Origin of the sequence: Bifidobacterium sp. SO4 (assembly GCF_018555355.1) — a bacterium.
Lineage (GTDB): Bacteria > Actinomycetota > Actinomycetes > Actinomycetales > Bifidobacteriaceae > Bifidobacterium > Bifidobacterium miconisargentati.
The window spans coordinates 1-57,199 of sequence record NZ_JAFEJP010000009.1 but is presented as its reverse complement, the minus strand read 5'-3'; the positions used below and the strand labels follow the sequence as shown (position 1 = coordinate 57,199).

Annotated in this window: 51 protein-coding genes and 3 tRNA genes (1 of these 54 cut by a window edge); 23 read left to right on the top strand and 31 right to left on the bottom strand. The window is 62.9% G+C overall.

Going from position 1 to position 57,199, the window contains the following annotated elements; genetic code table 11:
* The 3 genes from JS536_RS07280 to JS536_RS07270 all read left to right on the top strand — a co-directional run.
* On the top strand, positions 1 to 1,988 hold the 3' portion of the coding sequence (locus JS536_RS07280; RefSeq protein WP_214356396.1) for a polyribonucleotide nucleotidyltransferase. 793 nt of this gene lie to the left of the window's left edge; the window shows 1,988 of its 2,781 coding nt (coding positions 794-2,781); its start codon lies off the left edge, out of view; its stop codon occupies positions 1,986 to 1,988.
* 342 nt (positions 1,989 to 2,330) lie between these two features.
* Positions 2,331 to 2,903: a LemA family protein gene (locus JS536_RS07275; protein ID WP_214356395.1), complete on the top strand. Its 573-nt coding sequence runs from the start codon at positions 2,331 to 2,333 to the stop codon at positions 2,901 to 2,903.
* Complete coding sequence (locus JS536_RS07270) at positions 2,903 to 5,203, top strand: DUF2207 domain-containing protein (protein ID WP_214356394.1); 2,301 nt, start codon at positions 2,903 to 2,905, stop codon at positions 5,201 to 5,203. The genes JS536_RS07275 and JS536_RS07270 overlap by 1 nt, the downstream gene beginning before the upstream one ends.
* A gap of 177 nt (positions 5,204 to 5,380) precedes the next feature.
* Here the strand turns inward: JS536_RS07270 and JS536_RS07265 are convergent, their stop codons facing one another.
* From JS536_RS07265 to JS536_RS07230, 8 genes are all read right to left on the bottom strand, one after another.
* Positions 5,381 to 6,358, bottom strand: a complete 978-nt coding sequence (locus JS536_RS07265) for an alpha-ketoacid dehydrogenase subunit beta (RefSeq protein ID WP_214356393.1) — start codon at positions 6,356 to 6,358, stop codon at positions 5,381 to 5,383.
* Positions 6,351 to 7,340, bottom strand: a complete 990-nt coding sequence (locus tag JS536_RS07260) for a thiamine pyrophosphate-dependent dehydrogenase E1 component subunit alpha (protein WP_214356392.1) — start codon at positions 7,338 to 7,340, stop codon at positions 6,351 to 6,353. Before JS536_RS07260 ends, JS536_RS07265 begins: the two co-directional genes overlap by 8 nt.
* Before the next feature lies 1 nt (position 7,341).
* A complete protein-coding gene (locus tag JS536_RS11840) occupies positions 7,342 to 7,917 on the bottom strand; it encodes a zinc-binding dehydrogenase (RefSeq protein ID WP_240544307.1) in 576 nt (191 codons plus the stop codon).
* Positions 7,918 to 8,381: 464 nt separating this feature from the next.
* The gene (locus JS536_RS07250; RefSeq protein ID WP_214356390.1) at positions 8,382 to 9,140 is read right to left on the bottom strand and encodes a 3-oxoacyl-ACP reductase family protein; all 759 of its coding nucleotides are present in this window, start codon (positions 9,138 to 9,140) and stop codon (positions 8,382 to 8,384) included.
* 11 nt (positions 9,141 to 9,151) lie between these two features.
* Positions 9,152 to 9,814: a methionine ABC transporter permease gene (locus tag JS536_RS07245; protein ID WP_214356389.1), complete on the bottom strand. Its 663-nt coding sequence runs from the start codon at positions 9,812 to 9,814 to the stop codon at positions 9,152 to 9,154.
* Positions 9,811 to 10,779, bottom strand: a complete 969-nt coding sequence (locus tag JS536_RS07240) for a methionine ABC transporter ATP-binding protein (protein ID WP_214356388.1) — start codon at positions 10,777 to 10,779, stop codon at positions 9,811 to 9,813. The genes JS536_RS07245 and JS536_RS07240 overlap by 4 nt, the downstream gene beginning before the upstream one ends.
* A gap of 80 nt (positions 10,780 to 10,859) precedes the next feature.
* Positions 10,860 to 11,696, bottom strand: a complete 837-nt coding sequence (locus JS536_RS07235) for a MetQ/NlpA family ABC transporter substrate-binding protein (protein WP_214356387.1) — start codon at positions 11,694 to 11,696, stop codon at positions 10,860 to 10,862.
* Between the two features lie 75 nt (positions 11,697 to 11,771).
* On the bottom strand, positions 11,772 to 12,248 hold the full coding sequence (locus JS536_RS07230; protein WP_240544306.1) for a carboxymuconolactone decarboxylase family protein: 477 nt from the start codon (positions 12,246 to 12,248) through the stop codon (positions 11,772 to 11,774).
* Positions 12,249 to 12,673: 425 nt separating this feature from the next.
* On the opposite strand from JS536_RS07230, the gene JS536_RS07225 reads away from it, so the two are divergent.
* On the top strand, positions 12,674 to 13,540 hold the full coding sequence (locus JS536_RS07225; RefSeq protein ID WP_214304021.1) for an aldo/keto reductase: 867 nt from the start codon (positions 12,674 to 12,676) through the stop codon (positions 13,538 to 13,540).
* Between the two features lie 410 nt (positions 13,541 to 13,950).
* Complete coding sequence (locus JS536_RS07220; protein WP_214356386.1) at positions 13,951 to 15,108, top strand: nucleoside hydrolase; 1,158 nt, start codon at positions 13,951 to 13,953, stop codon at positions 15,106 to 15,108.
* Between the two features lie 75 nt (positions 15,109 to 15,183).
* Here JS536_RS07220 and rimM read toward each other — a convergent pair whose 3' ends face one another.
* From rimM to ffh, 5 genes are all read right to left on the bottom strand, one after another.
* Positions 15,184 to 15,798: a ribosome maturation factor RimM gene (gene rimM / locus JS536_RS07215; protein WP_109058096.1), complete on the bottom strand. Its 615-nt coding sequence runs from the start codon at positions 15,796 to 15,798 to the stop codon at positions 15,184 to 15,186.
* Positions 15,799 to 15,818: 20 nt separating this feature from the next.
* Positions 15,819 to 16,052, bottom strand: a complete 234-nt coding sequence (locus tag JS536_RS07210; protein WP_007051427.1) for an RNA-binding protein — start codon at positions 16,050 to 16,052, stop codon at positions 15,819 to 15,821.
* A gap of 32 nt (positions 16,053 to 16,084) precedes the next feature.
* Positions 16,085 to 16,546, bottom strand: coding sequence for a 30S ribosomal protein S16 (gene rpsP, locus JS536_RS07205; protein WP_109058095.1), 462 nt, complete (start codon positions 16,544 to 16,546; stop codon positions 16,085 to 16,087).
* 260 nt (positions 16,547 to 16,806) lie between these two features.
* Positions 16,807 to 17,883: an endonuclease/exonuclease/phosphatase family protein gene (locus tag JS536_RS07200; protein ID WP_214356385.1), complete on the bottom strand. Its 1,077-nt coding sequence runs from the start codon at positions 17,881 to 17,883 to the stop codon at positions 16,807 to 16,809.
* A gap of 426 nt (positions 17,884 to 18,309) precedes the next feature.
* Positions 18,310 to 19,956, bottom strand: a complete 1,647-nt coding sequence (gene ffh, locus JS536_RS07195) for a signal recognition particle protein (protein WP_214356384.1) — start codon at positions 19,954 to 19,956, stop codon at positions 18,310 to 18,312.
* Positions 19,957 to 20,251: 295 nt separating this feature from the next.
* On the opposite strand from ffh, the gene JS536_RS07190 reads away from it, so the two are divergent.
* A complete protein-coding gene (locus JS536_RS07190) occupies positions 20,252 to 21,160 on the top strand; it encodes a cation transporter (RefSeq protein WP_214356383.1) in 909 nt (302 codons plus the stop codon).
* 240 nt (positions 21,161 to 21,400) lie between these two features.
* Here JS536_RS07190 and cysS read toward each other — a convergent pair whose 3' ends face one another.
* Positions 21,401 to 23,047 carry a cysteine--tRNA ligase gene (gene cysS / locus JS536_RS07185; RefSeq protein WP_214356382.1) on the bottom strand — a complete coding sequence of 549 codons (1,647 nt, stop codon included), beginning with the start codon at positions 23,045 to 23,047 and terminating at the stop codon, positions 21,401 to 21,403.
* 203 nt (positions 23,048 to 23,250) lie between these two features.
* Between cysS and JS536_RS07180 the strand changes: the two genes are divergently transcribed.
* Together JS536_RS07180 and JS536_RS07175 are read left to right on the top strand one after the other, a co-directional pair.
* Positions 23,251 to 23,979: a type 1 glutamine amidotransferase gene (locus tag JS536_RS07180; protein WP_214356381.1), complete on the top strand. Its 729-nt coding sequence runs from the start codon at positions 23,251 to 23,253 to the stop codon at positions 23,977 to 23,979.
* Between the two features lie 190 nt (positions 23,980 to 24,169).
* Positions 24,170 to 26,464, top strand: coding sequence for an ABC-F family ATP-binding cassette domain-containing protein (locus tag JS536_RS07175; protein ID WP_214356380.1), 2,295 nt, complete (start codon positions 24,170 to 24,172; stop codon positions 26,462 to 26,464).
* Between the two features lie 148 nt (positions 26,465 to 26,612).
* On the opposite strand, the gene JS536_RS07170 is transcribed toward JS536_RS07175, so the two are convergent.
* Complete coding sequence (locus JS536_RS07170; protein WP_276310838.1) at positions 26,613 to 27,914, bottom strand: ROK family transcriptional regulator; 1,302 nt, start codon at positions 27,912 to 27,914, stop codon at positions 26,613 to 26,615.
* Between the two features lie 221 nt (positions 27,915 to 28,135).
* On the opposite strand from JS536_RS07170, the gene JS536_RS07165 reads away from it, so the two are divergent.
* On the top strand, positions 28,136 to 28,813 hold the full coding sequence (locus tag JS536_RS07165) for a nucleoside/nucleotide kinase family protein (RefSeq protein WP_214356379.1): 678 nt from the start codon (positions 28,136 to 28,138) through the stop codon (positions 28,811 to 28,813).
* Positions 28,814 to 28,944: 131 nt separating this feature from the next.
* On the opposite strand, the gene JS536_RS07160 is transcribed toward JS536_RS07165, so the two are convergent.
* From JS536_RS07160 to coaD, 9 genes are all read right to left on the bottom strand, one after another.
* Positions 28,945 to 29,385: a type II toxin-antitoxin system VapC family toxin gene (locus JS536_RS07160; protein WP_240544305.1), complete on the bottom strand. Its 441-nt coding sequence runs from the start codon at positions 29,383 to 29,385 to the stop codon at positions 28,945 to 28,947.
* Positions 29,369 to 29,659, bottom strand: coding sequence for a DNA-binding protein (locus JS536_RS07155; RefSeq protein WP_214356378.1), 291 nt, complete (start codon positions 29,657 to 29,659; stop codon positions 29,369 to 29,371). Before JS536_RS07155 ends, JS536_RS07160 begins: the two co-directional genes overlap by 17 nt.
* A gap of 191 nt (positions 29,660 to 29,850) precedes the next feature.
* Positions 29,851 to 30,405 (bottom strand): acetolactate synthase small subunit, encoded by a 555-nt coding sequence (gene ilvN / locus JS536_RS07150; protein WP_109057621.1) that lies wholly within the window; start codon positions 30,403 to 30,405, stop codon positions 29,851 to 29,853.
* 24 nt (positions 30,406 to 30,429) lie between these two features.
* On the bottom strand, positions 30,430 to 32,379 hold the full coding sequence (locus tag JS536_RS07145) for an acetolactate synthase large subunit (RefSeq protein ID WP_214356377.1): 1,950 nt from the start codon (positions 32,377 to 32,379) through the stop codon (positions 30,430 to 30,432).
* Positions 32,380 to 32,655: 276 nt separating this feature from the next.
* Positions 32,656 to 33,405 carry a ribonuclease III gene (rnc, locus tag JS536_RS07140; protein ID WP_214356376.1) on the bottom strand — a complete coding sequence of 250 codons (750 nt, stop codon included), beginning with the start codon at positions 33,403 to 33,405 and terminating at the stop codon, positions 32,656 to 32,658.
* A 109-nt stretch (positions 33,406 to 33,514) separates the two neighbouring features.
* On the bottom strand, positions 33,515 to 33,709 hold the full coding sequence (rpmF, locus tag JS536_RS07135; protein ID WP_214356375.1) for a 50S ribosomal protein L32: 195 nt from the start codon (positions 33,707 to 33,709) through the stop codon (positions 33,515 to 33,517).
* A 121-nt stretch (positions 33,710 to 33,830) separates the two neighbouring features.
* Positions 33,831 to 34,442, bottom strand: a complete 612-nt coding sequence (locus JS536_RS07130; RefSeq protein WP_214304007.1) for a DUF177 domain-containing protein — start codon at positions 34,440 to 34,442, stop codon at positions 33,831 to 33,833.
* A gap of 161 nt (positions 34,443 to 34,603) precedes the next feature.
* Positions 34,604 to 35,566 carry a cell division protein gene (locus JS536_RS07125; RefSeq protein WP_214356420.1) on the bottom strand — a complete coding sequence of 321 codons (963 nt, stop codon included), beginning with the start codon at positions 35,564 to 35,566 and terminating at the stop codon, positions 34,604 to 34,606.
* Entirely contained in the window at positions 35,563 to 36,063 is a 501-nt protein-coding gene (gene coaD / locus JS536_RS07120) for a pantetheine-phosphate adenylyltransferase (protein WP_214304006.1), read from the bottom strand. The genes JS536_RS07125 and coaD overlap by 4 nt, the downstream gene beginning before the upstream one ends.
* Positions 36,064 to 36,169: 106 nt before the next feature.
* Here coaD and JS536_RS07115 point away from each other — a divergent pair, with 106 nt between their 5' ends.
* A complete protein-coding gene (locus JS536_RS07115; protein ID WP_109057627.1) occupies positions 36,170 to 36,451 on the top strand; it encodes a DUF3039 domain-containing protein in 282 nt (93 codons plus the stop codon).
* A 370-nt stretch (positions 36,452 to 36,821) separates the two neighbouring features.
* Here the strand turns inward: JS536_RS07115 and JS536_RS07110 are convergent, their stop codons facing one another.
* A complete protein-coding gene (locus JS536_RS07110; protein WP_214356374.1) occupies positions 36,822 to 37,832 on the bottom strand; it encodes an aldo/keto reductase in 1,011 nt (336 codons plus the stop codon).
* A 141-nt stretch (positions 37,833 to 37,973) separates the two neighbouring features.
* Between JS536_RS07110 and JS536_RS07105 the strand changes: the two genes are divergently transcribed.
* Positions 37,974 to 38,417, top strand: coding sequence for a MerR family transcriptional regulator (locus JS536_RS07105; protein ID WP_214356373.1), 444 nt, complete (start codon positions 37,974 to 37,976; stop codon positions 38,415 to 38,417).
* Positions 38,418 to 38,554: 137 nt separating this feature from the next.
* Here the strand turns inward: JS536_RS07105 and JS536_RS07100 are convergent, their stop codons facing one another.
* Positions 38,555 to 39,223, bottom strand: coding sequence for a TenA family protein (locus JS536_RS07100; protein WP_214304003.1), 669 nt, complete (start codon positions 39,221 to 39,223; stop codon positions 38,555 to 38,557).
* 374 nt (positions 39,224 to 39,597) lie between these two features.
* Complete coding sequence (locus tag JS536_RS07095) at positions 39,598 to 40,920, bottom strand: nicotinate phosphoribosyltransferase (RefSeq protein ID WP_214356372.1); 1,323 nt, start codon at positions 40,918 to 40,920, stop codon at positions 39,598 to 39,600.
* Between the two features lie 121 nt (positions 40,921 to 41,041).
* On the opposite strand from JS536_RS07095, the gene rph reads away from it, so the two are divergent.
* The gene (rph, locus tag JS536_RS07090; RefSeq protein ID WP_109057632.1) at positions 41,042 to 41,806 is read left to right on the top strand and encodes a ribonuclease PH; all 765 of its coding nucleotides are present in this window, start codon (positions 41,042 to 41,044) and stop codon (positions 41,804 to 41,806) included.
* Positions 41,807 to 42,067: 261 nt separating this feature from the next.
* Positions 42,068 to 42,793 carry a non-canonical purine NTP pyrophosphatase gene (locus tag JS536_RS07085; RefSeq protein WP_214356371.1) on the top strand — a complete coding sequence of 242 codons (726 nt, stop codon included), beginning with the start codon at positions 42,068 to 42,070 and terminating at the stop codon, positions 42,791 to 42,793.
* A gap of 190 nt (positions 42,794 to 42,983) precedes the next feature.
* Here JS536_RS07085 and JS536_RS07080 read toward each other — a convergent pair.
* Positions 42,984 to 43,056 (bottom strand) — tRNA-OTHER (locus JS536_RS07080).
* Between the two features lie 172 nt (positions 43,057 to 43,228).
* Here JS536_RS07080 and JS536_RS07075 point away from each other — a divergent pair.
* The 3 genes from JS536_RS07075 (at position 43,229) to JS536_RS07065 (ending at position 47,241) form a co-directional block, all read left to right on the top strand.
* Entirely contained in the window at positions 43,229 to 44,500 is a 1,272-nt protein-coding gene (locus tag JS536_RS07075) for an aminoacyltransferase (protein WP_214356370.1), read from the top strand.
* A 108-nt stretch (positions 44,501 to 44,608) separates the two neighbouring features.
* Complete coding sequence (locus JS536_RS07070; RefSeq protein ID WP_214356369.1) at positions 44,609 to 45,937, top strand: aminoacyltransferase; 1,329 nt, start codon at positions 44,609 to 44,611, stop codon at positions 45,935 to 45,937.
* A 26-nt stretch (positions 45,938 to 45,963) separates the two neighbouring features.
* Positions 45,964 to 47,241: an aminoacyltransferase gene (locus tag JS536_RS07065; RefSeq protein WP_214356368.1), complete on the top strand. Its 1,278-nt coding sequence runs from the start codon at positions 45,964 to 45,966 to the stop codon at positions 47,239 to 47,241.
* A gap of 181 nt (positions 47,242 to 47,422) precedes the next feature.
* On the opposite strand, the gene JS536_RS07060 is transcribed toward JS536_RS07065, so the two are convergent.
* The 3 genes from JS536_RS07060 to JS536_RS07050 form a co-directional block, all read right to left on the bottom strand.
* Positions 47,423 to 48,424 carry a permease gene (locus tag JS536_RS07060; protein WP_214356367.1) on the bottom strand — a complete coding sequence of 334 codons (1,002 nt, stop codon included), beginning with the start codon at positions 48,422 to 48,424 and terminating at the stop codon, positions 47,423 to 47,425.
* A 114-nt stretch (positions 48,425 to 48,538) separates the two neighbouring features.
* A tRNA-Leu gene (locus tag JS536_RS07055) sits at positions 48,539 to 48,620 on the bottom strand.
* Positions 48,621 to 48,723: 103 nt separating this feature from the next.
* Positions 48,724 to 48,796, bottom strand: a tRNA-Thr gene (locus JS536_RS07050).
* 384 nt (positions 48,797 to 49,180) lie between these two features.
* Here JS536_RS07050 and pgi point away from each other — a divergent pair.
* From pgi to JS536_RS07015, 7 genes are all read left to right on the top strand, one after another.
* The gene (gene pgi / locus JS536_RS07045; RefSeq protein WP_109057638.1) at positions 49,181 to 50,881 is read left to right on the top strand and encodes a glucose-6-phosphate isomerase; all 1,701 of its coding nucleotides are present in this window, start codon (positions 49,181 to 49,183) and stop codon (positions 50,879 to 50,881) included.
* A 525-nt stretch (positions 50,882 to 51,406) separates the two neighbouring features.
* Complete coding sequence (locus tag JS536_RS07040; protein WP_214356366.1) at positions 51,407 to 52,339, top strand: DUF362 domain-containing protein; 933 nt, start codon at positions 51,407 to 51,409, stop codon at positions 52,337 to 52,339.
* Positions 52,340 to 52,357: 18 nt separating this feature from the next.
* Positions 52,358 to 52,939, top strand: a complete 582-nt coding sequence (locus tag JS536_RS07035) for an ECF transporter S component (RefSeq protein WP_214356365.1) — start codon at positions 52,358 to 52,360, stop codon at positions 52,937 to 52,939.
* Positions 52,940 to 52,954: 15 nt separating this feature from the next.
* A complete protein-coding gene (locus tag JS536_RS07030) occupies positions 52,955 to 53,509 on the top strand; it encodes a DUF1893 domain-containing protein (protein ID WP_214356364.1) in 555 nt (184 codons plus the stop codon).
* Positions 53,510 to 53,878: 369 nt separating this feature from the next.
* Complete coding sequence (locus JS536_RS07025) at positions 53,879 to 54,907, top strand: LacI family DNA-binding transcriptional regulator (protein ID WP_214356363.1); 1,029 nt, start codon at positions 53,879 to 53,881, stop codon at positions 54,905 to 54,907.
* A gap of 410 nt (positions 54,908 to 55,317) precedes the next feature.
* Entirely contained in the window at positions 55,318 to 56,313 is a 996-nt protein-coding gene (locus JS536_RS07020) for a sugar ABC transporter permease (protein ID WP_240544304.1), read from the top strand.
* Positions 56,314 to 56,332: 19 nt separating this feature from the next.
* Positions 56,333 to 57,133 carry a carbohydrate ABC transporter permease gene (locus tag JS536_RS07015; protein WP_109057643.1) on the top strand — a complete coding sequence of 267 codons (801 nt, stop codon included), beginning with the start codon at positions 56,333 to 56,335 and terminating at the stop codon, positions 57,131 to 57,133.
* Positions 57,134 to 57,199: the final 66 nt, after the last annotated feature.

Sequence of the window (57,199 nt, the reverse complement as noted above, 5' to 3'; positions counted from 1 at the left end):
ACACCGACGAGCTGTACGCCCGCATCGACGAGATCGCCCACAAGGATCTGGACGAGGCCCTCTCCATCGCCGAGAAGCTGCCGCGTCAGGACCGCATCCACGAGATCAAGGAACACGTGCGCGAGGTGCTCGCCACCGAGTTCGAGGACATGGATGACCTGGAGAAGGAGAAGGAGCTCGGCAACGCCTTCAAGGAGCTGCAGCGCCAGATCGTCCGCCGCCGCATCCTGACCGAGGACTACCGCATCGACGGCCGTGGCCTTAAGGACATCCGCACCCTGTCCGCCGAGGTGGACATCGTGCCGCGCGTCCACGGCTCCGCCCTGTTCCAGCGCGGCGAGACCCAGATCCTGGGCGTCACCACCCTGAACATGCTCAAGATGGAGCAGCAGATCGACGCCCTGTCCGGTCCGCAGTCCAAGCGCTACATGCACAACTACGAGATGCCGCCGTACTCCACCGGTGAGACCGGCCGCGTCGGCTCCCCGAAGCGCCGCGAGATCGGCCACGGCGCCCTCGCCGAGAAGGCCCTCGTGCCGGTGCTGCCGAGCCGCGAGGAGTTCCCGTACGCCATCCGTCAGGTCTCCGAGGCCATCGGTTCCAACGGTTCCACCTCCATGGGTTCCGTGTGCGCCTCCACCCTGTCCCTGCTGGCCGCCGGCGTGCCGCTGAAGGCCCCGGTCGCGGGCATCGCCATGGGCCTCGTGTCCGGCGATGTGGATGGCAAGCACATCTTCAAGACCCTCACCGACATCCTGGGCGCCGAGGATGCCTTCGGCGACATGGACTTCAAGGTGGCCGGCACCTCCGAGTTCATCACCGCCCTGCAGCTCGACACCAAGCTGGACGGCATTCCGGCCGACATCCTGGCCGCCGCCCTGCAGCAGGCCCACGAGGCCCGCACCACCATCCTCGAGGTCATCAACGAGTGCATCGACGGCCCGGCCGAGATGAGCGAGTACGCCCCGCGCATCATCACCACCTCCGTGCCGGTCGAGAAGATCGGCGAGGTCATCGGTCCGAAGGGCAAGATGATCAACCAGATCCAGGAGGACACCGGCGCCGAGATCGCCATCGAGGATGACGGTACCGTCTACATCTCCTCCGAGGGTGGCGAGGCCGCCGAGAAGGCCAAGCAGATCATCGACCAGATCGCCAACCCGCACGTGCCGCAGGCCGGCGAGACCTACAACGGCAAGGTCGTCAAGACCACGTCGTTCGGCGCCTTCGTGAACCTCACCCCGGGCACCGACGGACTGCTGCACATCTCTCAGATCCGCAACCTGGCCAACGGCGAGCGCATCGACTCCGTCGAGGACGTGCTCAAGGAAGGCGACACCGTCGAGGTGGTCGTGCAGGGTGTGGACGACCGCGGCAAGATCTCCCTGGCCATCCCGGGCTTCGAGGACCAGGACAGTAACGCCGGCGCCGGCCGTGGCGGCCGCGGTGGCGACCGTTCCGGCTCCGATCGCGATGACCGTCGCGGTGGCCGTGGCTCTCGTGACGATCGCCGTGGCGGCTCCCGTGGCGGCCGTCGCTCCGATCGTGATGACCGTGACTTCGATCGTGACGACCGCGATGATCGTGACGACCGTCCGCGTCGCCGCCGTCCGGTCGAGCACGACGATTTCGAGGACGATTACGACGATCGTCCGCGTCGCCGTCGCTCCGATCGTGATGACCGTGACTTCGATCGTGACGACCGCGATGACGATCGTCCGCGTCGCCGCCGTCCGGTGGATCGTGACGACCGTGACTTCGATGATCGCGATGACGACCACGATGATCGTCCGCGTCGCCGTCGCTCCTCCGACCGTGATCGCGATGACGATCGTCCGCGCCGTTCCTCCGGCCGTGGCCGTGGCTCCGACCGTAACCCGCGCTACGCCACCGACGACAACTACGACGACTACCGCGCTGACCGCGAGGAGCGTTCCGAGCGTCCGCGCCGCCGCGTCCGTCGCGACTTTGATCCCTTCGAAGACTGATAAATAAATAGGAATCGGCCTTTGGCCGATGCAGGGATTCTGCAGTCTTGCGACTGCGGCTTCTCTCCTTCCGTCATCGGCTTTGCCGATGCCACCTCCCTCGTCAGAGGGAGGCAAGTCCTACATGTGTAAGGCCTCGGCTCCCTCTGACGAGGGAGCTGTCGAACGAAGTGAGACTGAGGGAGAGAAGAGAAGCAGACGAAGTCTGCGGGAGACGCTGCATCGGCCAAAGGCCGATTCCGTTCTCGAGAAGCCCGCCGTTACGCACGGCGGGCTTCTCGCGTTCCAGAGGCATTTGTGGAAGAATGAGCTGCGGAAGGGTTTTCGCACAAAGGAGCGCATATGAGCATCGGTCTCATCATCGCAATCGTCATTCTCGTACTCATCATCGGCGTCGTGGCGTGGGGCATCGGCGCCTACAACAACCTCGTCACCCTCAAAAACCGCGTCAGGAACGGCTGGGCGCAGATCGACGTGCAGCTGAAGCAACGCTCCGACCTCATCCCGAACCTGGTCGAGACCGTCAAGGGATACGCTACCCACGAATCGCAGACGCTGGCCAACGTGATGGCGGCCCGTGCCGGCGTGCTGCAATCCACAGCCAGCGGCGACGTATCGCAGCGCATCGCCGCCGAAAACCAGCTCTCCCGCGCCCTGTTCAACCTGCAGGCCACCGCCGAGGCGTACCCGCAGCTGCAGGCCAACCAGAACTTCCTCAATTTGCAGGGCCAGCTCAAGGACCTGGAGAACAAGATCGCCTACGCCCGCCAGTTCTACAACGACGTGGTCCTGAAGTTCAACACCGCCATCGAGACCGTGCCGAGCAACATCATCGCCGGTCTCTTCCACTTCGAACAGGCCCAGTACTTCGAGGCCGACGAGCCCGCCCGCCAGGCCCCGCAGGTCAGGTTCTGATGGCAAAGCGATTCATCCGTGCCGGCATCATCAGCGCCATCGCCACGCTGATCATGGCCGTCTTCTTCGGCGCGCTCACCTGGGCGCCGAACCACGTGTACGAATCGGACCTGAGCTACCGCACGCTGGATTACGACGTCACCGCGGACACCAGCGGCGACCTCACCGTCACCCAGCACATCGACGTGAAGATGCTCGAGCGCACCGACGGCGACGACAACGTCAAACCCTGGAAGCAGCTCTACCAGCAGTACACGCTGCGCGGCAGCAACCTGACCGACATCACGGACATCAGCGTCACCAACGTCACCGACGGCATCAACTATGCGCAGCAGACCGAACCGAAATACCCTGACGACGTATCGGACAGCGAATGGGACTCCGATTACGCGAACCGCTGGTACATCGCGGACGTGACCGCCGGCGCATCCCAGCCCAAGCCGTACGCCCCCGGCAAGGACGGCCTCGCCATCAACAGCGACGCCTCCAAAATCATCGAAATCGGCTGGAACATCCCCGCCACCCGCAAGGCCGACAGCATGAAGTTCGACGTCACCTTCATCATGCACGACGTGATGACCCAATGGAACGACGTGGCCGACTTCCAATGGGAGCCGTTCGGCAAATCCAACCCGGTGCCGATCGGCACGGTCACCGGCATCGTGCACTTCCCCGAAGGCATCACCAAGAATGATTCTTGGGCGTGGCTGCACACCGAACGCACCTCCGAAACCAGCCGTACCGCGGACGGCGGCCTCAAGTTCACGGCCTACAACATCCATTCCGGCGATTACTTGGATGTGGTGGCCGCCTATGCCTCCACGCCAACATCCACCGGCATCAGCCGCGTCCGCAAGGCCGATCGTCTGGACGCCCTCAAACGCAGCGAGGCCGAACAGGAACGGCAGTGGCAGGAAGGCCAACGGACCGCGGCACGCGCGCGCCTGGCCCTGTGGATCGCCACGGTCGTGATCGGCGTGGCATTGTGCGCGTGGGGCCTGTACGCTTCGATCACCAGTAACAAACGCTCGAAATACCGCGGTCCCATCGAATACTGGCGCGACCAGCCCGGCATCAGCCCCGCCTCCGCCGCCCGGCTCATCGACGTGGTGGACAAAACCGGCGGCACGCAATCGAACCGCGAGCTCACCGCCACTCTGCTTTCGCTCGCCGTCAAGAAGGCGCTCGCCATCTACCCAGGATCCTCGGACCTGTACCGCGGCATCGACATGAGCCGGGCCACACCGGTGGAGCTGAGCCACATGATCGCCGCCGATCCGGGCCGACAGCGTGCGGCCCTGTCCACTAGCACCATCGTGCTGTTGCCCGCTGCCATCGACGCCGTGCCCAACCGCGAGCAACTGGACCTGAGCGATTCCGAGGACGCGCTGCTGAACCTGCTCACCGTGATCTCCCACCGCGTGGGCTGCCCGGTGTTCGACTTCAACCAGATGCGCCTGGCCTGCCGCGATTGGGAGGACGGATACATCGAGCTCGGCAAGTTCACCACCGCCTGCGACATCGAATACGTGCGCCTGGACGCCTCCCGTTCGCGCGGCTGGCAGTGGATCCTCGCCGGCGTGCTCGCCGCGGTGGCCGGTTTCGGCGCCATGATCGCCAACCTCATCATCGGCTATGGCATGGTGGGGCTCATCACCGGACTGCCGGTGTTCGCCGTGGGACTGTTCTGCTCGATGTCCGGCGCACTGCACGAGCTGACCGCAACCGGTCAGGAGATCGCCGGCCGTTGCCTGGGACTCAAGCGCTACATGCAGGACTTCTCCAACTTCACCGACCGTGGCGCCGCCGATTTGGCCATGTGGGACTGGTACATGGTTTACGCCGCCGCGTTCGGCATCTCCGAGCGCGTGATGCGCGAGCTCGCCAAGGCCTACCCGCAGGTCTCCGATCCTGACTGGCTGGACAGCAACGCTTCCGATTCGATGGTCTACTGGACCTACCGGTCGCACACGTGGCATGACCGGTACGATTACGGGCATGAATCCGGTGGACCCGGTGGTCCGTGGGGTCCGGGCGGTCCCGGCAACGGTGGCGGTCTCGCCGGCCAGTTCGGCGCGACCCCGCTGTTCGGCGGCACGGCCTACGCGCCGGGCTTCTCCGACCTCGGCTCCCAGCTGTCCTCCGGTTTCGCCGACATCACCTCCACGATCCACGCGGCGGCACCCAGCTACGACAGCGGCGACTCCGGTGGTTTCGGCGGCAGCGGCGGAAGCTTCTCCGGCGGCGGCTTCGGCGGCTCGTCCGGCGGTTCCGGCGGCGGTTCCTTCGGCGGGAGGTGATGCGGGCCGGCCGAATCGCCCCATGGTGTAGGGATTTGCACATGATGTAGGGATCCGGCCACGGCGTGAGGTCAAGAAACGGCTTCATTCCGCCGTTATGAAGAATTCGTGTCCCTACATCATGTGCAAATCCCTACACCATGGGACGCGCGAGCCGAAAGCTGTCTGCGGCCGCACTCACTGAGTTGTTTTCAAGATTGCTCTAAGTACATCATCCTCATGAGGCAGCACCACATCTTCCAGTGTCGGACTATAGGGGATTGGCGCTGATTTTGCGCCGACGCGAACAATCGGTGCCTGCAGCCATTGGAATGTGTGTTCGGCTACCTCTGCAGCGATTTCGCCGCCGACTCCGCCGGTCCGAATGGCTTCATGAGCGATCACCAATCGTCCGGTCTTTTTCACGGACCGATAGATAGTTTCCATGTCCAAAGGAACGATACTGCGCAGGTCGATGACTTCCACGCTAATGCCGTACTGTTCTTCAGCCTGCTTTGCCGCAGCAAGGGCATGCGTCAACATCCTGGAATAGGAAACTAGAGTGACATCGGTACCTTCGCGCAGAACTTCCGCCTTATCCAGCGGAACGATTACGTCACCATCATCTACCGGGCCGGTAACGGGGAACAGTTCCTTATGCTCGAAGAATATGACGGGATTTGGATCACGGATTGCGGCCTTCAACAATCCCTTGCCTGTTTGTGGACTGGATGGGATGACGACTTTGATGCCCGGAATGGATACGAACCAGGATTCCAGCGATTGCGAATGCTGAGCGGCGGCATGGCGCATGGAACCGTCGGGAGCCCTCAATACAAGCGGAAGGTGTGCTTGGCCGCCAAACATGTAATGGGCTTTGGCCATTTGATTAAGGATCTCGTCCATAGTGATACCGATGAAGTCGGCAAAATGTAAGTCGATGACCGGCTTTGCGCCGGCCATGGCTGCGCCAACTCCTGCGCCGACCAATGCCGTCTCGCTGATTGGTGTGTCGAGTACACGATCGCCGAATTCATCGTGCAATCCTGCGAACTGTCCGAAGATGCCACCCTGTTTGACAATATCCTCGCCGTAGACAAACACATCAGGGTCGGCGCGCATTTCTTCTGTCATGGCTTCTTTTGTTGCCTGGCAGAAGGTAATAATCCTACTCATGGTGCTCCTCCTGAACATAGACATCGTCGAGTGCCTCGCTGGGCTGTGGGTAAGGACTGTTTCGTGCAAACTCCAATGCTGCCGACAGCTCCTGTTCTACGGCTGCGTCTTCTCGGGCGAAATCCGCATCCGTAAGGATTCCGTCAAGACGCATGCGTTCTGTAAAACGGTCGATGGGATCGTTATGCAGTTTGTACTCACGTACCTCGTCTTGGGAACGATAGGCTTGAGGGTCGGTGATGAAATGCCCATCAATGCGGTAGGTGCGGCATTCCAGAATCGAAGGCCCCTTGCCGCTTCTTGCCCGTTCAATAAGATGTGAGGCTGCGTTTCGGACGGAAAGCACGTCATTGCCATCGACGGTGATTCCTGGGATACCGTATCCTTGAGCCCGCTGTGACAGGTAATCGACGTTCTTAATGTCGTCGAATCGGGTGGTGGATGCCCATTGATTGTTTTCACACACATATATGACCGGCAACTTCCAACTGGCGGCGAGATTCACCGCTTCATGGAATGTGCCACGGCTGGAGGCGCCATCTCCGAAGAAACATACGGCCACATCATTGGCGTGACGTTGTCGTATGGCCAATGCGGCGCCGGTGGCGATGTTGAATCCGCCACCGACCACCCCGTTGGCTCCAAGCATGCCTACGCTGAAATCAGCCAGATGCATGGAACCGCCTTTGCCTTTGCAATAGCCTGTGGCGCGGCCGAAAAGCTCGGCGAATGATCGATTCATGGCAGCGCCCTTTGCAAGGGTATGTCCATGCCCGCGATGGGTGCTGGTTACGTAATCCTTGGCAGTGAGGTTCGCGCAGACGCCGACTGCGACTGCTTCTTCCCCGATGTACAGGTGAGCTGGTCCGAGAATCTCCGTGCCGGAAAGCTCTTTGACGGTCTGTTCAAAACGTCGGATTCGCCGCATGGAACGATAGAGAGCTGCTGCTTCGGCTGCATTGATTTGTTGAGAGGTATTCATGCTAATCTTCTTTCGCTTCGCTTATGGAAAGCAGCGGCTTGCCAGGAACGCCGGCTCTCATATCGGCGAATGCCTGATTGATGTTTTCGATCGCATACGTGTTGCCTAATGCCGGAGCAATGTCTAAACCGCCAGACAGCAAATCAAGGCATTGATTCCAAGTGCGAGGAATGAGTCGGCCCGATGTGCCAGCCAGGGTGATTTCCCGGTAGAGAATTTCCTCGGAAAGGTCCAGGTTGAAAATTCCCTGTGGCAATCCCACGGAAATTATTCTTCCGCCTTTGCGCAGACTGCGAATCGCTTTACGTACGGCTTGATGGTCATCACAACAGTTGATTGCTATGTCGAATACGCCATATGTCTCTTGATCGTCGATATCCCCGTTGATAACAGTGTTGGCGCCCATCAGCTGTGCACGTTCGAGCTTGGCCTCGTACAAGTCAACGGCGGTAATATGCTTCGCGCCAAATGCCTTTGCTGCGGCAATGGCGAACAATCCAATCGGTCCGCAGCCGACGATGAGGACATCGTTGCCTTGCACTTCGGCTACATCTACGCCGTGTACTGCAGCACCCATGGGCTCCATGATTGATCCCTGTACGTCACTGATGGAGTCGGGAAGGTGAATGGCGCTGTCCGACTGTACAACGGCATACTGGGCGAAACAACCTGGTACGGTTGCGCCGAACAGTCGTGCGCGCTCGCACAAGTGGGCCCTGCCCGCGCGGCATTGCGCGCAATTGTTGCATCCAAAGTGGCTTTCCACGGCAACACGCTCGCCAATCCTGTTGGATGGGACCCCGTCGCCGACTGCGACGATTACGCCGGAGCATTCATGACCGATGATGATTGGTGGGTGCATGCGTGCCTGTGCCCATGAAGTCCATTCCTCGATATGCCTATCTGTGGCACATACCGCTGCCCGGTTTACGCGGATTAGGACATCACCAGTTTCCGGTACGGGAACCGGAACTGATCCCAACGAGAGACCAGGGCCGGGCTGGGTCTTTACAACAGCCGTCATAGTGGTGGGTATGGTATTCAATCGAGCGTCGCACCTCCGTCCACATCGATGGTCTCGCCGGTGATGAATCCGGATTCCGGGGCTGCGAGAAATGCAATTACTCGTGCGATTTCCTCGGGCTCAGCCGGTCGCTTGACCAACATTCCAGCCAAAATCCTCGTACGTGTCTCATCGCTCATGGCATCGGTCATCGGGGTGTGGGTAAATCCGGGCATAACAGCATTGACAGTGATACCCGCCGGAGCATATTCCCTGGCTGCGCCACGGGTCAAGGATGCGACTCCTGCCTTGGATGCCCCATAGGCGACGTTGCCAAGGTATCCGCCACCATGTTTTGCGGCGATGGAGGAGACATTGACGATTCTCCCGTAGCCTTGCTCGGCCATGTGGCGTGCGGCATGTGTGATATTGAGGAATACGCCCTTGAGATTCACCGCAAGGATATGATCCCACTCGTGTTCGGTTACCTCCTGCAGAGGTTGTTTGAGAATGACGCCGGCGTTGTTGACGAGAATATCAACGCCTCCATGTTGTGCAAGCAGCTCTTCATGAATATGAATCACATCATGCTCGTTGGATACATCGCCTATAGCTGGTATGGCTCGGCCGCCTTGCGCCAGAATCGTTTCGATGGTTTCATGTGCGGTGTCCGGGTTGATGTCGTTGACGGCGACCTGAACGCCTTTTGCCGCCAGCATAAGGGCGGTGGCGCGTCCGATACCGCGGCCAGCCCCGGTGACTAGGGCCGTCTGTTGCTCCCAATGCTTCAAGACCAACGTATGCCCTCCTACTTGAGCTTACGATAAATGAGATTGCCAATCAGCTGGATAAGTTGAACAAGAACGACAAGCACGATTACTGTGCCGTACATGATGGCATCATTGAAGTTCTGATAACCGTAGGTGATGGCGACGGCACCGAGGCCGCCAGCGCCAATGGCTCCGGCCATTGCCGTCAATCCCAGAATGGAGATTGTGGCTAGGGTGACGTTAAGGATGATTGCTGGAATTGCTTCAGGAATCATGACCCTGCCTATGACCTGCAGGGTGGATGCGCCGAATGAGCTGGCTGCGACGATAAGATCATGATCCACTGCTTTGAGGCTTCCCTCAAAGAGTCGGGCGGTGAACGGAGCTCCAACGGCGACCAGTGGTACCAGCGCTGCTTCTTCTCCGATGGAGGTGCCGACGATGAGCCGTGTCAACGGAATGATGGCAACCGCAAGAATAATGAAAGGGAATGAACGCAGAATGTTGACGATGATGTCAAGCGTACGGTACGCAATCTGATTCGGATGAAGACCGCCCGGGGCTGTGACCACCAGCACAATCGCGAGCGCGAGGCCGATGATGGAGGAGAGAATGGTGGCGATAATGACCATGTACGCCGTAGATCCCAAAGCGGGAAGCATGACGTCGTTGATGATTTTGTCCCAAGGCTGTTCGCTCACAGTTCCTCCCAAGTAACGTGATGCTCGTTAAGGTAATTCTTGATGGATTCAGTATCCGAATCGGTAATGTTGATGATGACGCTTCCGAGTACGTCGTCGCGGTACTTGTCGGTAGTGGCCCAGATGAGGGAGAACGGGATACCTGTCTGCCGGGTCATAGTGCTCAGGAAGGTGTCATACACGTGATCGGGACCGTACGAGATGCGAATATTGGTGCCGGTGCGGGGAAGCGTTTCAGACTGCTCTCGGTTCTCAAGCAATGCGCCAAGATGTGATGCGTTATGCACGAACACATCCTGTACGCTACCTGACGCGGTAATACGACCGTCCTCCAGCACGGACACGTTTTGGCAGATACGCTTGATGACTTCCATCTGATGGGTGACGATGATCACTGCGATGCCGCTTTGCTCGTTGATTTCGCGTAGCAAGGTGAGGATCGAAGCCGTGGTCTTTGGATCAAGGGCTGAAGTAGCCTCATCACAAAGAATGGTTTTGGGGTCCAAGGTCAAGGCGCGGGCAATGGCTACGCGCTGCTGCTGACCGCCGGATAGTTCACGGGGACGGGAATCGAGTTTGTCTTCCAATCCGACGATTTTTGCATACCGGCGGACCTTCTCGTCGATTTCGTCTTTGTTGTAATGCCATAGCCGCATCGGAAGCGCGATATTGTCATATACCGTTTTTCGCTTCATCAGGGAGAAACTTTGGAAAATCAGACCGATATTCCGCTTGAATGCACGCGCTTGTTTACCGCTGCCGCGCTCGCTGACTTCGGTCCCCTCGACCTTGATGCTGCCGGAATCGTACGGTTCCATGCCGTTGAGACATTTCAGCAGTGTGGACTTGCCCGCACCGCTCAGGCCGATGATGCCATGAATCTCCCCATCCTGGATGGTCAGGTTGACGCCTTTGAGCACAGGAGTACCACCATAGCTTTTTACCAGGTCGTGTATCTCAATCACCTGTTCGTATCCTTTCGTTTTTCACGCATGGAAGAGCGGCGGTCGGGATTTCCGCGAGCCGCCGCTCCTTGTTCCGATGATTACCAGAGCGGAACAACCGCTTCCTTGAATTCTTTGGCCAGTTCCTTCTTGATGGCGTCGGTCTTGATGGCGTTGGTGAACAGTTTGGCGTTCTCTTCGTTCCCGGAGCCGTCCTTGTATGCGACTACCAGGGAGTACTTGCCGCTATCCTCATCGGATTCTTTGCCGAGTGCTGTCGCCGGGTCGATTCCGCCCTGGGTCGCTGAAATTGAGTTGATGACTGCGGCGTCGGCGTCGTCCAGGCCCTTGACTTCCTTCATGACATCGGTTTCGGTGATTTTCAGGTTCTTCGGATTACTGGTGATATCGAGGGTCGAAGGAACGTCCACGCCATCCTTCAACTTGATCAAGTCATTCGTGGCCAGCGTCTTCAATGCCCGGGCGCGATTTGCGGCGTCATTGGGAACCAGCACACTGGCTCCATCCTGCAGGTCCTTGAGATTCTTGACCTTGCTGGAGTAAATGCCCATGTAGTACGTGAACACGCCCTTGGGGTCATATGCCTTGAGCTGCGTACCGTTCTTCTCGTTGAACTGGTTGAGATAAACGTTGTGCTGGTAGAAGTTGAGGTTGATGCTGCCTTCCTGCAACGCAGTGTCAGGAGTGACGAAATCATCGAATACCTTCACCGTGACAGTCTTGCCGGAATCCTTGTTCTGCTGATCGAATTCGGTTTTGATTGCTTCAGCCAGATCCTTGTAAATCGGCGATACGCCCACAATGACTTCCTTGGAGTCGGCGCTAGCGGCGGTCTGTCCGCAGGCGGATACGCCGATCAGGCTGACCGCCACAAGTGCGGCGGCTGCAATCTTCTTCAACTTGCTGGTGAATGACATGGTCGGATTTCCCCTCTCTGGAATCTTCTCTGCTGTTGCGTTTTCGTATATGGCGAAGTCGGGAGCCTATCCCAATCAGTTCTCGTCGTTCCAGACGGGTGCGACTCCGCGATCCTTGAACACCTGCTCGGCCACAGCCACCGCGTTCTGTACCTTCGGCCAGCCGGCGTAGGGGAGCAACTGCAAGAACGTTTCGATAACCTCATTGGGAGTCCAACCGACGTTCAGAGCACCGTTGATATGGACCTTGAGCGCCAGGGCGGTGTCTCCTTGGGAAGCCAGAGATGAGATGACCGCGAGCTGCTTGTACTTCACGTCCAGACCGGGGCGTGTGTAAATGTCGCCGAACGGGAATTCGGCAATGTATCGGGTCAGATCGGGGGCGACTTCGGCGAACGAATCGACCACGCCCTCGCCGGTACCGCCGATTACCTCTTCCAGCTTCTTGCGTCCGCGGATAAAACGCTCCGATTGCTTTGCGGCCATGATGTTCTCTCCCTGTTTGATGTGGTTTTGTTTGATGACGTTGGTGAACACGTTATCGGAGATCAAAGCTCGGATTGTTCAGTCTCTGATGAGGAACATGGGTTATAGCGCGTTCAAGAAAAGCCGCATCAAACGGGCTATGAGACTTGGCGATAAGGTGGCTCTATGAGCGGTCATAATCAGTCTCGGTAGCAGCGTCTCAATATGTGAGACTTGCAATCTATGGAGGTGCACATTATTGCATCCAAAAATGTGGGAGATGCGCACATAAATGGAACCAATTATGTGTGAGACACGCACATAATGGTGGGGGTAACGGTGCCGAAGTCAGGAGAGGAAATGCGTGAACGGGCCCATATTGTGCCCCTGCGAAGCCGGACTTCCGTGCATCCTCCCCTGAAATCCATCGGCCTGCCTACGCTGGGAAACGGATAATCACCGGACGATTTGCCGGGCTTACGTACCGGCGTCCACAACGAAGGGACCACATCATGGCACTGTTCCGCAACCTCGGCCCGTTCTCCACCACCGCCATCGGCCATGGCGAAATGCCGCTGACCATCGAGAACAACCGCGGCCACGACATCGGCATCGAGACGCTGCATGCCTCGCTGGACGCCGGCTGCCGTCACATCGACACGGCCTGGGCGTACTACACGCCGGGCGAGGAGGAGCAGACCGGCGAGAAGCTGGTCCGCGAGGCGCTTGCCACCTGGAAGGGCCCGAAGGACGAGGTCACCGTGGCCACTAAGATCGGCCTGCGCCGCACGTGGGGCGAGCATGGCGAACCGCTGTGGCCGCGCGACGGCAAGCCCGAGCACCTCATCGAGTACGGCAAGCAGTCCGCCATGGCCCTCGGCGTGGACACCATCGATCTGCTCTACCTGCACCGCCACGACCCGGAGGTGCCGTACAACGAATCCATCGAGGCCCTGAAGCAGCTCGTGGATGAGGGCGTGGCCCGTGTGGCCGGCGTCTCCAACGCATCCATCGAACAGATCGACATCGCCCGTTCCATCCTCGGCGACAAGCTCGTGGCCGTGCAGAACCAGTACTCGCCGATTCACCTGGAGACCCAGGACACGCTTGACTACTGCGCCAAGCTCGGCCTCGCCTTCGTGTGCTGGAGCCCGCTCGGCGGCTACCGTCACCCCTACGACGAATCCAAGTTCGACCCGTTCCGTGAGGTGGCCGCGGCCCATCATGTGAGCTACCAGCAGGTGACGCTGGCTTGGGAGCTCGCCAAGGGCGACCACATGTTCGTGATCCCCGGCGCCCATCGCCCCGAGACCATCCTCGACTCCCTCAAGGCCGACCAGCTCGAGCTCTCCCCGGAAGAGCTCGCCAAGCTCGGCTGACGGTTCGGATTCGGTTCATAGCTGCCATCGATGCCCGGCCACGTCGGCAAACGACCTCCCGTAATTGCTGTGCTGGCGTCTTGGCTCGCGCCGGACCCAGCTAACGGTTCAGGCCGCGGTTGTTTGCCCGTTTCAGGCTGCTTCTCGCGTTACTTTTTTCGAAACAAGGCCATACTTCGTGAAAAGGTAACGCTCACCGGCACTCAGTGTTACTTTTTCACGAGATATGGCTGTATTTCGAGAAAAAGTAACACTGACGGCAGCTCAGCGTGCCTTTTTCACGAAGTATGGGCCGATTTCGAAAAAAGTAACGCCAGCGGAGACGGATACGAACGTCGCCGTTAAATGACACCCCATATCGGCCGGAACTCATCATCGGGTGATATCGAATCGGCCACGAAGGAGTAGTAATGCGTAAAAAGCTGATTCTTGACCTTGATACCGGTATTGATGATGCGATGGCGATCGCGTATGCGTTGGGTAGCGCGGGCGAGGCTGATCTGATTGGCATCACGGCCACGTACGGCAATGTCGCGGTGCCGCTCGCCGCGCGCAACGCGCTGGCGGTGCTGCACCTGTTCGGCCGTGACGATGTGCCGGTGTATCCGGGCGTGGATCATCCCATCGCGCCGGCGGCATTGCCTCGGATTAGGGGTGTGGGCGCGGCGGTCAAGGCCGATGGCGCCGCGGTTGCAGGTCCATCGTCAAGCTCCGATGCGTCGGCCGGTTCCGGTTCCGATGGAAGTTGCGAAGCGACTACGGCGGAGTGGCGCACCCAAGCGTACGAGAATTGGCGTGATGGCGGCCGCGGCGGCTGGCCGTCGGGCGAGCCGTGGGTTCCGTCGCCGGGTTCGGTCGCGGTGCATCACCCCAACGGCATCGGCGGCGCGGTGATCCCGGATTCGCCGCGCGCTCCGGAAGCACCCGGTTCGGCCGTCGGTTTCATCATCGATGCCGCCCGCAAGTACGGCCCTGACCTGACAATCGTGCCCACGGGAGCGATGACCACAATGGCGACCGTGTTCCGCAACGCACCGGACCTCAAGGATTCCGGTGTGAACGTGACGCTGATGGGCGGAGCCCTGACCCTGCCCGGCAACGTGAGCCCGGCCGCGGAAGCGAACATCAGCCAGGATCCGGAGGCCGCCGACTACCTGTTCCGTTGCGGGGCTCGTACCACGATGATCGGCCTGGACGTGACTCATCAGACCGCGCTGACCCGCGCGAAGGCCCATGAGTGGGCGTCGCTGGGCACGGCGGCCGGTGATTTCCTCGTCACGATGACCGATTACTACATCGATTTCTACCTCAAAAACCAGCCGGAGATCCACGGGTGCGGTCTGCATGACCCGCTGGCCGTGGCGGCGGCGCTCGACCCGTCACTGGTCACGATGTTCGGGTTCAACCTGCAGGTCGATTTGGAGGGCGCGTTCCGCGGATGGACGATCGGCGACCGGTCCCGCCTGCAGGATGCGGACAAGCATACGCAGGTCGCGCTCGGCGTGGACGTGCCCCGCTTCCTCGACCGCTTCATGACCCGCGTCACCAACGCCGCCTCAGCCGCGTGATACGGAAAAGGCTGGTCCGAACGGAATCGTTCAGATCAGCCTTAAAAGCACACGCGGCGAAACGGAAAACCCGCGTCACAGTCCGGGAATCAATCCTCCGGGCGGGTCGAGCGTGAGGTACTCCTCTTCAAGGTCGATGTCCGGCACCAGCTCTTCCACGAACGGCACCAGCGCGGTCTTCTCCACCACGTCCTCGCCCTTCGCGTTCTGGCCGGTCACCACCGGTTCGACCAGACGAATCTTCAGCAGCGACTGGGCGGGGGAGTCGAGGACATCCACCACCTTGCCCACCACCTGACCGGCGGGCAGTCCCAAGCCGTTATCCGAAGCCAGACGCGCCTCAAGCCCGATGAGATCCTTCGGATACCATTCGTCCGCCTCAAGCATCTCGTCCGGGTCGTCGGCCTCGCCGTACAGCTCCACGCCGTTCAGCGCTTCGGCGGCGTTGCGGTCGTCCGTGCCCTCGAACTTCAGGATCCAACGGTCCTTCATCGTGCGGGACTTCTCGATGATGTACTCGGTCTCGCCGTCGTCCTCATACAGGACGGATCCCGGCTCGAAACGCCATTCCGGGTCGTCGGTGAAAACGCGCACGGTGACTTCGCCCTTCAGGCCCTGCGCTCGCCCGATACGAGCGACCCTCAGCAACTCGCGCTGCTGAGGGTCGTCGTGCATGTTCTGCTCTGCCATGCTGTGAATCAATCCTTGTCTTATCGACGCACGTCCATGATGTCGACGCGCACCTTGTGATCGGACAGCGCCTGGATCACGGTGCGAATCGCATTGGCGGTGCGGCCTCCGCGGCCGATGACGCGGCCGATGTCCTCCGGGTTCACGCGCACACGAAGCAGTTCGCCGCGCGCGTTCTCATGGGACTTGACCGATACATCGTCCGGAAAATCGACGATGTTCTTGATGAGGTGTTCCACAGCCTGTGCAAGCATGATTGCTAGCCTTTCGCTATCGCCGTTATGACTCAGGCCTCGGCCGGAGCTTCTTCGGCGGCATCCTCAGCCGGAGCTTCCTCAGCGGCGGCGGCAGCCTCGGCTTCAGCCTTGGCCTTGGCCTCAGCCTCGGACTTGGCGGCCTTCAGCTTCTGAGCCTGGTTCTCCACGGCCTCGATGCGGGCCTCGGCGTCCGGGCCGGCCTCAACGGTCTTCAGCGTGCCTTCGGCACCCTCAAGGCCCTTGAACTTCTGCCAGTCACCGGTGATCTTGAGCAGGTTGAGCACGGGCTCGGACGGCTGAGCGCCGACGCCAAGCCAGTACTGAGCGCGCTCGGAATCGATCTTGATGGTCGAGGGCTGGGTGTTCGGATCGTAGGTGCCGATCTCCTCGATGACCTTGCCGTCACGCTTCTTGCGGGAATCGGCGATCACCACGCGGTAGAAGGCGTAGAACTTCTTGCCCTGTCGCTTCAGACGAATCTTGGTTGCCAAAATGGCTCTCCTTGTAAATACTAGGTTTGTGGTTTCTCGGTATGCTGTGTGGGGCACGGCTCGCCGGAACCCACGTGTCCTCGCGGCCCGGGGTGTAGAGGGCGCCACGCGCGCGCGAATAACTGGCCTATTATAGCGCGCAGCCCCGGACTGACACTCCGGTTGCGGCGTGCGATTGTCCGAGGCTGCGATTGTTTGGCCTGCTGATTGCCGGGATCGTTACGGGTGAGCTGTCCGGCCGGTATGATGCTGATGTAGTGTCACTTCACCGTCAACGTCGCGGTGAGGGCCAGATGATCGGTGTCTTTGATTTCGAACGACTTAACGCCGGACGGCTGCAGTCCCGGCGTGAACAGCACGTGGTCCAGTTCGATGCGCGGCCACTTGAGCCAACGGGGGAACGTGAGGTTCGGTCCGGCGCCCTGGGTCAGGCTCGCGTCCTTGAACCCGGCCTTGAGCAACGCTCGGAAGCTCGGGTGATCGGTGCCGGAGTTGAGGTCGCCCATGACCACGGCGATGTTGTGGTCGTCGATGGCCGAGGCGTTGGCGATGGCGCGCAGGCCCAGGATGCCGGCGGGCCAGTCGACGCAGCCGCGCATCGGGGACTTCGGGTGCGCCGAGCAGAACGTCACCGTGCGGGTGCGATGCAGGGAAACATCGGATGCGGGTTCCGGGTCATCGGATCGCGGGTCATCAAGCCTGAGCGTGACGGCCGGCACGTCGGCGGCGGGAATCGTCACCACGTTCGGCACGGCCGCGGCCGGTTCGTACCGCGAAAAGACGACGTTGTATCCACCGTTGTCGGTGTCCTTGGCCTCGCCTGACTGGCAGTGGGGGAGAAGCTCGCCGATGCCGGCCGCTTCCAGTCGAGCCATCAGATCGTCGCTGACCTCCTGCAAGGCAAGTACGTCGATACCGCGCGTGCGAACGTTCGCCACGATGTCGCCGGCGTCGGCGCGACCGTACCGGCAGTTCAGGGTCATGACGGCGAACCGTGCCGGCAATGTTTCACGACCTGTTTCACGTTCGCTGGATTTTGTTTCACGGGATGTTTCACGATGGGTTTCGCGGCGTTTGGCCCGCGGATCGGAAGACAGGCCCCAGTAGCTGAGCCGTTGCGAGGAAGTCAGCAGCGCGTCCGCCAGCAGACAGAACAATGCGCCCCATGCGTGCAGCCATGCGGCCACCCCGGCTCCCACCAACAGGGGAATCCACAGGAACGGCGTCAGCGCGATCATGTACGGCAGCGGCATGCGTGCCTCAGCGCCGGCCGGCAGCGCGCACAGCGCCGCCCAGATGCAACCGATGAGCGCCACGATATAGAGGAACGTGATCATGCGATTCCTTTCACTTACGACATTGGCTCCCCTCGCCGAGGGGAGCTGTCGCTGAAAGCGACTGAGGGAGCATCTCCCGAATTTGCGGGAAGCTCCCCTCAGTCAGCTCCGCTGACAGCTCCCCTCAGCGAGGGGAGCCAGAGTTTAAGGGGGATGCGGCGTATTTGTAAGGCTCTGCTAAACCGGAATTGACATGAATCCAATGGGACTACCCCTCAGTCGGCTATGCCGACAGCTCATCCTGCAATTAAGGACGGACTTCATCCGCGTTTCATTGGCTCGCCTGTCGTCTCGCACATTGCCTGCAACCAGCTCCGCTGTTTGCTTCACGGCAATGTCCTGACAAGGGGCGCCGAGAATGAGGGCGTATCAATCCTGATTTGCCTGATTTAACAGAGCCTATTGCAAGGGCCGCATCCGAAACAATCAGCGACCGAGCAGGCCGCCGAGGCCGCCGCCCAGGTTCGGGGGCAGCTCGGCACCGCTGTCACCGCCGCCCATCAGGCCTTCCAGGCCGGCGGGCAGGGCCGGGTTCTGCGGCTTCTTGGCGAACGCGGAACCGCCGGTGGAGCCGGACGACTTGCCGGACAAACGGTCGCGCAATGCCCTCTCCTCGGCCTCGCGCTTCATCGGATTGCCGGACTTGCCGCCCTTCTTCTTGTTCTTGCCCTTCTTCTTGCCGGAAGCCGGGCCGCCGAAGCCGGGGATGCCGCCGCCCATGCCGGCGCGGTTGGACATGCGCTTCATCATCTTCGCGGCCTGCTCGAAACGCTGCAGCAGGGCGTTGACCTGCGAGACCGTCACGCCGGAACCGTAGGCGATGCGGGCGCGGCGGGAGCCGTTGATGATCGACGGGTCACGGCGTTCGGCCGGGGTCATCGAACGGATGATGGCCTCGGTGCGGTCGATCTCCTTCTCGTCGAACTGCTCCAGTTCCTTGCGGTGCTGGGCCATGCCCGGAATCATGCCGAGCAGCGACTTCATCGAACCGAGCTTCCTGACCTGCTGCAGCTGGTCCAGGAAGTCGTCCAGGCCGAACGAGCCGTCGGAGATCTTCTCGGCGGCCTTGCGGGCCTCCTCCTCGTCGAACTGCTTCTGCGCCTGCTCGATGAGCGTCATGATGTCGCCCATGTCGAGGATGCGGGAGGCCATGCGGTCCGGGTGGAAGACCTCGAAGTCCTTCAGGCCCTCGCCGTTGGAGGCGAACAGGATCGGCTTGCCGGTCACGCTCGCCACGGACAGGGCCGCACCGCCGCGGGCGTCGCCATCGAGCTTGGAAAGCACCACGCCGGTGAAGTCCACGCCCTCGTCGAAGGCCTTGGCGGTCTTGACGGCGTCCTGGCCGATCATCGCGTCGATGACGAACAGGATCTCATTGGGCTGCACGGCGTCGCGGATGTCGCGGGCCTGCTTCATGAGCTCCTCGTCCACGCCCAGACGGCCGGCGGTATCGATGATCACCGTGTCGTACAGCTTCTGCTTGGCGAAGGCGATGGAGTCGCGCGCCACCTTCACCGGATCGCCGGTGGTCTGGCCCGGAGCGGCCACTGCCTCGCCGCCGTCCGACTGCACGCCCTTCTCCGGGGCGTACACCGGTACGCCGGCGCGCTCGCCGACCACCTGAAGCTGGGTCACGGCGTTCGGGCGCTGCAGATCGGCCGCCACCAGCAGCGGCGTGTGGCCGGCGTCCTTGAGCCAGTAGCCGAGCTTGCCGGCCAGCGTGGTCTTACCGGCGCCCTGCAGACCGGCGAGCATGATGATCGTCGGCGGGTTCTTGGCGAAGTTCAGCGGACGGTCCACGCCCTGGCCGAGCACATCGGTCAACTCCTCGTTGACGATCTTCACCACCTGCTGGGCGGGGTTGAGCGCCTGGGAGACCTCGGTGCCGAGCGCACGCTCGCGCACCTTGCCGGTGAAGGAACGCACCACGTCGAGCGCCACATCGGCGTCGAGCAGCGCGCGGCGGATCTCACGGATGGTGCCGTCGATGTCCGCCTCGGAAAGCTTGCCCTTGCTCTTCAGATGCTTGAACGCATTCGAGAGCCTGTCAGTCAAAGAAGAAAATGCTGCCATAATGGGCAACAGTCTAGCCTCCACGCGGGAAATCACGGGTTCGGCGGCGGCCGGCCTCGTGGCCCCTCAGCCCGCGGCACAATCCCGTCCGCCGATCGAGCGCTTCCGGTACCATGGAATGGCAATAAATCCAGTGTTTTTTGGAATGCTTATGCTGTTTTGAAAATCCTTGGACACCACCCTATACGCAGACTGCCGTGCGCCCTCGCGAATCGAGCCAACGGGTCGGAGAAACCGTGAGCCAGTGAAGTAGCGGGCCAACGCAGACATGCCGTGCAATAAGGAAGGCCCGCCTATGCCACAACATAAAACCATCGAACGCAAAGCCCTGATCGTCGGCATCGTCGTCAACGTGATTCAGGTCGCGGCCGGTATGGCCGTGTTCTTCATGACCGGTCTCAAGGCCATGTTCCTCGATTTCTCCTTCACCGCCATATCCGTGCTCTCCGGTCTCGTGGCGGTGTACCTGTCCACCCGGACCGTGCGCACCACCGAACGGTTCCCCAACGGCCTGTTCGCGCTCGAACCGATCTACGCGATCTGCAAGGCCATCTTCACCATGTCCCTGCTGGTGTATTCGCTGATCGACGTCTGCCAAGTGGCCTACGACTACTTCGTGCTCGGGGACGGCGAACGCATCGTCACCGGACCGGTGGTGATCTACGAGGTGCTGACCGTGGCCATCTGCTTCGGCCTGTACGTCTACTACCGCCGCGAGAACCGAGCGATCCGCAACGCCAGCACCATGCTCACCGCCGAATGCAAAAGCACGCTGGTGGACGGCGCGATGTCGTTCGGCATCGGCGCGGTGGCCGTGTTCCTTATGCTGCTGCCCGCCGACGGGCCGCTGGACTTCCTGCACTACACCGGCGACTTCTTCATCACCGTGGCGCTGGTGGCGTTCACCATCAAGGAGCCGTTCGGCGTGCTCAAGGACGCCTTCATCGAACTGGTCGGCGGCGTGCATGACGACGACGAGACCAACGCCTTCGTGGAGGCGGAGTCGCAGCACCACCTGCCGGCGAACACCGAATACGAGCAGACGCTGATCTTCAAGACCGGCATGAACTACACGGTGGACGTGTACCTGGCCGGCACCGGCGAGACCATCGACGTGGCCAACCTCATCGAATGCAAGCGCTCGCTGGAGCAGGCACTCAAGAAACGCCTGCACATCGTGGACGTCGACTTCGTGTTCGACTGATTCGGCTCCCGGCAGCGCAGAAACGCAGAATGGCTCCGTAGGTAATCCTGCGGAGCCATTCTTGCAATCAGTCGATCAGCGATCAGACGATTAGCCGGAAACCGGTAGGCTCTGTTAAACCAAGATTGACATGAATCCATGTCTGGCTACCCCTCAGTCGGCTTCGCCGCCAGCTCCCCTGACAAGGGGAGCCAAGAATAGGGGGACATGTCAATCTTGGTTTAACAGAGCCAACCGGCATTACTTCAGGGACCAGGTCGACCCCTGCGGGCCGTCCTCGATGGCGATGCCGGCCTCGCCCAAAGCATCGCGGATCGCGTCGGCCTTGGCGAAGTCCTTGGCCTTGCGGGCCTCCTGACGGGCCTTGAGCTGTTCGGCGATAAGCGCCTCCAGCGCGGAGTGCTCGGGGGAGTCGCCATCGGCCGCGGCGCCACCGGCGGCACCGGCGGAGACCCACGGCTCGGCCAGCGGGTCGAGACCCAGCGTATCGAGCATGGCGCGCACAGACAGCAGGGAGTCGCGCACCTCGGCGCGGGCCGTTTCCGTGTCCGCGCGGTCGGAAAGCTTGGAAAGCAAGGTATTGCCGGAACGAATCGCGGTGAAGATCGCGGCGGTGGCGCCGGACACGTTGATGTCGTCGTTCATCGCGGTCACGAAATCGGCGGGCAGGTCATCGGCGGACACGGCGGCCACCTCCTCGCGGGAGGGCTGGTCCTCAAGCACCACGCCGGCGCGCTCGATGAAGTTCGCGATGCGCTCGTAGGCGGCCTGCGCCTCCACCAGCGCCTGATCGGACCACTCCAGCATCGAACGGTACTGCACGGAACCGAGGGCGTAACGCACCACCCAGGCGGAATGCTCGGCCAGCACGGACGGTACGGACAGGCCGGTGCCCAGCGACTTCGACATCTTCTCGCCCTTGGCGGTGACCCACGCGGAATGCATCCAGCGGGCTGCCGATTCGTAGCCGGCGGCGCGCGTCTGCGCCATCTCGTTCTCGTGATGCGGGAAACGCAGGTCGAGGCCGCCGCCGTGGATGTCGAAGCCGTCCTTCAGATAACGGTGGGACATGGCGGAGCACTCGATATGCCAGCCCGGACGGCCGACGCCGAACGGCGTGGACCAGCGGGCGTCTTCGGGATCGGTGTCCTTCGGGGCCTTCCATAGCGCGAAATCGCGCGGATCGTGCTTGTCGGGGGAGGCGTCGGCCGGATCGACCGGGTTGTACTTGTCGTCGCCGGCGGCGTCCACGGACGGGCCCATGCGGTCGGCGACGGCCGCGGCCTCGTCCACCTCGGCGGTCTGCTTCTGATGGGTCAGTTCGCCGTAATGCGGCCAGGAGGCCACGTCGAAGTACACGTTGCCGGTGGGCTTGCCATCCTCGTCCACCACCACGTAGCCGTGGCCGTTGTCCAGGATGCGCTGGATGAGGTCGATCATGTCGGACATGTGGCCGGTGGCGCGCGGTTCCACGGTGGGCGGCAGCACGCCGAGCGTGTTGTACGCCTCGGTGAACTCGCGCTCGTAGTAGTAAGCGCGGGCCCACCACTGCTGTCCGGCCGCGGCGGCCTTGTCGAGGATCTTGTCGTCGATGTCGGTCACGTTGCGCACGAACGTCACCTGATAGCCGAGCTTCAGGAACCAGCGGCGCACGATGTCGAACGCCACGGCTGCGCGGATATGGCCGATGTGCGGGGACGACTGCACGGTGGCGCCACACACGTAGATGCCCACCTTGCCGGGCTTGATCGGCGTGAAATGGCTGACCTGATGCGAGGCCGTGTCATACAGGCTCAGGCCCTCGGCGGCCTTGGCCACATGCACCGGCGTCAGGCTCGACGGCATGACGGAAATGTTGAAATCCTGCGGTTCTTGGCTGTTTCCCATAGGCACCAAGCCTAAGGTCCGAGCCAGACATGGGCAAGAGGGAAACCGGTGCGCGAACCGATTGCGGCACGTGCACGATGACACCGTTCGACGGGCGTCCGTTCGCTGCCGGTGCCTTGCCGGTTCTTTGCCGATGCCCCCGGACACGGCCGTTTCTTAACACGGTTAACACGGGAGGGGCCCGTTCGTGCCACAATGGAGACATGGCCACACCACAAGTGCTCATTCTGCAACATGTCCCGTGGGAACGTCCGGGGCGTATCCTGTCCAGTCTCGAGGATCTCGGACTGGAGACGGTGACGATGAACATCACCGACAAGAAGAAGCCCGACCTTCCCGACTTCGGCGAACTGGCAGGCGTGGTGATCATGGGCGGACCGATGGGCGCGCTCGATTACGACAAATATCCCGGCCTGAAAACCGAGGCCAAGCTGGCCCGCGCGGCTGTGGCGTCCGGCAAGCCGCTGCTTGGCGTGTGCCTGGGCCATCAGATCATCGCGACGGCCCTGGGCGCGCAGCTGCGCAAGGGCGAGGAGCCGGAGATCGGATTCGCGCCGATCAAGCGCATGGACCGTCATGATTTCTTCTCCATGTGGGACAAGCAGGTCAACGTGCTGCACTGGCATAACGACGTGGTCGGGCTGCCGGAGGGTGCGCAGCTGCTGGCACGTTCCGGCTTGACCAAGGTGCAGGCGTTCCGCATCGGCCCGGCGCTGGGCATGCAGTTCCATCTCGAGGTGTGCAAGTCGCTGTTGGACGAATGGCTCGAGGAGCCGAGCATGGTCAAGGACCTCAAGGCCGCCGGCGGTTCCAAGTCCGCGCTGCGCGAGGCCTTCGAGCAGTATGACCCGCTGCTGCAGCCGCTGGCCGAGCAGGTGTTCTCCGGGTTCGCCGCCCGCTGCAACTCCTACGCCCAGACGTTGGAGCAGTAGCGCAAGTCCCCATGATGTAGTGATTGGCTCATGGTGTAGGGAACGGCCCATGATGTAGGGCCGTAAAATGGCGGAATTCCGCGGATGGTAAAATTATTCTCCCTACATCATGGGGAATTCCCTACACCATGTGCGCAAAGTGGCCGCAATATAGCAGTGATGGGCAAGCGTGCCGCTACATTGGTGAATCATGCCGACTTACGATATTGGACTGGAACACGTTTCGCTCGCCTTCGCCACCAAAACCATCTTCACCGACGTCACGCAGGGTGTGTTCGAGGGCGACCGCATCGGCATCGTCGGCCGTAACGGCGACGGCAAATCCACGCTGCTGCACCTGTTCCGCGGCACCCAGGAACCGGATTCCGGCCGTGTGACCAAGCGCGGCGGCCTCACCTTCGGCATGCTCGACCAGCGCGACCCGCTCGACGACAACGCCACGATCCGCGAAGCCGCACTGGAGGGGCGCGCGGACTACGAATGGGCGTCCGACAACACCTCCCGCGAGATCGTGGAGGCGCTGCTCGGCGGCATGAGCCTCGACGCCAAGGTCGGCTCCCTGTCCGGTGGCCAGCGCCGTCGCGCCGATCTGGCCCGCTTGCTGCTCAAGGACTGGGACATCCTCGCGCTCGACGAGCCCACCAACCACCTCGACGTGGTCACCATCCACTGGCTCGCCGAGCACCTCAAGAACCGTTGGTCCAAAGGTCAGGGAGCGCTGCTGCTCGTCACCCACGACCGATGGTTCCTCGACGAGGTGTGCGAGTCGATGTGGGAGGTCCACGACGGCGTCATCGAACCGTTCGAGGGCGGCTATTCCGCATACATGCTCCAGCGCGTCGAACGCGACCGCCAGGCCGACGTACGCGAGACCAAGCGCCGCAACCTGGCCCGCAAGGAGCTCGCCTGGCTCTCGCGCGGCGCCCGCGCCCGCTCCACCAAGCAGAAGTTCCACGTCCAGGCCGCACGCGAGCTCATCGCCGACGTGCCGCCGATGCGCAACACCCTGGAACTGAAGCAGATGGCCACCTCCCGACTCGGCAAGCAGGTGGTCGACCTCATCGACGTGACGCAGATCTTCGAACACACGCAGGGCACGGTCGCCGACATCGACCCGGACGTGGCGGCGCTCGCCGACTCCGCCTCCCGCGTGGACGTGGTCAACGCCATGTACGCCGAACCGCAGCTGCACGGTTCCGTGGAGGTGGCGGTCACCGACATGACCGACCCGCGATTGGTGGATGCTGGCGTGCCCGAGGCCGTGGCAGCCGCCGAGGAGGCGCGCGCGAAGGCCGAGGCCGAAGGCGGTGCTGCGGCGCTCGCCGACGACCGTGAGGTGCGGCGCATGAACACCGGCGGCGAGACCATCGGCGGACCGGCTGCGGGCGACGCGGCCGGCGCCGACGAGACGGGCACGGGTGCCACGTCCGCCGCACGCAAGATCACGGTGTCCGGCCGCGAGATCCTGGACGATGTGACCTGGCTGATCGGTCCCGGCGACCGTTTCGGCATCGTCGGCGCGAACGGTGCCGGCAAGTCCACGCTGCTCAAGCTCATCGACGGCACGCTCACGCCCACTGCAGGTCATGTGAACATCGGCAAGACCGTGAAGTTCGCCGTGCTCTCGCAGCGTCTCGACGAGCTGGAGAAGCTGGGCCAGTACAAGATCAAGGAAGTACTCTCCCGTTACAAGCCGAGCTACATCGTGGACGGCAAGGAGGTCACCCCCGGCCAGCTCATGGAGCGTCTCGGCTTCGAATCCGCGCAGCTCATGACGCCGATCCGCGACCTGTCCGGCGGCCAGAAGCGCCGCATGCAGCTGCTGCTCATCCTGCTCGACGAGCCGAACGTGCTCATCATGGACGAGCCCGGCAACGATCTGGACACCGACATGCTCGCCGTGATGGAGGATCTGCTCGACACCTGGCCCGGTACGTTGATTGTGGTGTCCCACGACCGCTACCTGCTCGAGCGTGTGACCGACCAGCAGTTCGCACTGCTCGGCGGCAAGGTGCGCCATCTGCCCGGCGGCGTGCAGGACTACCTCGACATGGTCGAGGACATCAAGAACGGCAAGGGACTGCCGGCCGACAACCCCGGCTTCGCGGGCACGGGCGGCAGCTCGTCCAGGAAGGGTGCCAAGGGTGCGGCCGCTTCGGTTCAGGGCACCGCAAACGGTTCGGGCTCCGGCGCCCAGGCTTCGGGCGATGCCAAGTCCGGTGGCGATGCTGGCGCTGCTACCGGTGCCGCCGAGCCGAAGCTCACCGGCAAGGCCTTCCACGAGGCGTCCAAGCGCGTCAAGGCCATCGAACGCAAGCTCGCCAAGCTCGAGGAACAGAAGAGCGACATCGAAGCGCAGATGGCCGCGCACGATCCGGCCGACTACGAGGGCCTCAACAAGCTCAACGAGCAGCTCAACGCCATCACCGCCGAAAACGACGACCTCGAAGCCGAATGGCTCGACCTGTCCGAGCAGCTGGGATAAGCGGAGCTGGGCTAAGCAGACGTCCTTGAGCCATGGCTCTGCTTGGCCCAGCTCGGTGCGGACTCGGAGGACGTCCCCAATCGGCTCTGCCGGCAGTTTCCCATGACGGGGGCGGAAGCCCAGCTGCGACCTCGGCCGGACAGAGCGATTACTGTTGCCGGGCGAAGTCCTGCAGCATCTCCAGTGACGTGAGCCCCTGGTCTATGGCGACGTAGGCCAGGCCGACGATTCCGGTTCGGGCCTCGTCGTTGCAGGACTCGATGCGCAAGGATTTGGTGGCCAGCGGTTGCGCGCGGGCCCACACGCGCTCGCGGATGCCGTTAAGCAGCAGCTCGCCGCAATGCGAAAGCTCGCCGCCGACGACGATGCATGAGGGATTGAGCATATTGACGCATGCGGAGATCACATCGCCGATGAGCCGTCCCGCCTGCCGGATGAGCTGCACGGTTTCGATATCGCCGTGAGTGGCAAGCTCCACCACCTCATCCAAGGTGTGCACGGGTTTGCCTTGGGTTTGCAAAGCCGGCAGAATGGCCCATCCGCCGGCGGTGGCCTCCACGCACCCGGTATTGCCGCAACGGCAGAGACTGTGCTCTCCGATCCTGCCGAAGACGTGGATATGACCGATGTCTCCCGCCGCGCCAAACGCGCCATGCATGATGGAGCCAGAGGAGATGATGCCAGCGCCAAGTCCCATGCCGGCATGCACATAGAGAAGATGGGGAACGATGTGCTCTCCATCGGCGGCCAGCTGATATGCCTTGCATAGTGCGCGGGCGTTGGCGTCGTTCTCGATGAAGGCCGGTACATGGTATCGGTCGGCGAAGAACTCGCGCAGATGACGGTTCTCCCAGTGCTGCATGACCGGAGCCTGGATGATGTTGCCGGTGACCGTTTCGACTCGCGTGGTCACGGCCACGGATACCGCGAACAGTCGGGGCGTTGCGGTTGCCGTGATGCCTTCGTCTGTCGTGGCTGGGTCGTTGACGGTTACGGGGACCTCGTCGTTGCCTATGACGGCGCCGGTGTCGGTCCGGCTGGCGAGCTTCCCGGTCAGCATGGCGTCGGCTGCCCCGCAGATCATATCCAGGGTCTCGTCCGGTTCGTTCTCCGCACCGGCGCTGACGGTCCGGACCAGTACAGGCCGCCCGTCCAGATCGCACAGGGCGATTGTGGTGGCCGTGGTGGCGATGTCGATGGCGAGGATGTGCGCACAGGAGGGGTTGAAGGCGAATCCCTGCGCCGGTCGTCCGCCGGTCGGGCTGGGCATGGTCAGTGGTTGCGCGATGCCGATGGCGGTGAGCTCGTCGATGCGCTTGTTCACGGTCGGACGCGCCCAACCGGTTGCGGTGCCGATTTCACTGCGCGTCATCGGGCCGTGCTCTCGCAAGTGTGTGAGTAGCTCGACAGTGCCGGCGCTGATATCGATATTCTCCACTGACTTATCCATAGCTGTTAGCATACAGCATCGGCATATTTGACAAATTCTTTACAATTACTTCCCTACTTTTGTATAGTAATATACAAAACAATGGTATAGTTATGTATTGCAAGGAGGAAACGGATGGCGGTGAAGCATTCGGCTACTCCACTCGTTGGAAACACCGGTGGTGGAAAACCAATGAGGCCAGCGTAACTACAACAGAACATATTCCGAGGAAGGAAACGACAATGGTGGTCAACATCGCAAATCTCGAAGAGGCCAAAGCTCGTGTCAAGGAGCTGCTCGAATCCCATGAACGTGTGATTCTCGGCATTGTGGGTGCTCCCGGTGCCGGCAAATCCACGTTGGCGCAGCTGCTGGCCGAGGCGTTCGCCGAAGGTGTGCCGGGCGTCGTTGCCGAGCCGGTGGATCACTTTGCCGCTTGGGTGCCGATGGACGGTTATCATCTGGCGGATGTGGAATTAAAGCGTTTGGGGCGTCTGCAGCGCAAGGGTGCCATCGACACCTTCGACGCACGCGGCTACCGCTCGCTGCTGCAGCGCATTCATCAGGGCGAAGATGGCGTAATCTACGCTCCGATGTTCGAACGCGACCTCGAGCAGCCGCTGGCCGGCGCTATCCCGGTGTTTCCGTGGACACGTTTCGTGGTGACCGAAGGCAATTACCTGCTCGACGAGGCTGATGCGTGGGCGGATGTGCGCGCCGCCATGACCGAGGTGTGGTACGTCGATGTTGACGATGATCTGCGTCGCGAACGTCTGGTCAAGCGTCACATCAAGTTCGGCAAGGCGCCGGAGCAGGCCCGCAAGTGGGTCATGGAGGTCGACGAGGTGAACGCGCGCCGCATCGCCTCATGCCGTGACCGCGCCGACGCCACCGTCGAGCTGCCGCCGCTGGCTCTTTGACTCCGCAATCGTCCATACTCACTTCGCTAAACGTACGCTGATTGCTCGCTGGCGTACTGCTAATGAAGTGTTATGCTTTCCCGCCGAAAACGTGCGCTGGACTTCCGTCGGCGTATGTTTCCGGCGGTTCTCTATCGCGTTGTATGCTCCGCATGTTCCCAGGGATTGATGAGCTTCACTCCGGTGCCTTCGAAATCCTTAGTGTTTCGGGTCGCCACGGCTGCGCCGTGAGCACGCGCGATGGCTGCAATCATGGCATCCTGTACGCCGATGGGGCGTCCGGCTTGTCGGCGTGATGAGGCGATTGCGGCATAATGAGCTGCGGTTTCGACATCAAAAACAAGGGTGCGGTATCGGAAATTATCCAGAAAGGCGACCGTTGCGTTCTGAACATAATTCTTCCGGCGTGATGTCGGCATCAGAGCTACTCCATATAGCAGTTCTGCGACGGTGATGCTAGTCGTGTATAGATTCTGAAGATTCTGCGCAATTATCCAATTCCGCACCGAACGATTTGTGTGCTGCTTGGTGATAATTTCGCTGACGACATTGGTGTCAAGCACAATCATCATCGTCTCCGAAATCTACTGGTCGTGGCTCTGTATCGTATGTGTTGCGAGGGAGGACAAGTTCCTCATCTTCGTCCAATCCGTTCCCGTCCAGCAATCGTTGCATCTCTGCCACAAGATCAGCGGTCGTAACGATTTTGTGTGCCACATACTGCGAAGTGAACTCTTCCAATACCGATTTGGCCTCAGCCTCCATAGAACGATTGTTGTTCTTGGCTGCCTTTTTTAATATTTCTACGCATTCGTCAGGCACTTTGCGCAAAGTGATGGTTGCCATGTTGGGGCTCCTTTCTATAAGTCGACCTAAGAAAGACATCGTTGTCTGTGCTAGCAAAATGCTAGCACAATCCGCATGCATTTTGCTAGCATGTCAAAACATAGAAAAACCTCACGAGACGTACGCTGACAAGGAATCAGCGTACGTCTCGTGAGGCTGTTGGCTTGAATTGGTTTGACTGAGTGACCGAATCAGCGGCCGGTGACTTCGGAGCCGACGACCTTTTCCGAAAGGGCACGCGGGCCGCGGGTCACGGCCACGGCGCCGGAACGCACCAGCTCGATGACGCCGTAGTGCTCCAGAAGGCCCAGTAGCGCGTCGATCTTGCCCTCGGCGCCGGTGGCCTCGATGGTCAGCGACTCCGGGTTCACGTCCACCACGCGCACGCGGAACAGACGCACAATCTCGAGCACGTCGGAACGGTTGGACTGGTTGGCCGCCACCTTGATGAGCACCAGCTCACGCTCCACGGTGGAATTCGGGTCCAGCTCCACGATCTTCAGCACGTGCAGCAGCTTGTTGAGCTGCTTGATGATCTGCTCCAGCGGCACGGCCTCCACGTCGGCGGTCACGGTCACGCGGGAGATGTCCGGACGCTCGGTAGGGGAGACGGACAGCGAATTGATGTTGAACGCGCGGCGGGCGAACAGGCCGGCGATACGGGCCAGCACGCCGGGGCGGTTCTCCACCAGGACGGAGAGCGTGTGACGCTCGGAACCCGGCTGGGATGCAGGATACATAGCCATGATTATTCCCTTTCCTCGCTATCCTCAGTGCTCGTCCGCGGCGTTGTCGATGACGGCCGGATCGCCGACCGGCTCGGTGCCGGGAGCCGGCGCGCCGCCCATCAGCGGCTTGATGCCGGGCATGTACGTCACCTCGTCGTTCGAGGCGCCCGCGGCGACCATCGGCCACACCATCGCGTCCTTCCACACACGGAAGTCGATGAGCACCGGGCGGTCGTTGATCTCGTTCGCCTGCTTGATGGCGTCGATCGCCTCCTGTTCGGTGAACGCGCGGATGCCCACGCAGCCGTACGCCTCGGCCAGCTTGATGAAGTCGGGCACCTCCAGCGGAGCCTCGCCGGCGGCCAGCTGGGACTCGCCCTCGGTGCCGTGGGCCTCGCCGTCCTTGAGGTTGGTCTGCGAATAGTGGTTCTGGTAGAACAGCGTCTGCCACTGGCGCACCATGCCGTACACGGAGTTGTTGAGAATCGCGATCTTCACCGGGGCATGATCCAGGAACGCGGCGGCCAGCTCCTCGGAGGTCATCTGGAAGGAACCGTCGCCGTCGATGAGCCACACCGGCTTCTTGCCGTCGAACTCGCGGGCGGAGCCCACGGACGCGCCGATGGCGGCGGGCAGGCCGTAGCCCATCGTGCCCAGACCGCCGGAGGAAAGCCAGGAGTGCTGGTTCTTGAAGTCGATGAACTGCGAGGCCCACATCTGGTGCTGTCCCACGCCCGTGACCCAGATGGTGTCCGGGTCGGCGAGCTCGGAGAGCTTCTTGATGACCCACTGCGGGGCCAGCGAGCCGTCGGTCGGCTCGGCCCAGGTCATCGGGTACTGCTCGCGCCAGCCGTTGATGGCATCCCACCACGGCTTGAGGTTCGGCTTGCCCTGGATGGCCTGCGTGCGCTCGATCTCGGGGATGAGATCGTCCAGCACGGTGGCCACGTCGCCCACGATCGGCACGTCCGGCTGACGGTTCTTGCCGATCTCGGCCGGGTCGATGTCGATGTGGATCACGCGGGCCGTGGGGGCGAAGGCGTCCAGTTTGCCGGTGACGCGGTCGTCGAAGCGGGCGCCGATGGCCACCAGCAGGTCGGCGCGCTGCACGGCGCCGGTGGCCGCGATCGTGCCGTGCATGCCGAGCATGCCGAGGTTCTTCGGATCGCTGTCCGGCACGATGCCTCGGGCCGGCAGGGTGGTCACGATCGGGGCGCCGGTCAGGTCGGCCAGGGCCTTGACCTGTGCGCCGGCGTTGGAGCGGGCCGCACCGCCGCCCACGTAGAGCACCGGACGGTAGGACTTGGAGAACAGCTTGGCGGCGTCGGAAAGCACGCGGCCATGCGCCTTGGTGGTGGGGTTGTAGCCGGGCAGGATCATGCGCTGCGGCCAGGAGTAGTACATCTCGCCGGTCTGGGCGGTCTTGGTCAGGTCCACCACCACCGGGCCGGGACGGCCGGTGCGGGCGATGTAGTACGCCTCGGAGAGCACGCGCGGGATGTCCTGCGCGCGGGTCACGAGGAAGGAGTGCTTGGAGACCGGATAGGTGATGCCCACGATGTCCGCCTCCTGGAAGGCGTCGGTGCCGATGGCGTTGACGCCCACCTGGCCGGTGATGACCACCATCGGCACGGAGTCCATGTTCGCGTCCGCGATGGCGGTGACCACGTTGGTGGCGCCCGGGCCGGAGGTCACGATGCACACGCCCACCTTGCCGGTGGCCAGCGCGTAGCCCTCGGCGGCGTGTCCTGCGGCCTGCTCGTGGCGCATGAGCACGAAGCGGAACTTCGTGTCGTCGTTGATCTGGTGGTAGACGGGCAGGATGGCGCCGCCGGGGATGCCGAAGACGTCCTCAACGCCCAGGTCTTCCAGCGAACGGACCAGCGCCTGTGCGCCGGTCATCTTCTCGCCGTCGATGATGGTCTGCTTGTCGGTGGCCGCATAGGTCTTCGGCACGCCGCTGAATGCCTGCAAGGGCGTAGGTAAAGCCATGATTCCTCTCACCTTGTTATCGATGCGCGCGAGAGCCCGCCCGGCCTGGGATGAAGGTCGGCCTGTCTCGTCCGTGATTCCGACCGCGTCTGCTGGGACTTGTGGCCCCGACGCGGTCTGTCGCTCGTGTGTTCTCAAGTCTATTCGTTCGTCAGACAGCGGGGCCCGGCGTGCTCAGTGGGCAGACACCGGCACGCGCGTGCCGTCCGCAATACAGACATGGCACCGGTGCAATCGGTTGCATCGGTGCCATGTCATGCGTGTCCGTCAACTCCGTCAGCGGTTGTCCTTGCGCTGGTCCAGCGTCTTCCAGCCGGCTTCGGCGGCGGCCAGCTGCGCCTTGCGCTTGCTGGAGCCCTTGCCCACGCCGATCACTTCCTTATAGGTCTCGCCGCCGGTCTTGTCGGTCATGACCAGCGTGGCCTTGGCGGTGAAGATCTGCGCGTATTCCGGTCCGGAGACCTCCATGCGGTAGATCGGGTCCGGCAGTCCCATGTTGTGCGCCTTAACGGTCAGCGAGGTCTTCCAATCGAGCGCCGGGCCTTCGGTGGCCACTTCGGCGAGCGTGTCGTCGATGAGGCGGTGGACCACCTTGCGGGCCTCGTCGATGCCGTGCTCCAGGAAGGTGGCGCCGATGAGCGACTCCACGATGTCGCACAGGATGGAGTTCTTCTCCGCGCCGCCCTGCTCGGCCTCGCCGTGGCCCAGCAGGATGTAGGGGCCCACCTTGAGCTTGGTCTTGGCGATGGCGCTCAGCGCGTCCTCCGAGACGGCCTTGGCTCGCATCTTGGCGAGCTGGCCCTCGGTCATGTCCGGGTGGATGGTGAACAGCGTTTCGGTGGAGACCAGCTCCAGCACCGCGTCTCCCAGGAACTCCAGTCGCTCGTAGTTGGGCACGCCGGGGTGCTCATGCGAGAAGGAGCGGTGGGTGAGCGCCTGAACCAGCAGGTCCGGGCTGATGGTGGTGCCCAGGGCCTCAAGCAGTTCGTTGGCGGGTTGCGGTTGCTGTTCGGTGTCTTCGGTCATGGTGATAGGTCATCCTCCATGTGGGATGCAGGTGGGATGTGTGGTTGGTTACGCGAAGGCCCCGCCACCCGTCGATGGCAGGGCCTTCATTATGCCGTTATCTCAGGGCTCACTTGGTGTGGGCCGGCTGGATGGCGGAGCGGTAGGTGCGGCCGCGGAAGGAACCGCAGCTCGGGCAGGCCATGTGCGGCAGGGTCGGGGCGCCGCAGTTCGGGCAGCTCACGGTCTTAGCAGCGGTGGCCTTCCAGTTCGCGCGACGCGAGTGCGTGTTGGCGCGCGAGGTCTTGTACTTAGGCAGTGCCATTTTCAGTATCCTCTATTTCGTTCGAACAATTGAGCTTAAGCGTCCGTTATCTTAGCGCGGGGCTCGTACAAAGTCCAAACCGGCGGTGTCACTGTCAGGCTCGTCGCCCGGCGCCGCCGCGTCACTCGCCCTGCTCGGCCTCCAGCTGGGCCTTGAGAGCGGCCAGACCTGCGAAGCGGATGTCGGTGGTCTCGTGGTGATGGTCGGGCTCCTCGTTCAGATCCACGCCGCACTGCGAGCACAGGCCCTTGCAGTCGGGGCGGCACAGCGGCTGCAACGGCAGCGATTCGACCAGCGTGTCGCGCAGCATGGCCTCGATGTCCGCGAACGCGCCGCGCTCCAGCAGCGGGTAGGTGTCCTCGGACTCGTCCTCGCCGGCGATGATGTCCACTTCCTCGTCGCGCTTGCCCTGCTTGCCGTGGGCATCGTTGGCGGGCGATTCGTAGGGGAAGAAGACGGTGACGTTCACCGTCCAGTCCTTGTCGATGGGCTTGAGGCACCGGGTGCACTCGCTCTTGAACGGCGCGGTCACGCGGCCCGTGAAGATCAGGCCGTCCACGATGGAGTCGAACGAGCCGCTCACGTGGACGGGCTCGCCCTCCTTGATGCCCACGATGTCATCGCCGATGCCGGCGGGTGCCGGGAAGTCGGCGTCGACCGGCTTGGACTGACCGGCGCGGGAGGCGACCTGCGCCACCGGAATCGCCCACGGGGAATCCTCAACTCGTGCCATGGTTCTGTTGCCTTTCGTGAAGTGATTGTGCGCGCGTCGCCTTGACGCGCGCGTGTCTGTATTCGATGTTCGTGCGGTTTCCATACGGCGCCCGCGTGAGTGCCGTGATTACGGTGATTGCCGTGATCGCAGGCCTGGGCGCTACCGCCGGCCCGCGGCCGTCACTGCGCCTCGGGGTAGTCGTTGAGCGTCAGGTTCGGCATCTTTTCGCCGGCGGCGCGCTGGCGCTCCTCCAGCACGTTGAGGCCGGCGTGCACGTCCTGGGTGAGCTTGCCGAGCTGCTGGGACAGGCCCTCCATCACGGTGGTGCAGTACTGGTCCGCGCCGCGCGTGAGATGGTCCGCCTTGGCCTGCGCGGTCTCCAGGATCGTGCGCGCCTTCTGGCGGGCCAGTTCGGTCACGTTCTCCTGGCCGGCCAGGAACTGGGCCTGCTCGTTGGCGTCCTTGATCATGTCCGCGGCGCGGCTCTGGGCGGAGGCCACGATGGCGCTGGACTGGCTCTGGGCCGATTCCAGCCGGCGCTCGGCCTCGCGCATCAGGGCGGAGGCGCGCTCCAGCTGCACCGGCAGCATCTTCTTGAGCTCGGAGAGACGGTCGGTGAACTCGTCGCGATCCACCTTGACCATGCCGGGCGTGAAGATGGACGACTTCGCCTCCTCCAGGGAGGCCTCCATCTCGTCGATGATGTCGTAGACCGTGGTGAATTCCTCGCGGCTCTGGTCGTCGTGGTCGGCTCCCGCGCCCTCGCGCAGGTCCGGCATCGCGTCCATGAAGGCGGGACGGCTGCCCGCGGCGTTGGCCGCGTTGGCGTTCGCGGCGGCCTCGGCACGGGCCTTGAGCTGGGCGGGCGTGGGCTGCAGCGGGCCGTCGGGCATGGCCTGGGCGGCTTCGGTGGGACCGGGCTCGCGCAGGTCCGGCATCTGCGGCATGGCGGCCTGCTGACGGGCCACGGGAGCCGGGGCGTCAGGCGTGACGGGGGCCTGCGGCTGCGCGCCGGTCGGGGCGTCCACCGGGTCGGCCGGCGGCGTGGGAATCGAATTGGTGCTCGGCGACTGGCCGTCGTCGTTCTGGTTCCGGCCGGTCAGATCGACGTAGCCGGTGGGGTGATCATCGTTCATATTCAGTCCTTCCGCGTACGTTCCTGGGCCAGGGCCTCGGCGAGCATCGGGACCACGCAATCGGGCACCATGCCGGTCACGTCGCCGCCGTGGCGGGCCACGTCCTTGACTATGGAACTGGAGATGTGTTCAAGAATCGGGTCGGCCGGCAAGAACAGGGTCTCGATGCCGGCGAGCTTGCGGTTGACCAGGGCCATGCCGAGCTCGGCCTCGTAGTCGCCGTTCTGGCGCAGGCCCTTGACGATGACGCTGGCGCCGACCTTCTTGCAGTAGTCGGTGATCAGGCCGTCCGTGGAGGAGACCGTGATATTGGTGCATCCGGCCTTGTCCAGGGCGCGGCGGATCACCTCCACGCGCGTCGATTCGGAAAACATCGGTGTTTTCGCGGCGTTGACGGCCACCACCACGTGGACCTCGTCAAAGAACCGCGCCGAGCGCTCGATTACATCCAAGTGTCCGGCGGTCACGGGGTCGTACGAGCCGGGGCATACTGCGATAGTCATGCCTTATAGCCTACCGCGACTGGTGCGCTTCGGCGCCGCCGGTGACGTGGGGAATCTATGATGGTAGGCGGACTTGCTGCCGAATATGAAGGAAAGTGGTGCGACGATGATGTTCGTTGATGATGCCGAGCCGTTGAGGAACCCCGATCAGGGAGCCGGTACGTCGGTGCTGGAGCGCCCGCAGACCCAGGAGGCGCCGGTGCGCGACGATGGCGGCGACGCCGATCGTTTCGCACATTATGTGTCCAAGGACCGCATCGCCGAGTCCCGCATGACGGGACGCCCGGTGGTGGCGCTGTGCGGCAAGGTGTGGGTGCCCAAGCACGACCCGTCCAAGTACCCCGTCTGCCCGGACTGCAAGCGCATCTACGAGGAGATGATGGCGTAGTTTTTCGCTGGGATGGAATCGGCCTTTGGCCGATGCAGCGTTTTCCGCAGGGCTTTGCGCCCTGCTCCTCTTCTCTCCCTCCGTCATCGGCTTCGCCGATGCCACCTCCCTCGTCAGAGGGAGGCAAGGTCCTTGTACGTATAGGCTTGGCCCCTCTGACGGGACATTGCTGTAAAGCAAACAGCACAGTGTGCTGTTTGTAGGCAATGTGCGAGACGACAGTCGAGCTAATAAGACGCGAACGAAGTTCGTCCGTAATTACGGGACGAGCTCCCGCGAAGAGGGTGGGGGAGAGAAGCAAAGCAGACGCAGTCTGCGGAAAACCTCGCATCGGCCAAAGGCCGATTCTGTTCTCCGTCAAACGCTGAAACTACCTCGACGCGATCTCGTCGATGAGCTTGAGCTCCTCGTCGGTGAAGTGCGTGTTCTTCAGGGCGCCGATGTTGTCGATGATCTGCTGCGGCTTGGAGGCGCCGGCCAGCACGGAGGTCACCTTGCCGTCGTGCAGCAGCCAGGCCAGGCTCATCTCCGCGAGCGTCTGGCCGCGCTCGGCCGCCAGGTTGTTGAGGTCCACGATCTGGCCGTGCAGCTTGGCGGTCAGAGCGGAATCGTTGAGGAATCGCGGATCGCGGGCGATGCGGCTGTCCGCCGGGATGCCGTTAAGGTAGCGGTTGGTCAGCAGGCCCTGCTCCAGCGGGCAGAAGGTGATGAGGCCCTTGCCCAGCTTGACGGCCGTGTCCTTGAGCCCGTTGCGTTCCACGGTGCGGTCGAGGATGTTGTACTTGTTCTGGTTGATGATGAACGGCACGTGCAGTTCGCTGAGGATTGCGGCGGCCTTCTCCATGGTCGGGCCGTCGTAGTTGGACAGGCCCACGTACAGCGCCTTGCCGGAGTTCACGGCCTGGGCGAGGGCGCCCATCGTCTCCTCAAGCGGGGTCTCCGGATCCGGGTGGTGGTGGTAGAAGATGTCCACGTAGTCCAGACCGAGACGCTCGAGGCTCTGGTCGAGGCTGGCGAGCAGGTACTTGCGGCTGCCGAGGTCGCCGTAGGGGCCGGCCCACATCTCGTAGCCGGCCTTGGTGGAGACCACGAGCTCGTCGCGGTGGTGCTTGAAGTACTTGGCGAGCAGCAGACCGCAGTTCTTCTCGGCCTGGCCGGGCTCCGGGCCGTAGTTGTTGGCCAGGTCGAAGTGGGTGATGCCGTTGTCGAACGCGGTGAAGACCAGCTGCTTCATCTGCTCGAAGGGCGTGATGTCGCCGAAATTGTGCCAGAAGCCGAGCGAGACGGCCGGCAGCTTGAGGCCGGAGACGCCGGCGCGGTTGTAGGTCATCGAATCGTAGCGATGCGGGTTGGGGGTGTATGTGGCGGTCGGTTCGAACATGATGCTCCTTTGCGCGGGATTGCGGTGCTGATAGTATGGTTCCAGTTCAAGTGAACTTGAATGCAAATGCGGTGCGGCGCATCGGCGTGTCGTACCGACTCCGGCCTGATGGCGGCCGGATTGCTTCGCAAGGAGGCCTATATGGAATCGAATCGGGGCACGTACACGATTCGCGAGGTGGCGGCGCGGTTCCATATGCAGCCGTCCACGCTGCGCTACTACGAGGATCAGGGCCTCCTGACCAACGTGGGCCGCACGGCCGCGGGCCAGCGCGTCTACGAGGAGTGCCACATCAACCGGCTGCGGGCCATCTGCTGCTTCAAGAACGCCGGCATGACCATCGACGATCTCAAGAAGTTCTTCGCCTACGAACAGGACGAGCCGGCACACATCGATGAGATCCTGGAATTGCTGGAGTCCCGCCGCGAAACCTTGGACGAGCAACGGCGCGCGCTGGACGAGGCGGCGATGCATGTCCAGCGCAAACTCCACTACTACGGGGGCATCAAGCAGGCCCTTGACGCGGGTGAGCCGTTGCCTGACTGGCGTGACTACAAGACCCGCGTCTATTCGATCGACTGCTGAGCCGACCTCCAAGCGCGCGCGAAAACCGTCGTGCGCGGCTTTCGCGTGGTGCCGCCCAAGTCGTCTGAGGCCTTAGCGGCATCGCTTCCGCGTCCATTGCCGGCGAAGGGAGCCGCCGAAGCGTTGGGGTTGCTTGGTTACTTGCCGACGTACGGGTCGTCGAAGAAGCCGAGCTCGTACTTGACGGCGGTCTGGAAGCGCTCGCGCAGCTCGGGGTCGTTCGGGTCGGCCACGCGGTTGAACTCGTTGATGAGGAACTCGACCCACTCGGTGAAGTAGTCGCCGCGATGCACGTCCACCCAGCCGCGATGCTCGGGCTTGACCGGCAGCTTGCGGCCGTGATCCGTGGCGCGCTCGGCCCAGTCGAGGTAGAGGCTTTCGGCCACCACGAGCACGGCGAGGCCGTCCGCGTAGGAGCGGGTCTCGATGGTGTCCGTGTACAGCTTCTTGAAGCCGATGCTGGCCGGGGCCAGTTCGGGGTGCAGGATCTGGTCCTCGCTCACGCCGTACTGGTCGAAGCGGTCCTGGAAGTAGGTGTCCTCGTCGGCGGCGATGAAGCCGAGCTGGGCGGCGAGACGCACCTTGGCCTTCATCGTGTCGGCGGAGGCCAGCACCTGGCCGATCAGGGAGAGGAAGTCGCTGGCGAACTGGTAATCCTGGATGAGATAGTCGCGCAGGACCTCCGGGGCGATGGTCTCGTTCACGAGCTCCTTGACGAAGCGGTGGTTGACGGCCGCCTCCCAGTCGTCGTGGGTCAGTTCGCGCAGCTGCTCGTATGGGGTCTTGGTGGTGCTGGTTTCGGTCATGGTCGGAGCCTTCCCTTGTTCTTGATGATGATGCATTGGACGCCGTGGTGGCGCATGCCCCTTCACGCGCCCAGTCTACCGGGATGCGGCGTGGTGCGGAAGGGTTTCGCGCTATGACCAATCGCACATTGGGGGAAGTAAAGTCTCTTGGCTCCCCTTGAAGGACGCCGCCGTAAAGCGGACAGTTCAGTGGACTGTCCGCTTTACGGCGTGCGAGACGGCAGTCGAGCCAGCAAAACGCGAACGAAGTTTGTCCGTAATTGCGGAAGAGTCGCGGAGCGTGACTGAGGGGTAGTCTGTTCGATTAATCTGGACTACCCCTCAGTCACGCTCCGCGTGACAGCTCCCCTGACAAGGGGAGCCAAGAGAGGGGGCTACAGGACTGTAGTCTCAGTAGGAATCACCGGCTCGCCCTTCATGAGGCTCTGGGCGGTGATGGGCAGCTCGGCCAGGGCCTTGGCGCGGTAGTCGTGCGCGGCCATGATGGCATCGTGGCCCTGCCAGGTCGAGTCGATCTCGCCGTGGTCCACGAAGTCCACCAGCAGGTTCTTCCACTCCGGGTTCGGCTCGAACGTGGCCAGCTTGTCCTCCGAGCCGGAGATCACGTGCTCGGCGTCGGCCAGTGCATATTCATAGGAGCGGAACGCCAGCTTGCGGCCCGGCACGGTGGCCTTGTTCTTGGACTTCTTGGCCACGGACTGCATGGTGCCGTCCGCGCCCTCGCGCTCGGTGAGCTTGTACACCATCGCGCAGGTGGGGGCGCCGGAGCCGGTGACCAGCATGGTGCCCACGCCGTAGGAGTCCACCGGTGCGGTCTGCAGCGCGGCCAGCGCGTACTCGTCCAGATCATTGGTCACGGTGATGGTGGTGTTCGTGGCGCCCAAGGCATCCAGCTGGTTGCGCACGCGCTGGGCCATGGCGGCCAGGTCGCCCGAATCGATGCGCACGCCGCCGAGCTCCGGGCCGGCCACCTCCACGGCGGTCTTCACGGCCTCCTCGATGTTGTAGGTGTCCACCAGCAGCGTGGTGTTGCGGCCCAGGGCGTTGATCTGCGATTCGAAGGCGTCACGTTCGGAATCGTGCACCAGCGTGAAGCAGTGCGCGGCCGTGCCGATGGCCTTCAGCCCGTACATCTGGGCGGCCAGCAGGTTGGCGGTGCCCTTGAAGCCGCCCACCACGGCGGCGCGGGCTGCGGCCACGGCGGCCCACTCGTTGGTGCGGCGTCCGCCCATGTCCATGCACGGGCGGTCCTTGGCGGCCGAGACCATGCGGGATGCGGCCGAGGCGACGGCGGAATCGTAGTTCAGAATGGACAGGATCAGCGTCTCCAGCAGCGTGCATTCGCCGAATGTGCCTTCGACCTGCAGGATCGGGGAGTTCGGGAAGAACATCTCGCCCTCGCGGTAGCCGTGGATCGAGCCGGAGAAGCGGAAGCGCTCCAGCCACTTGATGGTCTCGGGGCTCACCACATGGCGGTCGGCCAGGAACCGCAGGTCCTCCTCGTCCAGGTGGAAGCGTTCGAGCGCGTCGAGGATGCGGCCGGTGCCGGCCACCACGCCGTAGCGGCGGCCTTCCGGCAGATGGCGTGTGAACACCTCGAACACGCACTTGCGGTCGGCGGTGCCGTCCTTGAGTGCGGCGTCGAGCATCGTGTATTCGTACATGTCGGTCATCAGCGCCGGCGAATAATCAAGCATGGCGGACCTTTCTTCAGTGACTTAGGCTGCGTTCCCACTTTTGGTTACAGTGACTATAAGTGTAGTCGCGGCCGTGGCCCGGCGCCTCCCGCGTCATACGGCTGGGCGTACGATGGGGCGCATGGTTGAAATCAAAGATCTGCTCAAGGAACATCAAATCATCCGCGCCGACGGCCGCAAGGTGGACGAGCTGCGTCCGGTGCGCATCACCCGTCACTTCACCGACGCCCCGGAGGGCTCCGTGCTCATCGAATGCGGCAACACGCGCGTGATGTGCACCGCCACGTTCACCCCCGGCGTGCCGCGCTGGCGCAAGGATTCCGGTCTGGGCTGGGTCACCGCCGAATACGCGATGCTGCCGCGCGCCACCGCCGAGCGCACCGACCGCGAATCCGTCAAGGGCAAGCTCGGCGGACGCACCATGGAGATCAGCCGTCTCATCGGCCGCTGCCTGCGCGGCGTGGTGGACATGAAGGCCCTCGGCGAGAACCAGATCCAGCTCGACTGCGACGTGCTCCAGGCCGACGGCGGCACCCGCACCGCCTCCGTGACCGGCGCGTACGTGGCGCTGGTGGACGCGGTCAACTGGGCCGAGCGCAACCATCACATCAAGTCCGCCGCGCGCGTGCTGAAGGATACGGTCTCCGCCGTGTCCGTGGGCGTGATCAACGGCACGCCGATGCTGGACCTGCCCTACATCGAGGACAGCCAGGCCATGACGGACATGAACGTGGCCATGACCGGTTCCGGCGCGTTCATCGAGCTGCAGGGCACCGCCGAGCACCGCCCGTTCACCCGCGCCGAGCTCGGCGTGCTGCTCGACCTGGCCGAGAAGGGCAACAAGGAGCTGCAGGCCGCCCAGCGCGCCGCCCTGGCCCTGGACTAGTCGAGTCGGCGAGGCTCAAGGCCGCACGCTTCGTCAGGTCCGCCCCTGCCGGGCTCCTGCCGGGGTCTGCCCGGTCTTGCCGGGAAACCGTTTGCGGGAAAAGGACTGTATGTTCGCGTCCCAACGAGACCGCCGCGAACATACAGTCGCTACAGGCCTCCAAACAGACTGTATGTTCGCGGGTCCTCCGTTCACGCGCGAACATACAGTCTTGTTTCAGACCCCGTCACCGTTCGGAATCACAGACGTAAAGGAAAAGGTATGAAAATCGTCGTCGCCACCCATAACGAAGGCAAGCTGGTGGAGATTCGCCGCATCCTCGAGGAGGATCTGGGCGAGGCCGCCGCGACCATCGAACTCGTCTCCGCCGGCAGCCTGCACCTGCCCGACCCGGTGGAGACCGGCGTCACCTTCCAGGAGAACGCGCTGCTCAAGGCCCGCGACGTGGCCAGCCGCACCGGTCTGCCCGCCGTCGCGGACGACTCCGGCCTCATCGTGGACGTGATGGGCAACGCTCCCGGCATCCTGTCCGCCCGCTGGGCCGGTGCCCACGGCCATGACAAGGCCAACAACGCGCTGCTGCTCGCCCAGATTGAGGACATCCCGGACGGCAAGCGCACCGGCCGCTTCCGTTGCGCCGCGGCCCTGGTGGTGCCGGACGTGGAGGCGGGCGCGGATGTGACCGGCGGTACGTCCGGTGCCGCTGCGGGCTCGACCATGGTCCAGGCCCGCTACTCCATCAAGTCCGAGACGGTGGAAGTGGGGGAGATGCCCGGCGTGATCATCCGCAAGCCCCGCGGCGAGCACGGCTTCGGCTACGACCCGCTGTTCGTGCCGGACGACCAGCCCGGCCGCACCAGTGCCGAGCCCGACTACGAGGGCGAGCCGCTGACCAGCGCCGAAATGACCCCGGACGAGAAGAACGCCATCTCCCACCGCGGCAAGGCCCTGAAGGCCCTGGTCCCCGCCATCGAGGCGCTGCTGTAGCTGGCTGTAACCCCGTTGGTAGGGAGTTGTGGGGAAAAGTACCACTGACAGTCGCTTCGTGGTACTTTTCCCCAAAGTTTCGTACGAGTGTGGGAAAGTACCACTGGCGACAACTCAGCGATACTTTTCCTCAAACCGTATAACCATGGAATGTGAAATCAGCCGAACGGCCGGAACAATACAAGCAAAGAGCCACCCGAAGGAATCGAACCCCCGACCTTCCCGCAAACGATGGGGATGCTCTACCACTGAGCTAAGGTGGCGTGGCTTGAGACGTAGTCTCGAGCCAAGAGAGCAATATAGCACTTCGCATTGCGGCATGCAAACGACGATGCAAACGAATGGTGTCGGTCGTCCGCCGCATCCCGCAGCACGGGGACCGCGCGTTATGCTAGCATCGGTAAACCTGACTGCTGGTCCGGAACAAGGAAGAACATGCGTGATTTTGTGCTGGTGCGGTTGAGCGACGACGAGTTCGATGAGTTCTCCGCCAAGCATCCGCAAGGCAATTTCCAGCAAACCTCGGCCATGGGCCGTCTGCGCGCCGCCCAGGGCGTGGACGTGGAGTATCTGGCCGTCAAGGAACATGACGATATCGTGGCGGCCGCCCTGTTCGAGACACACCGTTCTCGTCTATCCACGTTCGCCGCCATCCACGACGGGCCGATGGTGGACTATCACGACGCCGAACTGCTCACCTTCTTCATGGCCCAGCTCAAGGCCCACGCCAAGGCCAAGGGCGCTTCCCAGCTGGAGATCACCCCCGAGACCCCGTACCGACTGCGCGACTCGGACGGACAGCCTCTGCCGGCCGGTGCCGAAGGGGCGCAGCCGGATGATGCGCTGTTGGTCAATCTCCAGGCCATCGGCTTCAGGCATGGCGGCTTCACCGTGGGATACACGGCCGTGCCGCGATGGCGCTATCTCAAGGACCTCACGGGCATCGCGACCGAATCGGACCTGCTGAAGTCCTATGACAAGCGTACCCAGTGGAGTGTCAAGCGCGCCCGTTCCATGGGCGTGCACGTACGCGAGCTGGCTGATGACGAGCTGGGCGTGTTCGCCGCCATCGAGCAGCAGACCGCCGAACGTCGCAGCTTCGAATACCGCGGCGAGGAGTACTTCCACCGGTTCAAGAAGGCGTTCGGCGCCAAAGCGCATTTCATGGTGGCTGAAATCCACATCGACGAGTACGTCAAGGACATGACGGCCAAACGCGAGGCGCTCGCCGCCAAAGTGGAGTCGCTGACCGCCAAGAACGCCGAGCACCCCACCACCAAGACCGAACGTCAGTTGGGGGAGGAGAGCCGCAACCTGGCCGCCGCCGAGAAGCGACTCAAAGAGGCCGCCGAGCTCGCCAAGAAGGGTGATGTGCTGCCTGCCGCGGCCTCGCTGTTCGTGGAGCATCTGCGCGAGACCATCTACCTCTTTTCCGGCAGTGTGGAGGAGTACAAGCCGTTCTACGCCTCCGCACTCATCCAGCACGAGGCCATGCTGCACCTGTGCCTCGAACGCGGTGTGAGCCGATACAACTTCTACGGCATCGACGGCGTCTTCGACGATCCGGACGACGAGGGCCGCGGCGTGCTCGAATTCAAGCAGGGATTCAACGGATACGTCGAGGAGCTGCCCGGCGAATTCGAGCTGACCGTCAAGCCGCTGGCCTATGCCCTCAAGCAGCTGGCGCACAAGGTGCTGTCCCGCTGAGCGGACGAGCGAAAACCATCGAACACCGTCGAAACCATCGAACAAGACCCAAGACGCATCAGGCGGCGGCAAGCCGCTGCAAGAACCAAGAAGAGAAAGCCTGGACCCATGACCACTGCAACCGCAGCATCGACTTCGTTGAAACCCGTCAAGATCACGCCCGAGGAGCTGGACGCCTTCTCCGCCAAGCACCCGCAAGGCAGCTTCCAGCAGACCTCGCAGATGGCCGCCATGGGTGCGTACAGCGGCGAGATCGATTACGTGGGCGTCAAGCGCGGCGGTGACACGGGTGAACTCGTCGCCGCCTGCTACGTGGTGTACACCAAGGGCCGCCTCGGCCTGGAAGGCTCTGTGTGGTGCGGTCCGCTGTGCGATTACGACGACCCGCAGGTGGTCGAGGCCATGACCGAGGCCCTGCGCCGCTCCGCCAAGGCCCACCACGCCATCAGCGTGTCCTGCTGGCCGGCCGCCGTCTATCAGCTGCATGATCTGGACGGCAAGCCCACCAGCGACCCGGACACCGCCATGATGGAGAACATGGCGCGCTTCGGCTGGAAGCACGGCGGCTTCACCGTGGGCTACGAGAAGGTCATCAACCGCTGGAACTTCATCAAGGGTCTCGATGGCATCCACGACGAGCAGGAACTGCTCGCCTCCTTCTCCAAGTATCGCCGCAAGAACATCCGCATCGCCCAGGACGCCGGCCTGACCGTGCGCCGCCTGCGCCGCGACGAGCTCGGCACGTTCGTGAAGCTGTGCGACATGTCCGCCGCGCGCCAGGGCTTCAAGGGCCGTGACGTGGCCTACTACGAGCGACTGTTCGACACGTTCGGCGAGAACATCGAGTTCAACGTGGTCGAGACCCACTTCGACGAGTACCTGAAGACCCTCGAGACCAAGCTCGCCGCCGCCGACAAGGACAAGCACAACCTGGAACGCCAGCTGGAACGCGCACGTGCGGCCGCCGAAAACGGCGAAGCTCCCAAGAAGAAGGGCGCCTCCGACCCCGCCACGCTGGAGAAGCGCATCGCCACCGCGGACAAGAAGATCGGCGCACTGAAGCAGGACATCACCAAGGTGCAGGGCATCATCGACTCCGACGGCCCGGTGATCCCGGTGGACGCCGGCGTCTACTTCTGGCACCCGAACGAGGAGGTCTGCCTCTCCAGCGGCGAGGACGACCGATTCATGGACTACTACCCGTCCTCCCTGATCCACTTCCACTCGATGCTGGACTGCATCGCGCGCGGCGTGACCCGGTTCAACTTCTACGGCATCTCCGGCATTTTCGACGAGAACGACCCGTCCTACGGCGTCTGGCAGTTCAAGACCCGCTTCGGCGGCTTCGTGGAGGAATTGCCCGGCAAGTTCACGCTGCCGGTTGACGGCCTGCGCTTCGCGGCCGCCGAAGCCGCGCACAAGCTGCTGCATCGCTGACGCCGGTCCGACGGAAGGGGAATAGTATGGGCACCACATCGTTGAGCACCACGGGCTACACGTTCGGCACCATCACGCCGGACGAACTGGACGAGCTCTCCCGCACCGCCGCCCAGGGCAGCTTCCAGCAGGCCTCCGGGCAGGTCAGGCTCGCCGAGGCGCGCGGCCATGAGGCCGAATGCATCGGCGTACGCGACGCCGAGGGCGATCTGGTGGCCGGATGCGTCGTCATCTATCTGAACGGCCGGTTCGGTGCCGACGGCTCCATCTACTTCGGCCCGATCCTCACCTCGATCGAACCGGGATTGGTCACGGCCGTCACCGAGGCGATCCGCGATTCCGCCCGCCGTCATCACGCCGTTTCGGTGGCCTGCTGGCCGAACATCACCTATCGCCGCTACTCCTCGCAGGGCGAGCCGGTGAGCACCCCGAACGATACGGTCATCAAGGCGTTCCAGGGCGCCGGTTGGCAGCACGGCGGCTTCCACACCGGCTACGGCGTGGTCTGCCAGTGGATGTACGTCAAGGACCTCTACGGCACCACCACGGCCAAGGAGCTTATGGCCTCGTTCGGCAAGCGCGCCCAGTGGAGTGTCAAGCGGGCCCAGTCGATGGGCGTGCATGTGCGCGAGATCGGTCCGGACGAATTCGGCGTGTTCGCGGAGATCGAGCGTCAGACCGGCGAACGCCGCGGCTTCGCCACGCGCGGCGAGGACTACTTCCGTCAGTTCAAGGAAGCCTACGGCGATGCCGCGCACTTCATGCTCGCGGAGATCCACATCGCCGAATACGTGGCGGACATGACCGCCAAGCGCGAGGCATTGGCCAAGAAGGTGGCCGATCTGCAGGCCAAGTACGACGAACGCCCCACCACGCGCGTCGAACGTCAGCTGGGGGAGGAGAGCCGTAACCTGGCCGCCGCCGAGAAGCGACTGGCCGAAGTGGAGGACTTCGCCAAGCGCGGCGACGTGCTGCCTGCCGCCGCTTCGATGTTCGTGAGTCATCCGAACGAAGTGGTCTACCAGTACTCCGGCTCGGTGGAGGAGTACAAGCCGTTCTACGCCTCGGCGCTCATCCAGTACGAGGCGATGCTGCACCTGTGCGTGGAACAGGGCATCAGCCGGTACAACTTCTACGGCATCTCCGGAGTCTTTGACGACCCGGACGACGAGGGCCGCGGCGTGCTCGAATTCAAGCAGGGCTTCAACGGATACGCCGAACAGATGGTCGGCCAGTTCACCCTGCCGGTGGACAGGCTGCGCTTCGCCGTAAGCAACTGGGCCCACAAGCTCCTCAACCGGTAATTGGCATCGGCATTGGCCGATACCGGTTGCTGTGCCGCGGCTTCAAAGGATAAAGTCATGCCTCCCTCTGACGAGGGAGGTGGCATCGGCAAAGCCGATGACGGAAGGAGAGAAGTCGCAGGCGGGCCTGCGGGAATGAAGTATCGGCCTTGGACCGATACTGATCCAACAATCAGCGGCCTCACACACCCATCAGCATATGGGCCACGGCCATGAGCACCAACGAGATCATCGCGGTCAGGGCCAGCGAGAAGCCGGCGAGCTTGGCGTTGCCGAGCACCTTGTCCGTGAACAGCGTGGAGAAGATGGCGATCGGCGCAAGCGAGCAGATCACGGCCACCGCGCGCACCGAGGCGGAGAACGGCAGCAGGAACCAGGCCGCGCAGGCGAACGCGATGCTGAACGGCAGTCGCCATGCCACCACGGCCAGCACCTCCTTCACGTCGTGCCTGGACTGCGGCAGATCCATGAGCATGCCCACCATGAGCATCGAGACCAGCGCGTTCGCATTGCTCAACGGCTGGCAGAACGTGGCGATCCAGCCGGGCACATGGATATCGGCCACGGTGAGCAGGATCATGAGCAGATACGTGTCGAACGGCACGGATCCCAGGAAGCTTTTGCCGATGGTGCGCAGCAGCGCGCGACGGGCGAGGCGTTTGGCGTCCCTGTCCTTCGGCTTCTCGTACGGCAGGGTGGGCGCGTCTCCCGCATGCTGCTCGGCCAGCGTCTTGCCGGGTTTGATGTGCAGCAGCTGCTGGGTGAGCACGTTGGTGCCGGCGGCCACCATCACGCAGTTGCCGATATCGAACATCGCGGCCGGCACCACGGCACCCGCGCCCCAGAACGACTGCACCACCGGGAAGCAGAAGCAGCCCAGGTTGAATCCGGCGCCGTTGAGCATCAGGAAGGCGCGGTCGGTCACGTTGCGCCGGCGCGTGGTCAGGAAGATGAACACCACCGGCAGCAGCGAGCAGAAGAACGCGAATACGGAGATCCACAGCAGCGAGATGTCGTGCGGGTTCGTGGCGAAGGAATAGACGATGGCGCCCGGCAGCACGATGTTGAATTCGACGGTTTGCAGAATCCGGTAGTCGTTCTGCCCGAACAGGCCGAACCGCCTGAACAGGTATCCGGTGAGAATGATCAGCAACAGGCCGACCGGCGTCAGAATGGCGGACATGGCTCGCTCCCTTCAACCCTTATGACACCACTATCTGCCGTCCGACGCGGTCGTTGCGCCGTGATTCCGTACCATGGACGCGAGCCATGCCGTCCGGGAGGATGGGTGAATGGGTGCGAGAGACGGGAATCGAACCCGCAAGACCGAAGTCACAGGAACCTAAATCCTGCGCGTCTACCAATTTCGCCACTCTCGCGCTTCCCGGACGGATCCGTGCTTCCCATGCGAGGGTCGGCGCCGATCCGTTTTTCCGGGTGATATGCAAAACCCTAGGCGGATGAACCGACCTAGGGTAGTCGAGCCACTTGTCAGAATCGAACTGACGACCTGCTCATTACGAGTGAGCCGCTCTACCGACTGAGCTAAAGTGGCTTGGTTCGCGGGAGGCCTTTCGCCAGCCGCGCACAAGAAAATAAGTATAAGGCATCCTCTGGATTTGTCCAATCGGGGTTGCGCCGGCCGTGTCGCATCGGCGTTGACGTGGCGTGTCGGGGTGCCGTTGGGGTAAGTGCGGCGCGTGTCGGGGCGGTGCGGATGCCTTTTGCCGAGGTGCTGTCCGGGTGGGTGGTCGTGCCGCGCTAACTACCGATTGGTCATCTGAGGGGCGTTTCCGAAACGTCGGTTTGCTGCCATCGGTGGGACACTGAATGTTTTTGTTCTGTTCATGTCTGCTTTTGTGAGTATTCTGTGGGGTGATACGGAACGCATCCAGCTGCGTGCAAGGACGCTCCAATCAACGAGGAAAGGAAAAATTCCATGGCAATCAATCCTCCTGTTGACGCCACCAAGACCCCCGCGTGGGTCGCGTTGCAGAAGCACTACGACGAGCTTCAGGCCGAGGGCATCGACCTCAAGAAGTGGTTCGCCGAGGATCCCGACCGCGTCAAGGAGCTGAGCTTCGACGCCGGCGATCTGCACTTCGACCTGTCCAAGAACCTGATCAAGCCGGAAACCCTCCGCCTGTTCACCTTCCTCGCCGACGAAGTCAAGCTCGGCGACCGCATCAAGGCCATGTACACCGGTGTGCACATCAACAACACCGAGGACCGCGCCGTGCTGCACACCGCGCTGCGCCGCCCGGTCGAGGACGAGGGCAAGTACATCGTCGACGGCCAGGACACCGTCAAGGACGTGCGCGAGGTGCTCGACCGCATCTACAAGTTCGCCGACGACGTGCGTTCCGGCAAGTGGACCGGCGTGACCGGCCGCAAGATCGAAACCGTGGTCAACATCGGCATCGGCGGCTCCGACCTGGGTCCCGTCATGGCGTACGAAGCCCTGAAGCCGTACGCTGACGCCGGCATCTCCGCCCGCTACATCTCCAACATCGACCCGAACGACCTGGCCGAGAAGACCAAGGGCCTCGACCCGGAGACCACCCTGTTCATCATCGTCTCCAAGACCTTCACCACCCTGGAGACCCTGACCAACGCCCGCGAGGCCCGCACCTGGCTGCTCGAGGAGCTCGAGGCCAACGGCGCCATCGCCGCCGGCGACGAGGCCCAGCGCGCCGAGGCCATCAAGAAGCACTTCGTGGCCGTCTCCACCAACCTGGAGAAGGTCGCCGAGTTCGGCATCGACCCGAACAACGCCTTCGGCTTCTGGAACTGGGTCGGCGGCCGCTACTCCGTCGATTCCGCCGTCGGCACCTCTCTCGCCGTGGTCTTCGGCCCGGCCCGCTTCGAGGAGTTCCTGCACGGCTTCCACGAGATCGACGAGTACTTCGCCAAGACCCCGTTCGAGAAGAACGTCGTGGTGCTGCTCGGCATGCTCAACGTCTGGTACCGCAACTTCTTCAAGGCCGCCTCCCACGCCGTGCTGCCGTACGACCAGTACCTGCACCGCTTCCCGGCCTACCTGCAGCAGCTGACCATGGAGTCCAACGGCAAGTCCGTGCGTTGGGACGGCACCCCGGTCACCACCGAGACCGGCGAGATCTTCTGGGGCGAGCCCGGCACCAACGGCCAGCACGCCTTCTACCAGCTGATCCACCAGGGCACCCAGCTCATCCCGGCCGACTTCATCGCGTTCGTGAACACCCCGAACCCGACCAAGGACGGCGACCAGGACGTGCACGAGCTGTTCCTCGGCAACTACTTCGCCCAGACCAAGGCCCTCGCGTTCGGCAAGACCGCCGACGAGGTCCGTGCCGAGGGCACCCCGGAGGAGATCGTTCCGGCCCGCGTGTTCACCGGCAACCGTCCGACCACCTCCATCTTCGGCGTGGCCCTGACCCCGTTCGCGCTCGGCGAGCTCATCGCCCTGTACGAGCACATCACCTTCGTCGAAGGCACCGTGTGGGGCCTGGACTCCTACGACCAGTGGGGCGTGGAGCTCGGCAAGCAGCTGGCCAAGCAGATCACCCCGGCCATCTCCAAGGATGACGAGGCCCTCGCCCAGCAGGACGCCTCCACCCAGAGCCTGATCGAGTTCTACCGCAAGAACCGCGAGTTCTGATCTTCGCTCCTATTCTTGGCTCCCTCTGATGAGGGAGCTGTCACCGATAGGTGACTGAGGGAGAGATTATGCCCGGCATCGCATTTGTTGATGCCGGGCATTTTTGTGCCTTGACGTGGCAAACAGGGGAGTATGTACCGGTTCACCCCTGTTCGAGGCCGGCTTAGCGAGGCGCGACGGGCAGCATATGCCGATCTTGCCCTGTTGAGAAAGGCTCAATGGGGCCGAAAGGGGATTTGCCTGTATGTGACGCCTCGCTGAGACCATGAAGCCGTTGCGTGACGGTCAGTACATGCCTGTTTTGCCGCGGTCAGGCATTCGACGGCGCGGCACAATGACTGGCATGTGCCTGTTCCGCCGCGCCGAGTGACTGTCAGCGCGGCGGAGCAGGCAATACTCGCTCTGATTTCGCCTTGGTTCCGCCTGATGAAGTCTCTTCCTCGCCTCCCTGCAAACACTCCGAGTTCACCTTCGGGCGGTATCGTAGAAGGGGAGAAAAGGCATGACTTTGCAAGGAGGCACAGCATGACAGCACCGTCAACGCACGATCCATCCGAAACGCACAACCACGAGACCAACTATCCCATGGCCGCCAAGGTCTACTTCACCCGTGACATCAGCCCCGCCGGCCTCATGCGCGTCTACGAGGCGTTGGAAGCCCGCCCGCAAGGCAAGGTGGCGGTCAAACTCAGCTCCGGCGAAGGCGGCAACACCCACTACCTGCAGCCGGCCCTCATCAAGGACCTCGTCCAGCACCTGAACGGCACCATCGTGGAGTGCAACACCGCCTATCCCGGCACGCGCGATGTCTCCGCCCACCACTGGCAGACCATCAAGGATCACGGATTCATGGACATCGCCCCCTGCGACATCCAGGACGAGGAGGGCGAGATCGAGATTCCGGTCGAGGGCGGCAAGCGCATCACCGCGGACATCGTGGGCTCCCATTTCCCGAACTACGACTACTACGCCGTGCTCTCCCACTTCAAGGGCCACATGATGGGCGGCTTCGGCGGCGCGCTCAAGAACATCTCCATCGGCATGGCGTCCTCGAACGGCAAGAAGCGCCTGCATTCCGGTCAGGACGAGATTCTGCCCAACCCGTTCAGCGGCGACCAGGACTCCTTCCTGGAGGCCATGGCCGAGGCCGCCACCGCCGTGTTCAACGCGCTCAAGGGCAACATGCTCTTCATCAACGTGATGAACAACCTCTCCGTGGACTGCGACTGCGACGGCAACCCGCACCCGCCCGTCATGGCGGACATCGGCATCTGCGCCTCGCTCGACCCGGTGGCCGTGGACCAGGCCTGCGTGGACATGGTCTATGCCTCGCACGACAACAAGGAGCCGCTCATCGAGCGCATCGAATCCCGTCACGGCATCCACACCATCGAGCACGCCGTCGAAATGGGCCTCGGCTCGCGCGACTACCATCTCATCGACCTCGACCAGCGCTGAACCGAAGGAGTCTTCATCATGCAAACAACCGCAACCACGCGCACCCATGCCCTGCCTTCCATCAAATTCCAGTCCGCGGCGGCCGTGCTCGCCGTCATCGCGGCCGTGGCCCTGCCGCAGGTTTTCCACCTGGCAGGCGCCGCGCTCGGCCTGGGCACGGCCCTCGGCCAGACGTTGCTGCCGATGCACCTGCCGGTCCTGCTGGTCGGTCTCCTGGCCGGCCCCTACGCCGGCGTGGCCACCGGCGCGCTCGCCCCGATCGTCAGCTTCGCACTGACCGGCATGCCGATGGCCCCGATGGTGCCGTTCATGGTCATCGAACTTGCCGCCTACGGTCTGTTCGCCGGTCTGCTGCGCGGCGTCCGTCTGCCCGCCGCGATCCGTTCGCCGTTCGACTGGCTCGTCAAGCTCGTGGCCGCGCAGGTGGCCGGCCGCGTGGTCGATGCCATCGCGATTGCCGTGGCCGTTGCGCTGCTCGGCAACACCACGATGACGGTCGCCTCCGTCTGGGCTGCGGTCGGCACCGGCCTGCCCGGCCTGATCCTCCAGTGGCTGGCGATTCCGGCCGTCATGTTCGCCGTGGACCGTCACCACGACTGACGAGACGGGTCCGGCATGAACGACAGTGCTCTCGAACGCGCCAAGGCCGCGCTGCTGGCCGACCCGTCCGTCGGCTGCGTGGCCTGCCGCGTCCGTGCCGGCGGTGACATGACTTCGGCCGCTGACCGTGACGACCTCAACGGTTTCGGTCGCCGCCGTGTCGATGACGATAACGGTTATCGGCGAAACCGCTCCGCCGGCGTGCGTGCCGAATCCGACGAGATTCTCACCGGATTCGGCCACGGCGTGCGCCCGCTGCTGCAATGGCTCGCCGCCGGCCAAAGCCTCATCGGCTATTGCGCCGCCGACCGCGTGGTGGGCAAAGGCGCGGCGCTGCTGTATGCCCGGCTCGGCGTCCGGGCCGTATATGCCGAGACGATGAGCGAGGCCGGCCTTGCGGCCTTGCGGGCCAATGGCATCGAGGCCTCCTACGGTACGCTGGTACCGGTGATCCTCAACCGTTCGCACACCGGCGTCTGCCCGATCGAGCAGTCGGTGGCCGCCATCGGCGACCCGGCCGCCGCCGAACCCGCCATCCGGGCCGCCGTGGCCCGTCTCATGCGGCGGTGATATCCGATTCCTTTGCGTCGGTTTTTCTCGAAATAAGGACTGACTTCGTGAAAAACGATCATTGGGCAACCGTCAGTGATCGGTTTTTCACGAAATCAAGGAGCGTTTCGAAAAACCGGTCACTGAGAGCTCGTCAGCGATCGGTTTTCACGAAGTTCCCCATCGCTTCGTGAAAAACGACGCAAAAGAGAACGAAACCGGTTGCGCGCCATGGGCTATGCTGGAACACAAGTTCTGAAACATTTCAGAAACCGGCTGACCGGATGCCGGCGATCGGCGGCACGGGACGCCGGAGTCGATGGCCAGTCACGGGGCATCTGGTATACATCGATGCGAAACGATGTGACCGGCAAACGAGGGGAGAGACCAATGGCCGCGGGCTCACGCAAGCCGACGCTTCATGATGTGGCGAAGCGCGCCGGCGTTTCGGTGGCGTCGGTCTCGAACTATCTCAACGACTACCCGTACATGAAGCCCGCCACGCGCGAGCGCATCCAGAAGGCCATCGACGAGCTGGATTACGTGACCAACCAGCAGGCCCGCAACCTGCGTTCCGGCCGCACCGGCCTCATCTCCCTGTCCCTGCCGGATCTGAACCAGATCTACTTCGCCGAACTCGCCGAGGAAACCATCAAGCAGGCCCGCGAATACGGCTACCGGGTGATCATCGAATCGACCGGCAACGACCGCCAGCGTGAGATCGACAGCGCCCGCGCCATGGCCAGCAACATGACCGACGGCCTGATCCTGAGCCCCACGCAGCTCAGGGCCGAGGACGTCCACGAACTTGAGGGCGACTACCCGCTCGTGGTCCTGGGCGAACGCCTCTTCGGCGCCCCGGCCCCGCACGTGATGATCGCCAACGAATCCGCCGCGCAGGCCGTCACCGAACATCTGCTCAAGGCCGGTTGCCGCACCATCGCCGTGGTCGGCGGCACGCTGGACTCCTCGCTGCCGTCCTCCCGTTCGATGCGTACCAAGGGCTATGTGGCCGCGCTCGCCGACCACGGCCGTCCGCTGCGGCCCGAACTCGTCCGCGAGACCGGGGAGTGGACCAGTGCCGAAGGGGCCAAGGCCGTGCGCGACATGTATGCCCAGGGCATCCGTCCGGACGGTATTTTCGCCCTGAACGACCTGCTGGCCATGGGTGTGATCAGTCAGCTGCGCGAGATGCGCGTGCGTGTGCCCGAGAGCGTGCGCGTGGTGGGCTTCGATGACATCGACGAGGCGAAGTACACGATTCCCACGATGACCACCGTGGATCCGGACCGCGCGCAGGTGGCCAAGCTGGCCATCGAGTCGATTTTGAAGCAACTCGATGACGGGGCTCGCGCGCCGCAGAGCCGGATAGATGTGGCCTTCCAGCTCAAATACCGTGCCTCTTCGCCGCAGGTGTGAGCCACGGCGGGTGAGTCGCGGGGACGGTGTGAAGCGGCAAAGGGCGGTGCGAACCGCGGGCGCGGCGTAAGCTGCAGGACGGTATGAGCCGCGGAGATGGGCGGCTGCGCGTCCGTGCGCATGTGCCCCTGCGTGATTGGTACGGCGTGTCGCCAATGATTCCAATGGTTCGCTCACGGCTACTCCATACGAAATGATAACGAATTGACAAACTTCTGAATCGTTATAGAATTATGGCTAACAACAAAATCTGAAACGTTCTAGAAAACCGGCGCGCAGTGGCGTCGGCAAGAGCGAAGCGGCGCACCGAAAACCATCCGACATGCCACGGCGGCATCATCGCCCATGTCTTTCCGCGCGTCGTTTCTGAAACGTTTCACGAAACTGTGGGAGAACCAAGGGAGGTCACCATGACGGCAAGCGCAGACGGCGTTTCCGTAGGGAAGGCAACGGCGACAGGCCGCAGGGGAGAGGTGCCGCGGACCGCAAGGCAAGGCCGCACCCGCGTCTCGAAGCCCGGCGAATCCATGAACTCATGGCAGAGCAAGCTGCGCCCGTACCTGTTCATCGCGCCGCTGATCATTCTCTCCGGCATCTTCATCTACTACTGCATCGGATTCACCGTGGCCACCTCGTTCACCGACTGGGACGGCATCTCCGACGAGATGGACTTCATCGGCCTCAGGAACTACGCCAAACTGCTCACCCCGGGCTCGGTGTTCTGGACCGCCCTGAAGAACAACATCATCTTCATGGTGGTCACCGTGGTCATCCAGGCCGGCCTCGGCCTCCTGCTCGCGGTGATCCTCAAGGAGCGGCTGCGCGGCTCGAACGTCTTCAAGGCGATTTTCTTCATGCCCATCGCCATGGCGCCGGTCATCATCGCGGCCATCTTCCGCATCATCATGGATCCGAACGTCGGCGCCATCAACGAGGCCCTGCGGTTCCTGCACCTCGATTTCCTGGCCCAAAGCTGGCTCGGCGACCCGAAGATCGCGCTCTACTCCATCTGCGCCATCAACATCTTCGAATGGATGGGCTTCTCGATGATCATCTACTACGCCGGCCTCATGTCCATCTCGGAGGACATCTACGAGGCGGCCAAGATCGATGGCTGCGGGTTCTGGAACACCCTCTTCCGCATCACCATCCCGAACCTGTCCGGCACCACCAACACGCTCATCCTGCTCGGCATCGTCGGCTCGCTCAAGACCTTCGACATCGTCATCCAGACCACCGGCGGCGGCCCCGGCCGCTCCACCGAATTCCTGAACACCTACCTGTACAAGGCCGGCGTGCAGCAGTTCAACGGCGGTCTGTCCGCGGCCATCGGCGTGATGGTGCTCATCATCGCCGTGATCCTCTCCATCGTCCAGGTCATCGTCAACAACCGGGCCAACCGGTAGGAACGGAAAGGAACGCATCATGAAGCGCAAAACCAGCACTACGGTGATCATGTACGTGGTCCTGTTCTTCTTCCTGATCATCTGGCTGTTCCCCATCGTCACGGCCATCACCAAGTCCCTGCAGGTGGGTGGCTTCTCCAGCTACCAGTCGGTGATCACCAACCCGGACGTGCACTACTTCCGCGTGGTGTTCAACTCGCTGTTCATCGCCCTGGTCACGGCAGTCGTGGTGGTGTTCATCACCTCGCTCGCGGGCTTCGCCTTCTCCAAGATGAAGTTCGCCGGCCAGAACGTCATCTACGTGGCGATGCTCGCCTGCATGGCCGTGCCGATCGCCTCCGTGACCATGCCGCTGTTCTTCACCATCAAGACCTTCGGCCTGACCAACACCTACCTCGGCATGATCATCCCGCTCGTGGCGTTCAACGCCCTGCAGATGCTGCTGCTGTGGCGCAACTACTTCGACGGCATCCCCAACGAGATCATCGAGGCGGCCCGCGTGGACGGCTGTTCCACCTGGCGCATCTACCTGCGCATCCTCATGCCGATCTCCACCCCGATGATCGCCACCACCGGCGTGCTCACCTTCGTCTACTCCTGGAACGAATACCTGATCCCGCTGCTGCTCATCCGCGACGAATCGAAGTACACGGTCACGCTGGCCTCCACCTACTTCATGGAGACCCGCAGCCAGACCCCGGAAATGGTGGCCCAGGAATACGCCGCCCTGATCCTCATGACCATCCCGTCCATCATCGTCTACCTGATCAGCCAGAAGTGGCTGCAGTCCGGCATCACCGCCGGCGCCGTCAAGAGCTGAGGTGAGTGAGATGACAGCAATCACAGCCGATCCCAAGCCGGGCACCGCGGCCGCCACGGTCACGCC

Excerpts from the sequence above, each read along its gene's own strand:
- JS536_RS07275 (WP_214356395.1), top strand. The coding sequence starts at position 2,331 with ATGAGCATCGGTCTCATCATCGCAATCGTCATTCTCGTACTCATCATC.
- JS536_RS07270 (WP_214356394.1), top strand. The coding sequence starts at position 2,903 with ATGGCAAAGCGATTCATCCGTGCCGGCATCATCAGCGCCATCGCCACG.
- JS536_RS07265 (WP_214356393.1), bottom strand. The coding sequence starts at position 6,358 with ATGAGTAGGATTATTACCTTCTGCCAGGCAACAAAAGAAGCCATGACA.
- JS536_RS07260 (WP_214356392.1), bottom strand. The coding sequence starts at position 7,340 with ATGAATACCTCTCAACAAATCAATGCAGCCGAAGCAGCAGCTCTCTAT.
- JS536_RS11840 (WP_240544307.1), bottom strand. The coding sequence starts at position 7,917 with ATGGGTGCTGCAGTACACGGCGTAGATGTAGCCGAAGTGCAAGGCAAC.
- JS536_RS07235 (WP_214356387.1), bottom strand. The coding sequence starts at position 11,696 with ATGTCATTCACCAGCAAGTTGAAGAAGATTGCAGCCGCCGCACTTGTG.
- JS536_RS07225 (WP_214304021.1), top strand. The coding sequence starts at position 12,674 with ATGGCACTGTTCCGCAACCTCGGCCCGTTCTCCACCACCGCCATCGGC.
- JS536_RS07220 (WP_214356386.1), top strand. The coding sequence starts at position 13,951 with ATGCGTAAAAAGCTGATTCTTGACCTTGATACCGGTATTGATGATGCG.
- rimM (WP_109058096.1), bottom strand. The coding sequence starts at position 15,798 with ATGGCAGAGCAGAACATGCACGACGACCCTCAGCAGCGCGAGTTGCTG.
- JS536_RS07210 (WP_007051427.1), bottom strand. The coding sequence starts at position 16,052 with ATGCTTGCACAGGCTGTGGAACACCTCATCAAGAACATCGTCGATTTT.
- JS536_RS07200 (WP_214356385.1), bottom strand. The coding sequence starts at position 17,883 with ATGATCACGTTCCTCTATATCGTGGCGCTCATCGGTTGCATCTGGGCG.
- ffh (WP_214356384.1), bottom strand. The coding sequence starts at position 19,956 with ATGGCAGCATTTTCTTCTTTGACTGACAGGCTCTCGAATGCGTTCAAG.
- JS536_RS07190 (WP_214356383.1), top strand. The coding sequence starts at position 20,252 with ATGCCACAACATAAAACCATCGAACGCAAAGCCCTGATCGTCGGCATC.
- cysS (WP_214356382.1), bottom strand. The coding sequence starts at position 23,047 with ATGGGAAACAGCCAAGAACCGCAGGATTTCAACATTTCCGTCATGCCG.
- JS536_RS07180 (WP_214356381.1), top strand. The coding sequence starts at position 23,251 with ATGGCCACACCACAAGTGCTCATTCTGCAACATGTCCCGTGGGAACGT.
- JS536_RS07175 (WP_214356380.1), top strand. The coding sequence starts at position 24,170 with ATGCCGACTTACGATATTGGACTGGAACACGTTTCGCTCGCCTTCGCC.
- JS536_RS07170 (WP_276310838.1), bottom strand. The coding sequence starts at position 27,914 with ATGGATAAGTCAGTGGAGAATATCGATATCAGCGCCGGCACTGTCGAG.
- JS536_RS07165 (WP_214356379.1), top strand. The coding sequence starts at position 28,136 with ATGGTGGTCAACATCGCAAATCTCGAAGAGGCCAAAGCTCGTGTCAAG.
- JS536_RS07160 (WP_240544305.1), bottom strand. The coding sequence starts at position 29,385 with ATGATGATTGTGCTTGACACCAATGTCGTCAGCGAAATTATCACCAAG.
- JS536_RS07155 (WP_214356378.1), bottom strand. The coding sequence starts at position 29,659 with ATGGCAACCATCACTTTGCGCAAAGTGCCTGACGAATGCGTAGAAATA.
- ilvN (WP_109057621.1), bottom strand. The coding sequence starts at position 30,405 with ATGGCTATGTATCCTGCATCCCAGCCGGGTTCCGAGCGTCACACGCTC.
- JS536_RS07145 (WP_214356377.1), bottom strand. The coding sequence starts at position 32,379 with ATGGCTTTACCTACGCCCTTGCAGGCATTCAGCGGCGTGCCGAAGACC.
- rnc (WP_214356376.1), bottom strand. The coding sequence starts at position 33,405 with ATGACCGAAGACACCGAACAGCAACCGCAACCCGCCAACGAACTGCTT.
- rpmF (WP_214356375.1), bottom strand. The coding sequence starts at position 33,709 with ATGGCACTGCCTAAGTACAAGACCTCGCGCGCCAACACGCACTCGCGT.
- JS536_RS07130 (WP_214304007.1), bottom strand. The coding sequence starts at position 34,442 with ATGGCACGAGTTGAGGATTCCCCGTGGGCGATTCCGGTGGCGCAGGTC.
- coaD (WP_214304006.1), bottom strand. The coding sequence starts at position 36,063 with ATGACTATCGCAGTATGCCCCGGCTCGTACGACCCCGTGACCGCCGGA.
- JS536_RS07115 (WP_109057627.1), top strand. The coding sequence starts at position 36,170 with ATGATGTTCGTTGATGATGCCGAGCCGTTGAGGAACCCCGATCAGGGA.
- JS536_RS07110 (WP_214356374.1), bottom strand. The coding sequence starts at position 37,832 with ATGTTCGAACCGACCGCCACATACACCCCCAACCCGCATCGCTACGAT.
- JS536_RS07105 (WP_214356373.1), top strand. The coding sequence starts at position 37,974 with ATGGAATCGAATCGGGGCACGTACACGATTCGCGAGGTGGCGGCGCGG.
- JS536_RS07100 (WP_214304003.1), bottom strand. The coding sequence starts at position 39,223 with ATGACCGAAACCAGCACCACCAAGACCCCATACGAGCAGCTGCGCGAA.
- JS536_RS07095 (WP_214356372.1), bottom strand. The coding sequence starts at position 40,920 with ATGCTTGATTATTCGCCGGCGCTGATGACCGACATGTACGAATACACG.
- rph (WP_109057632.1), top strand. The coding sequence starts at position 41,042 with ATGGTTGAAATCAAAGATCTGCTCAAGGAACATCAAATCATCCGCGCC.
- JS536_RS07085 (WP_214356371.1), top strand. The coding sequence starts at position 42,068 with ATGAAAATCGTCGTCGCCACCCATAACGAAGGCAAGCTGGTGGAGATT.
- JS536_RS07075 (WP_214356370.1), top strand. The coding sequence starts at position 43,229 with ATGCGTGATTTTGTGCTGGTGCGGTTGAGCGACGACGAGTTCGATGAG.
- JS536_RS07070 (WP_214356369.1), top strand. The coding sequence starts at position 44,609 with ATGACCACTGCAACCGCAGCATCGACTTCGTTGAAACCCGTCAAGATC.
- JS536_RS07065 (WP_214356368.1), top strand. The coding sequence starts at position 45,964 with ATGGGCACCACATCGTTGAGCACCACGGGCTACACGTTCGGCACCATC.
- JS536_RS07060 (WP_214356367.1), bottom strand. The coding sequence starts at position 48,424 with ATGTCCGCCATTCTGACGCCGGTCGGCCTGTTGCTGATCATTCTCACC.
- pgi (WP_109057638.1), top strand. The coding sequence starts at position 49,181 with ATGGCAATCAATCCTCCTGTTGACGCCACCAAGACCCCCGCGTGGGTC.
- JS536_RS07040 (WP_214356366.1), top strand. The coding sequence starts at position 51,407 with ATGACAGCACCGTCAACGCACGATCCATCCGAAACGCACAACCACGAG.
- JS536_RS07035 (WP_214356365.1), top strand. The coding sequence starts at position 52,358 with ATGCAAACAACCGCAACCACGCGCACCCATGCCCTGCCTTCCATCAAA.
- JS536_RS07030 (WP_214356364.1), top strand. The coding sequence starts at position 52,955 with ATGAACGACAGTGCTCTCGAACGCGCCAAGGCCGCGCTGCTGGCCGAC.
- JS536_RS07025 (WP_214356363.1), top strand. The coding sequence starts at position 53,879 with ATGGCCGCGGGCTCACGCAAGCCGACGCTTCATGATGTGGCGAAGCGC.
- JS536_RS07020 (WP_240544304.1), top strand. The coding sequence starts at position 55,318 with ATGACGGCAAGCGCAGACGGCGTTTCCGTAGGGAAGGCAACGGCGACA.
- JS536_RS07015 (WP_109057643.1), top strand. The coding sequence starts at position 56,333 with ATGAAGCGCAAAACCAGCACTACGGTGATCATGTACGTGGTCCTGTTC.